The organism is Nocardia sp. NPDC057455 (genome assembly GCF_042802775.1).
In the GTDB taxonomy this organism is placed as follows: Bacteria; Actinomycetota; Actinomycetes; order Mycobacteriales; family Mycobacteriaceae; genus Nocardia.
Window position 1 is genome coordinate 1 of sequence record NZ_JBHVDM010000053.1, and the last position, 47,029, is coordinate 47,029.

Consider the following 47,029-nt stretch of genomic DNA (forward strand, 5'->3'; position numbering starts at 1 on the left):
GCCGGAGCATCGAGTGGAATCGGCGCCGCGACCGCGCGGCAGCTCGCGCGGGGCGGCGCCGAGGTCGCCCTGCTCGGCAGGCGCAAGGATCGCATCGAAGAACTCGCCGCCGAGATCGGCGGGAACGCGCTCGCGGTGGTCGCCGACGTCGGCGACCAGCAGTCCATGCGAGACGCCGCCGCCACCGTGCGGGCGGCTTTCGGGTCCGTCGACATGGTCGTCGCGAACGCGGGCGTCATGCTCGCCGCACCGTTCGAGTCCGCGCTCACCGACGAGTGGGATCAGATGGTCGGCACCAACATCACCGGCCTGCTCTACACCGGACGAGCGTTCATCGATGACCTGCTCGCGGCCGCGGCCGAGGGCGGGCGAGCGGATCTGGTGCTGGTCGGCTCGATCGGCGGGCACACGGTCTTCCCCAACTACGCCGTGTACACCGCCACCAAGGCCGCGGTCGCGCACCTGACCCGCAACCTGCGGGCCGAGTTCGGGCCACGCGGCGTGCGGGTCAAGAACATCGAACCCGGCTTCGTCGGCACCGAACTCGGCGCGGGGATGCGCGACGAGCACCAGCGCGCCGGGCTGGAGCAGTGGCGCACGGCGATCGAGATCCTGGAACCCGGCGACATCGCCGACGCGATCGCCTACGCGGTCGGCGCACCCAAGCACGTCAACATCGCCGAACTCGTCGTAGTCCCCACCCAGCAGGGCTGATCACCCGCTCATCCGCTGTTGTCGTCCGGCGGATGAAGGGACGTTGCCCCGGTACTGCGCCGCGCCCGGCCCGAGGACGCCTCGGCGATCTACGGCATCCGGGCCGGCGCGACGCGCACCGGGGCAACGTCCCCGACGCATCGTCGGGCGTCCGTCCATGCGACTCGTTCGGCATCCGCGTGGCCGAGCGAACCGCGACACCGTGGAGGGCGTGGTGGCCGGATTCGTCATGGTCGACGGCGACGAAGTCGCCAGGTCCAGGTCGCCGCCGCACAGCGCGGCATCGGCCTGGCCGCCCTTCTGCTCGCCGCCGCCGAAGAGCGCGTCCGCGCGAACGGCCACGACTGCGCCCGGCTCGCGGTCGCTGCGGGCAACACCCGCGCCGGCCGCTTCTATGCGAACCGGGGCTGGACCGATCGATGCGCCTTCACCCACGCGGCGCCCGGCCCCGTCGAGCCCGTTCCGGTCCCCGCCCACCGGTACGCCAAGCCCGCCCGAGTGTCTTTGCCGCTGACGCGCAACCACGTGGTCCGGCGAGGCGCGGTGCACGATGGACAGCGAACCCCGCGCGTGGACGCCCGCTCGAGGCGTGACGAATCGACCATCGCCCGGCTAGTCGAGGGCCGCCCACTCGGGCCACGGTCGCATGCCCTCGTCGCCGCGGATGTACGCGAGGCGGCGCAACGCCTGCCGCCGATAGGAGGGGTCCACGGCGGCGGCGCGCATCGACTGCAAGGCCATCCGGAATTCTTGGATGTCGCGCAGCAGGTAGAAGCCGTCCCAGCGCATCACGTCGCGACCGTACCCGGAACAGAATTCGGCGTACTGCGACGCGGAGAGTTTGCGCGCGGTCCAGCACTTGATCGCCGTGTGCACCAGGTCCCACTCCGGCGGGCCGATCATCGCCCCTCCCAAGCCCGCCAGGATCACGTCGCCGTCGTCGCCGACCACCACGCCGTCGTCCGAGTCGTCGCCCTGGATCACCGACCACGGCAAGCCCTTCGGCAGCGCCTTCCAGCGGCCGCGCAATTCCTCCAGGTGTTTGCCCAGCCAACGCCGGTCGTCCTCGGTCACCGTGTGCGCGGCGGAGATCTCCTCCTCCACCCGGGCCAGGGGCGACATCCGGCGTAGCTCGAACCCCGGCAGTGGCAGCCGGTGCAGCTGTCCCAGCGCCCTGGCGACCTCACCGGGCGTGCCAGGGTGATGCGGTGGCAACTCCAGCCAGAAGGTCACCGGGCGGCCGTCGACCACCACCGGCTGCGGGATATTCGCGACCACCCGCGCCGCCGACACCCCACAGGTCTCCAGCCATCGAGCCACGGCGACTTCCCGCCCGGTCGCGAGTTTTTGTCCTCGCTCCCCGATTCGCACGACGAGCCCGCCGCGCAAGCGGTAGACGCTCTGCGACCCGAGCGGTTCGGCGTCGCTCGCATCGATCCCGACGCTCACACAGGCGGCACGCAGAATCGACCGCATGCCGTTACCCGCGACCCCCGCGGTCATGTCAGCCCCCCGCTCCCACCCCGGGAGCAGTAGCACCACATCTCAGCATTGAGCGTCATGGCAGCCATCCAGATACCGGGGGGCTAACACCCCATTTTCCCTGCTCAGTGGACATTACTCCGGGCATTCCACCGCACTCAGCAACCAAACAGAATCCGCCCGTTTCGCCCGAATTACCCCATTCCACTCTCGTCGTTCTTCCCGCTACCACGACGGTCACCGATGAGTTCTGTGCGTGCGCAGGGTCTACACCTACAGCCCGCAAACTGTGCACCCGGTCAGGGAGGACCCAGATGAGCACCAAAGCACTGCCGCCCGTGGTCGACGCCGATACCTGGCAGCGCGAACTCGCAGCGCTGCGCATCCGAGAGAAAGCGGCGACCAGGGAGCTCGACGCGATCGCCGCTCAGCGCCGCCGCCTGCCGATGGTCGAGATGCCCGACTACGCCCTCGAGGGCGAGGAGGGACCGGTCCGGTTGGCGGACCTCTTCGGCGGCATGTCGCAGCTGATCGTCTACAACCACATGTGGTTCCCGGACGAGCAGTGGCAGTGCGGGGGCTGCACCGGTTTCACCTCGCAGTTCACCCGGCTGGAGTTCCTGAACAACTACGACGCCCGGTTCGTCATCGTCACTCAGGGGCCGATCGATGAGGCACTCGCCTACAAGCGACGGGTCGGCAACAAGATGGCCTGGTACTCCACGGCGAACAGTCCCTTCGGCACCGATGTCGGCGCACCACCCGGCGAAGGATTCGCGGTCAACGTATTCCTCCGCGACGGCTACACCGTCTACCGCACCTGGCACACCACCGGCCGCGGCACCGAACAACTCAGCCACTCCTTCGCCCTGATCGACCTGCTGCCCTACGGCCGCCAAGAGGAGTGGCAGGACTCGCCCGACGGCTGGCCACAATCCCCCACCTACAGCCGATGGAGCAGCTCCCAGGACATCGCCGCGGCCTACGGCGATCCGACTGGGTGAACCGAGCATTTGACGAACGAAGGCAGTGGACCTCACGGCGAACCACCTGACGCGCCCACCGCAAGGCCCGCCGGGGCCGCGCCGCACGAAACCATGACCGCCGAACGCAACGGGGGTCCGGGGGCAGAACCCGCCGGACGGGGCATGGGCGTTGCACCACCACAAAACTCAGCGGAACGAGAAAGGCCCATGCCCCCTAGGGGGCAAGGGCCTCGTACTCGTGGAGCTGCCGGGAATCGAACCCGGGTCCTCCGCCGCGTCTCCAGGGCTTCTCCGTGTGCAGTTCGCTATGTCTCTACTCGGATCTCCGGGTCCCGCGAACAAGCCCGGATGACGATCCCAGTCGCTGTTCGATGTCCCGTCCTACTCCGCGACCGAGCAGGACGGTTAGCCCTCTAGCTGATGCCGGCACCGGAGCCGAGGGCATGCCCCGGGCCGACAGAGACGCTTCGCTGCTTAGGCGGCGAGAGCGTACTCGCGCTGATTGGAATCGGCGCTTAATTGGTTGCAACGACGCTTACGGTGGTCTCTTGCCTGCACCGACACGCTTCCCCTAGATCTACGTACGCAGTCGAAACCGTTCAGCCCCGTACGCCCCGGCGTCTTGCCGGGCTGTTCATGTTAACACCGGCGCTGGGCCGGATCATCCCGTTATCCGGTGGTGGCGGACCCCACACCTTGCAGCACGGACGGGTGGGCCACCGAGGCAGATGCGGCGGGTTGCCACCCCTGGGTTCGAGAGGCCTCGGGAGATGTCGCGTCCCGCCGATCGGAACCCGCCGAACTCTTATCGTCGGGCGGTGCCGAGAACGCGCCGTGTTCCCCCTTCCTCCGATATGGTCCGGGGGTTACGGCCCGTCGCAGCTCAACCGGACTGCCGTCACCGGACGCTCGTGCACCCGACCCTTCCCGGATGCTGGTAGCCGATTCTCCGGGCCAGGCGACGAACCCGACTTACACTGCACGAGCCGTACGATCGGCTCTGAGCAGCGGATCTCGATTTCAGACTAAGGAAACACTTTGGCAGTTCGCACGATTCGGGACAGGTTGCTGCGCCTGTCCGCTCTCACCGTCATCGCCGGCCTCGTCTTGACCGGGTGCTCCGCCCTGCGCGACAAGTCGGCCGATGGGACCGAACCCGGTGTCACCGCCGACCCGTGTCCGAACGCGGTCGACTCCCGCAAGGGGTGTATCTATCTCGGCGTGCTGTCCGATCTGACGATCGGGCCGTTCGCCGCGCTGGGCAAGGACATTCACAACGGCCAGCTGGCGTTCTGGAAGGCGGTGAACGAAGCGGGCGGCATCGGCGGCAAATACGAGGTGGACATCGCCACCTACACCGAGGACACGAACTACGATCTGCGGAAGCACGCGGAGGCGTACCGGCGAATCGAGCCGCACGTCCTCGCGCTCTCCATGAGCTTCGGCACCGTGCAGACGCAGAAGGTACTTCCCGAGATGGACGCGGCGAACATGATCGCCATTGCCGGAACCCTGTGGTCGGGCTGGCAATTCGAGAACAGTGACAAGGGTCTGCTGCTGGAGTCCGGCTATTCCTACTGCTCGGAGGCGATCATCGCGCTGGACTGGATCGCCGAGCACGACGCGAAGCCGTCTTCGATCGCCACGGTCAGTTACCAAGGCGATTACGGCGGCGACTACGCCACCGGCGCCAAGAAATGGGCCTCCGCCAACCGCGTCGACATGGTGGCGCAGATCGACACCGAGCCGAACACCCAGATCGGCAATCAGGATGCCGCGGTCGCCAAGATCCTCAATGCCAGAGCCGATCTCGTGCTCCTGGCCACCGGTCCCGCGGAGGCGGGCGAGATCATGGGCAAGGCGGCGCTGGCCGGCTTTCCGGGCAGGTTTCTCGGCTCGAGCCCGACCTGGAACGGCGGCCTGCTGAAAAGTCCTGCGGCGTCGGCGATCACGACGCGCTACAACATGACTTCTCCGCTGGACGGCTGGGACGGCACCAGCGCGGGCGCCAAGAAGGCCAGGGCCTCGGCGACCCGCGAGCCCTCCACCTGGGGCTACAGCGCCGGGTGGATGTTCTCCTATCCGATGAAGGCGCTGCTCACCCGAGCGGTCAACGAAGGCAAGCTGAACCGCAAGGGCGTCCGTCGAGCCGTGCACGGCCTGCGCGTCGACTACGAGGGCGCGATTCCCGAATACATCTACGGCGCGGCGAAACCCGACCTCACCCGGCAGCGAGCGGTCATCGAGGCGCCGGATCAGACCGCGCCGCTGGGCGCGAAGACCCTGGCGACCGACTATCACGGCCCGACTCAAGACCGCGTCACCCTCACCGAGCCCTGCGTGCAGCCGTAAGCGAGCAAGACATGCCATTTCACCGTAATCTCCGTCGGCTGCTACGTCTGGTAGCCGCTCCCCTCGCGCTCGGGCTCGTCCTGACCGGCGGCTGTTCGGACTCCGAGCCCGCCGCTACCCCCGGCGTCACCCGCGCAGCGTGCCCGCACGCGATCCACCGCGACAAGGGCTGTATCTATCTGGGTGTTCTGTCGGATCTGAACAACGGCCCCTTCGCACCGCTCGGAAAGTCGCTGCAAGAGGGGCAACTCGCGTTCTGGAACGAGGTGAACAAGCAGGGCGGCATCGGCGGCTACGAGGTCGACATCGCCACTTACACGCGTGACACCGCCTACGACCCGCGCAGGCACGTCGCGGAATTCGAGAACGTGGCCCCCCACGTGCTGGCCCTCGCGATGAGCTTCGGGACCGCGCAGACTTTGGCCGTCCTGGCCGAGATGGACGACGCGGACCTGGTGACCGGGGCAGGCACCCTCTGGTCGGGTTGGCAGTACCGCTCCACCGACCGAGACCTGGTATTGGACGACGGCTTCTCGTACTGCACGGAAGCCGTGCTCGGCCTGGACTGGTTCGCGCAGAACCACTATCAGCCGCGCACGCTCGGCGTGGTCGCCTACCGCGGCAACTACGGCGGTGACTACGCCAGCGGGGCGCTCAAGTGGGCATTGGACAACGGCGCCACCATCAGCGCGCGGATCGACACCGGCCCCAACCCCGAAGTGGGCAATCAGGACTTCCCGGTCGCCGAGATCATGGCCGACCCGCCCGACGTGGTCCTGCTGGCCACCGGTCCGGCCGAAGCCGCCGAGATCGTCGGCAAACTGGCGAAGTCCGGCTACACGGGCCGGTTCCTCGGATCGACCCCGACCTGGAACAGCGCACTGCTCAAGACACCTGCCGCGCCCGCGCTCACCTCGCTCTACAACTACACCTCTCCGTTCGACGGTTGGGACGGCATGAGCACCGGAGCCCAGCGTGCCAGGAGCGCCGCGCCGAGCGAACCGACGAATTTCGGCTACAACCTGGGCTGGGCGATCTCCTATCCGATGAAGGCGCTGCTCACCAAGGCAGCCGAGACCGGCGGACTGGACCGGCCGACCCTGCGCAAGGCCCTTGCCGGGCTCACCGTCGATTCCGAAGGAATGGCGGCGCCGCAGATCTACGGGCGCGACGAACCCGACGTCGCGGCGCAGCGAGCGGTGGTCAACGTGCCCGATCCGTCGACATCCCTGGGGTCACGCACCGTGGTCGCCGACTACCGCAGCCCCACATTGAAACGGATATCGATCCGTGAACCGTGCACGCGATGAACCGCGCAACCGGCCTGCGGTAGGACCGAATTCGGGTGGCGCGGGTGCGGACCGGTTTCCCGTTGCCGCACCGGGGTGATCGGACGCAGGACAGCCGGGCGCGCAGCCGCACGACTCGACGGCCGACAAGGCGCTCAGGCCGTGGCGATGAGTGCGACCGAGGCCAATGCCAGGGCCAGGCCTACTCGCTGCTGCCGGTGGACCCGCTCGCCGAGCAGAACCATCGCCAGCAGTACGGTCACGGCCGGATAGAGCGAGCCGATCACGCTCACCAGCGACAGCAGTGAGCCGTGGAAGGCATACAGCAGCGCCGCGTTGCTGATGACGTCCAGCACGCTGATATAGCAGGCCAGTCGTAGGGGTTCGCCTCGCAACCGTCCGACATCGCGAGCGGTCAGCGCGGTGAGCCATACCACCGCGGTGGCCGCGAGGCGCTGCATGAGCAGCGGCCACAGTCCGGCCTCCGCCGATGTCTCGTGCAAGAAGACGAAGGCCAGACCATACGCGGCGCCGGATCCGATGGTCAGCGCGGCGATCTTGCGGGTGAACCGTAGTTCGCGTCCGCCGGTGATTTCCTCGGTCACCTCGTCCGGTGACTCTCGGCTGACCAGAAGGACGGCGACCAGCGCGAACACGATTCCCGCGAAAGCCATCGGGCCGGGGCGCTCGCCGGTCGCCAGCCCGGCGAGTACCGGGATGCCCGCGACCAGCACCGCGGTCAGCGGTGAGACCACTGCCATCGGACCGCCGGCCAGCGCGGCGTAGAACCACCACACCGCTACGCCGCTCGCGACGCCCGCTGCCGCGCCCCACCACAGCGACGCGGCGTCCGCGCTTCCGGACACGAACGGAAGCAGCGCGAGTACCAGCAGCACGGAGAACGGATAGGAATAGATGACGACGCGTAGTGCGGTCACCCGCCGCGACGCCACGCCGCCGTAGAAATCGCTCACGCCGTAGCCCACCGCGGCTACCAGCGCGAGCACGACGGCGGTCACGACATGCCTTTGACCCGCCGTCCTAGTTCGCGGGTAACCTCTCGCTCGGCCGTGCGCCGGGCCAAGTCCTGGCGCTTGTCGTAGTCCTGCTTGCCCTTGGCGAGCGCCAGCTCGACCTTGACCTTGCCGTCGGAGAAATACATCGACAGCGGCACCAGCGTCTGGTTGCCCTCGCGCGACTTGCCGACCAACCGCTCGATCTCACGCTTGTGCAGCAGCAGCTTGCGCACCCGGCGCGGCGCGTGGTTGGTCCAGGTGCCGTGGCTGAACTCGGGGATGTGCAGCCCACGCAGCCACACTTCGCCGTTGTCCACCGTCGCGAACGCGTCCACCAGCGAGGCCTTGCCCTCACGCAGGCTCTTCACCTCGGTGCCGACCAGCGCGATCCCGGCCTCGTAAACGTCCAGGATCGTGTAGTTGTGCCGCGCCCGGCGGTTGGTCGCGATGACCTTGCGCCCCTTCTCCTTCATAACGGTCCACTCTAAGTGACCCGGCAACCGGTTTATTCCCGCAGGTAGCGGAGGCCCTAACCGCCCTGATGCAGCACCACGTAGAGCGTGAGGACGGCGAGGAACGCGGCGAGCAACGCCACCGTCGACATCCGCGGCAGGCCGGGGCGCGGTGGCGGTGGCCGGCGCCGCAGCCACACGTTCTCCACCGCCGGATCGGTTCGGCCGCGGACATACGGCGGCGCGTCCGGAGTCTCACCCCCCACCGAGCCGGTGGCAATGTCATCGCCCGCGTCGCCGGAACCCTCACCCGGTGCCATAGCCAGAACGGTAGCCGCCACGACGGCGACTCGCCGCAATTCTCGCGCCGCGCAACACAGTTGGAACTCAGGCCAGGCGCCGCCGGAACACCTCACCGGACGCGCCGGTCGCCGGGTCGACCGTGTGTACGCCCAGTTCGACCTCGTCCTCGGTGACCTCGAGCACCATGAAGCCCAGCTCGTGATAGTTCTCGTACAGCGCGTCGTGACCCGCGCTCGCGGCGAGGCGCGGCTGCGCGCCGACCGTCTTGGCGGCCGCGCCGGACACGATCTGCCTGGTTCCCTTCGTCGCCGCCGTGGGTTCGAGCACCTGGAGCGCATGGTCGTGCCCGGACAGGATGAACTGGCACCGGCCGATCACGTGGTCTTCGAGGAAGCGTTTCACGTGCACGCCGTTGATCGGCTCCAGCGACAAGCCCTCGTAGCGGCCCGCATCACCGTGCGGGCCGTTGCTCAGATACGGGTGGTGGGTGCAGGCGATCTTCCACGGGGCGGGCGACTCGTCGAGGGCGCGATCGAGCCAGTCGCGCTGCTCGTTCATGAACTGTCCGTCCACCGCCCAATAGGGTGCGAAGACCGGCGGCAGGTAGGCGGCCAACGGGTTGACGTCGAGGACGAAGAATTCGACAACAGGGTTCTCCTCGGGAATCCGCACCGAGTAGTAGCGGCTCGGCATCCACCAGCTCCTGGAGCCGGCGTGGTACTCCACCTCGGCGTTTCCGCGCAGCAGCCACCCGCCGTCACCGCCGAGGACCGAGCTGTTGTCGTGGTTGCCCAACACCATCAGCCAGGGGAAATCCAGACCGGTGTTGGGGTTTTCGAACTTGTCGGCGAACTGGACGTCGGCGGCGCCGTCGGGGCCGTGCTCGTAGATGTTGTCGCCGAGGCCGAGTGCCAGCGAGACGGGTTCGCGGCCGTGCAGCGCGCGCATGGCATCGGCGACCGCCCACTGGGTGCGGGTACCGGTGCCCGCGTCGCCGGTCACCAGCACCCGCACCCGACGCTCGGCCGGGAAGGGAAATTTGGTGACTCCCTCGGCGACGGGTACCGCGTGCGCGGGCGTGCGGCCGACCACCGTGGCCCCGGCCGCGAGAGTGGCCGCACCGGCCAGGAACTCCCGGCGCCCGATCGTTTCGGTCCGAATCACGCTGTCCTCCACGATCTCGGGCGGTCCCACCCGGTGGCCATCCTCACCCATCGGCGACCCGCGTGACGGTAGCGGCTCACTCGGCGCCGAGCACTTCGAGCACCTGCTCGCCGTATTTCGCCAGTTTGTTCTCGCCGACACCGCTGACGCCGCCGAGCTGCGCGAGACTCGCGGGCTTGCGAGCCGCTATCTCGCGCAGGGTGGCATCGTGGAAGACGACGTAGGCGGGAACGCCCTGCTCCTTCGCGGTGGCAGCGCGCCACTCGCGCAGCTTCTCGAACAGCGGCAGATCGGTGGGCGGCAGCTCCGCGGAGGCCGCTTTCGCGGCCTTCGCTGCCCGTGCGGGCTTGGTCGCACGCTCGGGCTCGCGGCGCAGCAGTACTTGCCGTCCGTCGAACAGCACCTCGCTGCTGGCCTCGGTGAGCGTCAGCACCCCGTAGTCGCCGTGGACGGCCAGCAGCCCGTGGGCCAGCAGTTGCCGCACCACCCCGCGCCACTCCGTGTCGCGTAGGTCGGTGCCGACGCCGAACACCTTCAGTTCGTGGTGGTCGTGTTGCAGGACCTTCGGGTTCTGCTTACCGAGCAGGATGTCCACGATGTGGCCGGCACCGAAGCTCTGGCCGCGCTCCCGCTTCAGCCGCAGCACCGTGGACAGCAGCTTCTGCGCGGCCACCGTGCCGTCCCAGGATTGCGGTGGGGTCAGGCAGGTATCGCAGTTGCCGCAGGGCAATCCGGGCTCGCCGAAGTAGGCGAGCAACTGGGTGCGCCGGCAGCCGACCGTCTCGCACAGCGCGAGCATCGCGTCCAGATGCAGCTGGAGCTGGCGGCGGTGGGCGGCGTCGCCCTCCGAGGAGTCGATCAGCTTGCGCTGCTGCACCACGTCGTTGAGGCCGTAGACCATCCACGCCGTGGAGGGCAGCCCGTCCCGGCCTGCGCGCCCGGTTTCCTGGTAGTACCCCTCGACCGATTTCGGCAGGTCCAGATGGGCGACGAAGCGCACATCGGGTTTGTCGATGCCCATGCCGAAGGCGATAGTCGCCACGACGACCAGTCCGTCTTCGCGCAGAAAGCGCGACTGGTTCTCCGCACGGGTGCGATGGTCCAAGCCCGCGTGGTAGGGCACCGCGGTGATGCCGTTCTCGGTGAGGAACGCCGCGGTCTTCTCCACCGAGTTGCGCGAGAGGCAGTAGACGATGCCCGCGTCGCCCGCGTGCTCGTTGCGGATGAATTCCAGCAGCTGACGCTCGGGGCGGTTCTTCGGCTCGATCCGGTACTGGATGTTGGGGCGGTCGAAGCTGGACACGAACCGGCGGGCGGCGCCGAGGTCGAGACGCTGGATGATCTCGTCGCGCGTCTTCTCGGTGGCTGTCGCGGTCAGCGCGATCCGGGGTACGTCCGGCCAGCGCTCGTGCAGCATGGAAAGGCCCAGGTAGTCGGGCCGGAAGTCGTGACCCCACTGGGAGACACAGTGCGCCTCGTCGATGGCGAACAGCGCGACCTTGCCACGATCCAGCAGCTGCGCGGTGGAGTTCAAGCGCAACCGCTCCGGCGCCAGGTACAGCAGATCGAGTTCGCCCGCGACGAATTGCGCCTCGACGGTCCGGCGCTCGTCGGGGTACTGGGTGGAGTTGAGGAAGCCCGCGCGCACGCCCAGTGCGCTGAGCGCGTCCACCTGGTCCTGCATGAGGGCGATCAGCGGGGAGACCACCACCCCGACGCCGGGACGTACCAGTGCGGGGACTTGATAGCAGAGGGACTTGCCTCCGCCGGTCGGCATGAGCACCAGCGCGTCGCCACCGTCGATCACGTGCTGGACGATCGCCTGCTGATCGCCGCGGAAGCTGTCGTAACCGAAGACTCGGCGTAGAACCTGTTGCGCCGCAACGGATCCGGCGTCCGATCCGGACGCGGCTTCGGTCGCTACAGCCGCGAAATCATCGGGGGGAGTCACCCGGCCCATCCTACGAGCGCCAGGACGAGGCGATACGGGCACGGTTCGGCGTTCGCCCTGGTGGGCCACCGAGTTGTCCACATGTGGACAACCTCGGATTCGAAGCTGTCGGCACGCCACGCTGACCTCGGTATTGCTCGGCTCCGTCGGAAATCTCGGCCCTTACCGCATGGTTCGGCGCTGTTATGTTGTCGCTCATGGCAAAAGGGAGAGGAATCCGGGTGCGCGCCGCGGTGCTGAGCGCCGTCGCCATGGTCGCCGTGCTCACCACGGCGATGCAGGCAGCGCAGGCGGAGACATTCCCCGCCAGGTGCTCGGACGGCTGGGAGACCACGACCGTCGTCGAAGGAGTCGGCAATCTGGAAAATCTCGATTCCGACGGACGCGGCGGTTTCTACGTCACCGGACTGATGGACGGCTACCTGGCGCACGTCGACGGCGCCGGACGAATGGAGAAGCTGGTCACCGATGTGCACCGCCCCGCAGGCGTGCGCGTCGCCGGGCGCTACGTCTACTTCCTCACCGGTGACGGCCTCAGCGAACCGCCGGGCACGCTCCAGCGCTACGACATCGAGACCGGCGCGGTGCACGTCTTGCTGACCGGGCTGAACGGGCCGAACGGCCTGTTGTCGCTGCCGGATGGCAGTTTGCTGTTCACCACCATCGGCCTGAGCGGTCCCACCGGTATCTCCCGTTACCGGCCCGAGACGAGCGAGTACGAACGAGATTGGTCGACGCTGCCGCCCTCCAACGGCCTCGCGCTGGCCGCGGACGGCGCATCGGTCTTCGTCGACACCATGACGCTGCAGATCCTCCGCGTGCGGCTCGACGATCCGGCGCATCCCACCGTCGTCTCCGGCATCCCGGACCTGGTCGCATTGCCCGACGATATGGAGGCCACCCGGGCGGGCGCGCTGTTCGTCGCCGATCACGTGCTCGGCGCCGTCTATCAGGTGGATACGACGACCGGCGCCACCTGCGCGGTCATCACGGGGCTGATCAAGCCCGGCCCGTTGCGCAACCCGCCGGACGGCGCCACATCGGTTCGCATCGATCGTAACGGGGATTCGTGGGCGCTGTTCGTCACCAGCATGGACGGCACCCTGCGCCGCCTGCGCCCGCCACCGGGGATCGATCTCACCCCGGCGACTCCGTCGCGGGCCGGATAACGCGAAACACTCTCGACGAGAGCACGGGCAGCGGTCTCGGCTGGCTCAGCCGCGCAGGCGGTCGAGCACCTTCTCGTGCAGCAGGCCGTTGGTGGCGATGGCGTCGCCACCGTGCGGACCGGGTGTGCCGTCCAGCGCGGAGAAACTGCCGCCCGCTTCGCGGACGAGGATGTCCAGGGCGGCCAGGTCCCACAGCGAGACCTCCGGTTCGGTGGCGATGTCGACGGCGCCTTCGGCGAGCAGGCAGTAGCTGAGGAAATCGCCGTAGCCGCGCACGCGCCACACATCGTCGGTCAGGATGATGAACTGCTCGCGCAGGCCGCGCTCGCGCCAGCCGGACAGACTGGAGAACGCCAGGCTGGCCGAACTCAGCTCGCCGACGGCGGAGACCGAGATTCCTTCGGCGGCCTGCCCGTCGAAGCTCGACCACGCGCCCGATCCCGCGGCCGCCCACCAGCGCCGCACCAGCGACGGCGCGCTCACCACGCCCACCACCGGTTCGCCGTCTTCCAGCAACGCGATCAGCGTCGCCCAGATGGGCACCCCGCGCACGAAGTTCTTCGTGCCGTCGATCGGGTCGACCACCCATTGCCTTCCGCTGAGTTCGGCGTCGCCACCGAACTCCTCGCCGAGCACCGCGTCGTCCGGCCGTTCCTCGGACAACACCTGCCGGATCGCCCGCTCCACGGCCAGATCGGCGTCCGACACCGGCGTCAGGTCCGGCTTCGCGTCGACCTTCAGGTCCAGCGCACCGAAGCGAGCCCGGGTGATCGCGTCGGCGGCATCGGCCAGCCGCAGGGCGAGTTCGAGATCGGAGGAGTACACAGCCACGCCCCGCACCCTATCGGTCCGCACGGCTGCTCCCATCGCCGTCCGGCGCTCAGCCCACGGTCTCCAGCGATCGTGCCGCGACCAGCGCGCTCGCCCACCAGCGCAGCTGGTCGAGCATCGCTGTCGCGGCGGCCGCGGGCTCCTCCGGCTCCCGCAACTGTCCCTCATCGTCGAACAGCAGGTAGTAGCGCGGGAACGACACATAGTGACGAACGGTGTGCGCGTTCAGTTCGTTGAAGATCTGCCGCAGGTGTTCGATGGCCAGCAGGCCGCCGGATGCTCCGCTGTAGCCGACGAAGCCGATCGCCTTCGCGTCCCACTGGGTGAAGTGCCAGTCGATGACGGCCTTGAGGGAGGCGGGGATGCTGCGGTTGTAGTCGGGCGTGACGATGACGAAGGCGTCGGCCGCCGCGAGCCTGCGCGTGAGGTCGGTCATGCCTTCGGGCCGCGGCGGGTTCGGGTCCATTGCCGGAGGCACCGCGGGCAGCTCGAGCGGAATGTGCGACTCGGCCAAGTCGATGACGTCCACCTCGAACACACCGTGCCGCCGCGCCTGCTCGGTGAACCAGGTGGCCACTACGGGCCCGAAGCGGCCCTCTCGGACGCTGCCGATGATCACCGCGAGCTTCAACGGGGCGTTGGACATGATGTTCCTCCTCGGACTATGAAGCGGCCCGGCTCGAACCGCCCACTCAATCTGCTGCCCGGCGCGCGGAGCAGGGAGACCGCCGTAAGAGTGGTAGTGACAGGGACACCCTCCGGGCGGCGCGCCTTGTTAGCTTCGAGAGGTGAGCGACAACGAACTCGGGCTCTTCCTGCGCACCCGCCGCGAAGCGGTGACGCCCGCGCACGTCGGCCTGCCCACCGGCCCACGGCGGCGCACCCCGGGCCTGCGGCGCGCCGAGCTGGCCACGTTGGCCGGAGTCAGCGTGGAGTACGTCACGCGCCTCGAGCAGGGTCGCGACCGGCACCCCTCGCCTCCGGTGCTGTCCGCACTCGCGGACGCGTTGCGATTGAGCCCCGCCGAGCGCATCCACCTGCACCGATTGAGCAAATCGGTGGACAGTGGGTTCACCTGCATGGGGGACGCGCAGCCGCTGCGCGAGGTCCGGCCAACGGTGCGCGCGATCCTGGATCGGCTCGAACCCGCGCCCGCCGTGGTGGTCAACCGCCTCACCGAAGTGCTCGCCTACACCGGCGGTTACCACAGGCTGATGGCGCCGACCGGACTGTTCGACGGCCCGCACACCCCGCCCGATCTGGCGCGCTTCGTCTTCTGCCTGCCCGGCGCCCGGCAGGTCTACACGGATTGGGAGCACATCGCCGACGAGACGGTCGCCACGTTGAAGCAGGGCCCGTTCCGTGCCGACCCGCATATCGCCGCCCTCGCCGACGAGCTCACCGTCACAGTGGGCCCGGCGTTCGCCGACCGGGTCGACACCGTGCCGAGCCTGGCCGCCGCCACCGGCATCACCCGTCTCGCCCATCCCGAGGCCGGTTCCCTGCGTCTGGCCTACGAATGTCTCGAACTCTCCGCCGACGACGACCAGCGGGTGATCGTCTACCTGCCGGCCGACGACGCCACCGCCGCCGCCCTCGACGCGCTCAACGGACGCCGTCCCGGCGGACTGCACGCGGTCTCGGGCTGAGCGGTATCGCGGGGCGGGCGGAACTCGAATCGCGTTCCCGGCAATACGGTGGAAGTCGGCCGCGCCTGTAGTTGCCGGTCGGCAGGCCCGACACCCGCGCCCCGATACCGGCTTCGATCGTTCGACGTCGCCGGTGCGGCGGACCGCGAGTGGAGACCCGGAAGTGGAGTTCGACACACCGCCCGCACCGGACCTGATCCGTCGGTCCGACCTGACGACCGATCGAGCGTGACGGCATCCCTACCGTGCGGACGAGCGAACACCTCCGCCGCGAATTCCAATCACCAACTGCGCCAACCGCGGTCGCCGTTTAGGGTGGATACCCATGAAACGTCCGTCACAGCGCACCCGCCCCGCGGGGAGTGGGAAGCGTGCGTGTGACATCCCGGCGACCCGACCGGTCGGCCCGCGCACGGCGGCGTTCACCCCCGGCGACGCCGTCCCCGGTCATCCCGCGCGCACTCGTGTGCTGCCCGCGCAGAGGGGCAGCTAGGCTTGACGATCGTGCAACCTGACGTTTCCGCTGATCTCGCCGAACTCGACGCCACGCTGAAGACGGTCGAATCGGTCCTCGACATCGACGAGCTGCGCCGTCGTATCGACGAGCTCGAGCATCAGGCCGCCGACCCCGACCTGTGGAACGACCAGGACCATGCCCAGCAGGTCACCAGTGAGCTGTCGCATGCCCAGGGTGAACTGCGCCGGGTGGAGGAGCTACGCCAGCGGCTCGACGACCTACCGGTGCTCTACGAACTGGCCGAGGACGAAGAGGGCGAAGCCAGGACCAGCGCGCTCGCCGAGGCCGACGCCGAGCGCTCCGCGCTGCGCAGCGACGTCGAGGCGATGGAGGTCCGCACGCTGCTGTCGGGCGAGTACGACAAGCGCGACGCGCTGGTGAACATCCGTTCCGGCGCCGGTGGCGTGGACGCCGCGGACTGGGCCGAGATGCTGATGCGCATGTACATCCGCTGGGCCGACCGGCACAAGTACGGGGTCGAGGTCTACGACACCTCCTACGCCGAGGAGGCCGGCATCAAGAGCGCCACCTTCGCGGTGAAGACGCCCTATGCCTACGGCACGCTTTCGGTCGAGATGGGCACGCACCGGCTGGTGCGGATCAGCCCGTTCGACAACCAGGGCCGCCGCCAGACCTCCTTCGCCGAGGTCGAGGTGCTACCCGTGGTCGAGACCACCGACCACATCGAGGTGCCGGAAACGGAGATCCGCGTCGACGTGTACCGCTCGTCGGGCCCGGGTGGCCAGAGCGTCAACACCACCGACTCCGCGGTCCGCATCACCCACTTGCCCACCGGCATCGTGGTCACCTGCCAGAACGAGAAATCGCAGTTGCAGAACAAGATCTCGGCCATGCGCGTGCTGCAGGCCAAGCTCTTGGAGCGCAAGCGGCACGAAGAGCGCGCCGAGATGGACGCGCTGAAGACCAACGAGGGTGCGTCCTGGGGCAATCAGATGCGCTCCTATGTGCTGCACCCCTACCAGATGGTCAAGGACCTGCGGACCAACTACGAGGTCAACAATCCGTCGGCGGTCCTCGACGGGGACATCGACGGATTCATCGAGTCGGGTATCCGCTGGCGAATGCGAGAGCAGGCGAGCTAGATGAATGTCGCGGGCATCCAGGCGATCGCTTCCACCGGTTTCACCACCTGGCTACGCGGGGCAGGCCTGGAGATCGTGCTGCTCATCCTCGGGGCCATCCTGTTCAGCCGGTTCGCCACCTACCTGAGGGACCGGGTCACCCGCCGGATCGACGCCGGATTCCACAGCAGCGACGCCCTGGTGCGCACCGAGGCGGCCAAGCACCGGCACGCGCTGGCCCAGGTGATCACCTGGGTGGTGCTGACCATCGTCTACGTGCTGATCACCATGGAAGTGCTGCGGCGGCTCGGCTTCGCCGTCACCGGACTGGTCGCGCCCGCCGCGGTGCTCGGCGCCGCGCTCGGTTTCGGCGCGCAGCGCATCGTGCAGGACATTCTCGCGGGGTTCTTCCTGATCACCGAGCGACAGTACGGATTCGGCGATGTGGTCCGCATCGCGGTGACTGGAGCCGCGGAGCAGGCGGAAGGTACGGTCGAGGACGTCACGCTGCGGATCACCACGTTGCGCAACGCGGACGGTGAAGTGATCACGGTGCCCAACGGCCAGATCGTGAAGGTCACGAACCTGTCGAAGGACTGGGCACGCGCCGCGATCGACGTGCCGGTGGCCGCCAGCGCTGACATCACCAGGGTCAACGAGATCCTGCACGAGGTCGGTACAAAGGCGTACGAAGACGCTCGTTTGCAGCCGTTGCTGCTCGACGAGCCCACCGTCATGGGTGTGGAAGACCTCACCGTCGACCAGATGAACATCCGAATGGTTGCCCGAACATTGCCGGGCAAACAGTTCGAAGTCGGACGCGAGCTGCGGGTGCGAGTCGCCGCGGCGCTGCGCCGGGAGGGAATCAGTGAGACCACGTAAATCCACGGCGATCCTGATGGCAACCTGGGTCGCCACGTTCGCGCTGTATGCCTTCGTCAAACCCGACGAAACGACCACCGCTCCGGCCACGCTGGTCAACGCCGTACCAGCAGCGGTGATCACGGAACCACCGGGCCGCTGAGCCGCGCGCGACGGCCCGCCGCCGCGCTGTCACCCACGGTTGACGACGCAGGCCGCGACCGGTTGCTGGTTACACTGGCTCCCCGTGATCACCATGCGGAACGTGACCAAGTCGTACAAGACCTCGACGCGACCCGCGCTGGACGACATCACCGTCGATGTGGGCAAGGGCGAGTTCGTCTTCATCATCGGACCGTCCGGCTCGGGCAAGTCGACCTTCATGCGATTGCTGCTGAAGGAGGAGACGCCCACGGCGGGCGAGATCAGAGTCGCCGATTTCCGGGTCGACCGGCTACCCGGCCGCAAGGTGCCCAAATTGCGCCAGCGCATCGGGTGCGTCTTCCAGGACTTCCGGCTGCTACAGCAGAAGACGGTGTACCAGAACGTCGCGTTCGCGCTGGAAGTGATCGGCAAGCGACGCCAATTCATCGACCGCACCGTCCCGGAGGTGCTCGACATGGTGGGTCTCGGCGGCAAATCCGACCGGCTGCCGACCGAGCTATCCGGTGGTGAACAGCAGCGCGTGGCGATCGCGCGGGCGTTCGTGAACCGGCCGCTGGTCCTGCTGGCCGACGAACCGACCGGCAACCTCGACCCCGACACCAGCGCCGACATCATGCTGCTGCTGGAGCGGATCAACCGCATCGGCACCACGGTGGTGATGGCCACCCACGACAACCACATCGTCGACGCGATGCGCAGACGGGTGGTCGAGCTCGAGCACGGGCGCCTGGTGCGCGACGAGGCCACGGGCGTGTACGGGGTGGGCCGGTAATGCGCGCGAGCTTCCTGTTCGGCGAGGTCCTCGCGGGCCTGCGCCGCAACGTCACGATGACCATCGCGATGATCCTCACCACGGCGGTCTCGCTCACCATGCTCGGTGGCGGTCTGCTCGCGGTGCGCATCGCGGACAAGACCGAGCAGTACTTCCTGGACCGGCTGGAGGTGCGGCTGTACCTCACCGAAGACGTCTCGGCCAACGACCCGGACTGCTCGCAGGACCCGTGCCGATCGCTCATGGCGGACCTGAAGGCGACCGGCGGCGTGGAGTCGGTCCAGTTCCTCAACCGGGAAGAGGCCGTCCGCGAGGCCAAGGAGAAGACCTTCAAGGACCAGCCCGAGCTGGCCAAGTACGTCAGCGAGACGCCGCTGCCCGCGTCGCTGCGGGTGAAGATGGAGGACGCGGAGCTCTATCCCACGATCTACGAGAAGTTCTACGATCGCCCCGGCGTCGGCATGGTGCGCAACGACAAGGACATCGTGGACCGGCTGGTCAGCCTGTTCGACGGGCTGCGCAACGCGGCCTTCGGTCTGGCGGTGCTGCAAGCGCTGGCCGCGGTGATGCTGATCGCCAACATGGTGCAGATCGCCGCGTTCACCCGGCGCACCGAGGTCGGCATCATGCGGTTGGTCGGCGCGACCCGCTGGTACACCCAGTTGCCGTTCCTGCTCGAGGCCATGGTCGCCGCGCTGGCCGGCTCGGTGCTCGCGGTGCTGGGCCTGCTCATCGCCCGCCCGCTGGTGATCGACCGCGCCCTCGGCGACCTGTTCGCCAGCAAGGTCTTTCCCCGCATCACCGGCGACGACGTCGCGATGACCGCGCTGGTCATCGCCCCGGTCGGCATCGTCTTCGCGGCGATCACGGCCTACGCCACGCTGCGCTACTACGTGCGCGAGTGACCGCCGGAGCCGGTGGCCGCCGCGCCACCGGCTCGACCGGGCACCGCCCGAGTCCTCCCGTATCCGATGTTCACAGCACGAGGTCGGTCAACTGTTCCCAGTCGAGCTGGATCCGGATCGGCAAGTCGACGGCGAACGCGGTCTGCGGCTTCAGGACGCGGGCGAGCCGGTAGTGCCCGACGCCGTGGTCGAGACCGTAGGTCTCGATGGCGGTCACCTCGGTGTCCGACACACTGACCAGCCAGTACCAGGGGATTCCGGCAGCCGCGTACTCGCCCATCTTCTCGAGCCGGTCCGTTTTGACGTGACTGGGCGAGATGACCTCGACGGCGATCTTCAGACAGCGCGCGGGCACCGGTCGCACGTCCGCCGGCACGCACTCGAACAGGGCGATATCGGGACGCCGAATCGTCGCGCGGGGCACTTCCCAGAGCACCACGTCGAAGTCATGGTTGGCGTCCAGACATGCCGAGGGATCTTCGGCCATATTTTCGCGGGCCGCCGCTTCCAGCATCGCCAGCAGCCGATGAACGGCCTTCTGATGTGCCCTCGTCGGAGATTCGCATCGAACCGCGTCCCCGTTCACCACCTCTACCAGGCGGCAGAACTCGTCGGGAAGCTCGCGCCAGATGTCGACCGTGATCGGCTCGGGCTGCACGTTGTCCGGCCGGGCCCAGTCGAAGATCGCTGACATGCGTCGGATTGTAATCACGGCGGCCATGCCGGCCGCCCGTACCGACTACATCCCACTGCGCCACACCAGCACGTTCGCCGCCTATGGCAGCACCACCGTCATGCGCGCGACGGACTCCCGCGCCAGTCGGTCCCGAACAGCTCGTACCGGCGGCGCGATGCGGTCGAGGATTCGAGTTCGGGTAACGAATCAGGATCGATCGCCGCTCTCGCCTTGGAACGGGGCGAATCACCGGCGGCCGCATCGGCCGTTTCGCTCGGCGGCTACTCCGGGGGGTCGGAAAGCGCAGATCATCGCCTTGCAGTAATAGCGCCACATTTGGCGCAGATGACGGTCGACCGCCGACTACCCAGCTTTGGGCACTCGTCCAGCAAGGCGCTGATTCCCCACGTAAGCTGCCTCTCGACGCGGTTCTTACTCAGCAGTAAGATAGCCTTACTCTGGAGTAAGATAGCCGGAGATAGACCGCACCAACCCGTCCGAGAAAACAGGTGATGATGAGCACTCGAGACAGCGCAACGAAGCGAAGTCCAGACACGTCCGCGGTCGGCCTGACCCAACCCAAGCGGGATTGGATGGGCGCGGCGATGCGGGTCATGACGACCCTCACCGGGTCGGAACTCGCCGAGAAATACAACCTGCGCAAGCCGATCGAGCGCGTCACCTATGAGGGCACCAAGACCGGCTTCCGCACGCTCGGCGCGGCGACCCGCGCGTTCGCCAGGGTGGCGGGCAGTGGCGCGCCGAAGCGCCTGGCCACCAACGAGGCGAAGAACAAGGACTTCTTCGATCTGACGCCGTCCGACGAACAGCAGATGATCGTCGAGACAGTGCGGGAGTTCGCCGCCGAGATCCTGCGACCGGCCGCCTACGAGGCCGACAGCGCCGCCAAGGCGCCGCGCGACCTGCTCGAGCGCGCCGCCGAACTCGGCATCACCCTGATCAACGTGCCCGAGGAACTCGAGGGTGCGGCCTCCGAGCGCGGTGCGGTAACCAACTCGCTGGTCGCCGAGGCGCTGGCACACGGCGACATGGGTCTGGCCCTGCCCATCCTGGCGCCCAGCGGCGTCGCGGTCGCACTCTCGCAGTGGGGCAGCGACGCACAGCAGAAGACCTATCTGCCCTCTTTCACCGGCGAGAACGTGCCGCAGGCCTCGGTGGTGATCAGCGAGCCGCGCGCCCTGTTCGATCCGTTCGCCCTGGAAACCAAGGCGGTGCGCTCGCCGAGCGGCTACCGCATCTCGGGCGTGAAGAGCCTGGTGCCCGCCGCGGCCGACGCCGAGCTGTTCCTCGTCGCCGCCGAGCTGGACGGCCGTCCCGCGCTGTTCATCGTCGAGTCGGACGCGCCGGGCCTGGTCGTGGAGGCCGACCCGAGCATGGGTCTGCGCGCCGCGGGCCTCGGCCGCCTGATCCTGGACAACGTCGCGGTCGGCACCGACGCCATCCTGGGCGACGGTGATGCCACGACCCGCGCCGAGGAGTACGCCGACGCCGTGCGCTTGGCCCGCCTCGGCTGGGCTTCGCTCGCCGCGGGCACCGGCCAGGCCGTGCTGGACTACGTGATCCCGTACGTGAACGAGCGCGAAGCGTTCGGCGAGCCGATCTCGCACCGTCAAGCGGTCGCCTTCATGGTCGCCAACATCGCCATCGAACTCGACGGCCTGCGGCTGGTGACGCTGCGCGGCGCTTCTCGCGCGGAGCAGGGCCTTTCCTTCGGCCGGGAGGCGGCGCTGGCCCGCAAGCTCGCCACCGACAAGGGCATGCAGATCGGCCTCGACGGCGTGCAGTTGCTCGGCGGTCACGGCTTCACCAAGGAACACCCGGTCGAGCGCTGGTACCGCGACCTGCGGGGCATCGGCATCGCCGAAGGTGTCGTGCTCATCTAACCGGCCCGTTCCGTTTTCCAGGAGACCTCACCCATGATCAATCTCGAACTTCCCAAGAAGCTGCGGGCCAGCGCGAACCAGGCGCACCAGGTCGCGCAGGAGATCTTCCGCCCGATTTCGCGCAAGTACGACCTCGCCGAGCACGACTACCCGGTCGAGCTGGACACCATGGCCGCCATGGTCGAGGGTCTGGCCGACTCCGGCACCCAGAAGATCGGTGGCGCCGCCGGTGGCCGCTCCGACGACAGCGACGCCGACCGCCACGCCACCGAGCTGCTCGGAAACACCAACGGCGGCAACATGTCCGCGCTGTTGAACGCGCTGGAGACCTCGTGGGGCGATGTCGGCCTCATGCTGTCGATCCCCTACCAGGGTCTGGGTAACGCGGCCATCGCCGCCGTCGCCACCGACGAGCAGTTGAAGCGCTTCGGCAAGGTGTGGGCCTCGATGGCGATCACCGAGCCGTCGTTCGGCTCCGACTCCGCCGCCGTGTCCACCACCGCCGTGCTCGACGGCGACGAGTGGGTACTCAACGGCGAGAAGATCTTCGTCACCGCGGGCCAGCGCTCGACCCACATCGTGGTGTGGGCGACGGTGGACAAGAGCCTCGGGCGCGCGGCGATCAAGTCGTTCGTCGTGCCGCGCGACGCCCCCGGCCTCTCGGTGGCGCGGCTCGAGCACAAGCTCGGCATCAAGGCCTCCGACACCGCCGTGCTGCTGTTGCAGGACTGCCGGATTCCGAAGGACAACATCCTCGGCAGCCCGGAAGTCAACGTGGAGAAGGGTTTTGCCGGGGTCATGCAGACCTTCGACAACACCCGTCCGCTGGTCGCCGCGATGGCGATCGGCGTCGCTCGCGCCGCGCTCGAAGAGCTGCGCTCGATCCTGACCGCCGCGGGCGTGGACATCTCCTACGACGCCCCGGCCAACAACCAGCACGCCGCTGCCGCCGAATTCCTGCGGATGGAGGCCGATTACGAGGCCGCCTACCTGCTCGCCCTGCGCGCCGCGTGGATGGCCGACAACAAGAAGCCCAACTCGCTCGAGGCGTCCATGTCCAAGGCGAAGGCGGGCCGCACCGGCACCGACGTCACCTTGAAGGCCGTCGAACTGGCCGGGGCCATCGGCTACTCCCAGCGCACCTTGCTGGAGAAGTGGGGCCGCGACTCGAAGATTCTGGACATCTTCGAAGGAACCCAGCAGATCCAGCAGCTGATCGTCGCCCGCCGCGTCCTCGGTAAGACCAGCGCCGAGCTGAAATAACCTGGTAGACAACGCAAAACCGGTGCGAGTCCACTCATCAACTCGCACCGGTTTTCTCGTGTCCGACATTCGGCTCATCGGTTCACCACTCGCTCAGGCCGCCTGTAGGCCGTCATCGCCGGGAAGCTCCCAAATTCGGGCCGCCTCATCCACGGCCTGACGAGCACGCTCATGGCTGGACGGCAGTAGGTGCGTGTAGACGCGGAGAGTGAAGCCAGGGTCCTCGTGCCCGAGATAGTCGGCCAGCTCTTTCACCGACACGCCCCGCGAGAGCAGCTTGGAGGCATACAGGTGCCGAAGCCCGGAGTGCATCCCGTCGGCCCGGTTCTGGTAGTCCAATCCCGCTTTGCCGAACGCCGGTTTCCACACGATCTTGGTGAACAGATCTCCGCTCATCGCGCCGCATTGCTCGTTGACGATCAGCAGCCGGGCCGTGACTGGATCACCATCGGCCGAGCCCCACGGAAGCGTGACCGGCTGCGGTGGGAACACCTTCATGTGCTGGTCGATTGCGTCGAGCACTGCACGCGACAGCGGGATATAGCGGGTCTTCTCCCGCTTCGGGAGCGCGAACATCAGCGTGCCCTTGACGTACTTCACCTGACGCTGAATGTGCACCGTCATGGCTTCTCGGTCGATGTCGTCGGGCGAGAGCCCGAGTAATTCACCCTGTCGCAGCCCCAGACCCGCACCGACCGGGATCACGATCGAGTACCGCTCCCCCACGCTGCCCAGCCCACGCCGCACCGCGGTCACGCGGTCATCCGCCCACACAACGACCTTCGGACTACGCCGCACAGGCCGACGCACCGTCTTGGCATTGCACGGGTTCTGTCGAATGAGCTTGTCGTCCACAGCTGTGTCCAGCACACCCGCAACGATGTCGAACAGCACAGCCATGTAGTTGTCGGAGTACTTCCGCTCCTCCAGCTCACTCACCCAATCGCGCACCGTCGACGGGAGAATTCGCCCCACCGGCAGATTGCCGAACACCGGATAGATTCGAGATTCGAGCCGACTCCGCAGCGCTTCACGCGTCGCTGGGTCCGACGACTGCGCCCGATACCAGCTTTCCGCCTGTTGCCGAAAGGTCTTCCGGGATGCGCGAGGGTCGATGTACTTGCCCTCACGCTTGTCGGACTCGACCTCGATAAGGAAGTCGTCGGCGCGTTTCTTCTCCCGGTCCGGGAACGACTTCGACCGCTCCACGCCGTCCGGGTCGATGTAGCGGACCCGATACCGCAGGCCACGGCCGAACAGTTCGGTCTTCTCCATCACCGGCTTACCGCGGCCGTTGACGATGACCTTGCCGTCTTCGTCGCGCTTCGGTCGCCACCAGCGATCATCAACGTGCCCCATCAGGCGGCCTCATCCAGGTCCGCCCACGCCCGCAGCTTCGCCGGGTTGTAGCGCAGGTGCCGACCGATCTTGCGGACCGGTGGCCCCTCACCGAGCCACTTCCATTGATAGAGCGTCTTCACCGGGATGTTGAGGAAGTACGCGGCCTCCTCCACTGTCCACAACCGATCCTCCGGCAGATCCATACCAGTCTCCTCCCCTACGCTGCTTGCCGCGTTGTCGAATTTGGGTCTGTCCCCGGCGGGTTGGCTGCGAGTCGTGCTCTGTCGTACTCGGCGCGCCAGGTGAGGCGCTGGGACACCGCCGCCATGATCAGGTGATCGCGGGGCGGGACGTTCTTGTCGCCCGGTTCCACCGGGGTGATGATCAGATGCGAGCGATCCGGTTTGACGATCCCGACCGCGGCAAGGGTTTGCCGAACGAACTCGGCGCGGTCGTGCTTGTGGTCGGGAAGGGTCTTGTTCGACCAGCGACGCGACACCAGCACCCGCCGCCCCGGCAACCCCAACGTGTCCCGACGATGTGCCTTGCCCTTGCAGCGGCCCGGCTGAGTCTTGGCCGTGGCCCCCTTGGGGACGATGCCGTAGCGCAACCACACCGCGCAGCGCGGCGAGCACGGAGTCCGTTGCAGTTCGGCGTGGAGCCGGTCGTAGTGGACCGCGGTGCGGGTGTTGGGCGGTTCGATGATTTCCCCGACCGACTTCGTCAGGTACTTCGTCAGGTAGCGGACCTTCTGATCCGCCTCCTCAGTCCCGCCGAGGATGCCCTTGGAATCGACCTGGACACCGAACCGGACCACGTGCGCAGGCTCCAGATCATCGATCGAGTCCAGGACATCCAGCGCGTCATCCCACCCGGTCAACGGCTGCCCGGTGCCAGGGTCAACGAACGTGCCGGCCGCGTGATCCCACACCGGCATCGTCTCGCCGGAGTACACCTCGTTCTCGGCGTCAAAGTGAGGCCACCACACCTGGTGATAGGTCCCTTCGGTCACCGCCCGGAACACCGCGTGCGGGATCGAACCCCGGATCGCCAGATGCAGGTGCGGGGCACCCCGACGCTGAGGTTCCACGGTCGCGAAGTACTGCACGTCCCAGCCGACCGCGCGACGCAGGTTCTGTATCCACCGATCCACCAGGGCCGCGAAGTGCACGATGTCGCGCGCCGCGCGGGTGTAGTCGTAGGAGTCCGGATCACGTGGTGAGCCGTCCCCGCACACCTCGCCCTTGGAGTTGACCGCGCCGTCTTTGTGGACCAGCCCGTAGGAGTCCAGGGTGAGGGTCACGAACGTGGAGGGCCGGTACTTGCCCGCGTACTCGCGCCCGATGGTGGTCTTGGCCACCCGCTTGCGCGGCAGGTTCGGCACGTCCTGACGCCGCCGGGTGGAACGCTTGCGCCGCTCCTTGTGTGTGGCGTCCAGGTCCGGCAGCCGGCCACGGAACCCGGACTCCCGCAGTTCCACATCCAGCGACGCGACGACCTCCCGGATACCGTCCATCGCTTCACGGTCATCGGCGTCGCAGGCGTCCTGATATTGGGCGAACAGGTCCGAGCGCGCCGCCACCAGGTCCTTCTGCTGCTGACTGGGGGCGCGGGTGTCGTTGACCGGTTCGGCGTCCATGTGCCAGCCCTCATGGCACTGGGTCATCCGCAGATACCGGGCCTTGGTCGCGCACGCCGGGCACACCGATTCGATGGTGGACTTGCAGGGTGCGCCGACGTAGTCCACCCGCAGCGTTCTCGGGTCTTCGGCGCGCATCGGGATCGGGCGACGGCAGATGTGCTGTTCATCGGCTACGGCGTGGGCGACATCCCGGAAATCCGGCAGGCTACGGCGCTCGGCCGCGGTCTGCCGGATCGGGACCACCGAACCAGGATCAGTGGTGATGGGTTCCATTACGCCGCCTTCGGTCGGGTCCAGTGATCCACCCGCGGCAAGGTGATCGCTTGAGCCAAAGCATCGGAGTGGCGGAAGGCCAGTTCTACCGTGCCGGGACCGGTGATGGTGGCGCGGCAGTCCAACGCCCCGAACGCGTGCGCCAGATGCGTGACGCGGTTTTCGAAGTCGGCGGGGCAGTGGCCTTCCAGCATCCGCACTCGCACGCGATCGGTGGCCGGGCCGATCTCCACCCCGAGCAGGCGCGGGATGAACGTGCGGTCGCCGCGGTCGATGCTCAGGTGGCAGGCTTTCATCAGCGTGGCCCACCGCCCGCGGTAGCGGTGCCAGGTCAGGAACCGGGTGCGAGCACGGCGGGTGACCCAGCGCTCGAACGTCTCCGGGCGAGCACGCTGCCACAGCAGGAGCCCCGCGACGGACACCCCGGCAGCCGCGAGACCCACCGGCCACCCCACCAGCACCCAGGCTGTGACCACGAGGGCGAGGGGGACGGAGATCATCGGGAACAGGACCAGCCACCACACGCCGATCGCCGTTGCCCACAGCAGGTTGAGCAGTGCCAGCGCGAACCGGTCGGACGCGTCCAAGCGGGTGTCTTTGCGGATGTGAACGGTTTTGGTGGTCATCGGTCGTCCTTGGTGGTGGAGTCGAACAAGGTCATTTGGCCGTGGCAGGGCGCGTGCAGGTCTTTGCGTGCGCGGCGCTTGCGAGCGGTAACCTGATCGGCCGCGGCCTGCACAATCGGATTCACTTGAGACACAGCCGGTTTCGTTCTGCTGCTCATGCCGCTACCTCTTGTCCGCCGGCGAGGTGGGCGAGCAAGGCGGCACCGATCCATTGGGTGTAGGCGGGTGGGATCGCTTCGGCGAGGCTGCGCCGGTTGGCCGTCCAGTCGATGCCCATGGCGTCCTGCCACTCCGGGACACTGCCTTTGCCGCCGCCCTCGCCGTACACCGCGACATACGGACCGGTGAACCACTCACCATGTCGGCAGCCCGACACCCGCCCACGGTGCTTGAGGTGAACCGGTTGAGCGACGCTCCAGCCCCCGAGTTCGAACACCCGGTGCCGCAGTACCCGCAGGCCGAACATTTCCCCGCACAGCCGCAGGTCCCGCCGGATCGGTGCCCCTTGCACGTTCTCGATCACGAACGGCCGGCCGATGGCCTCCAGCACCGCGCGAGTTTCCGGGATCAACTGCGGATGCCGGCGACCCAGAGCCGCGTTCCGTTTGGCGTTGGTGCCTTTCGTGAGCGCGGTCGAGGACTGGCACGGCGGAGAGGCGTGGATCGCGTCGAACTCATGCCCATGCCGGCGGGCGAAATCCAACGCATCAGCCTGAAAGCCATCGAACGGGTAATCCGGTTGCGGCTCGATGTCCACACCCACCACGTCGAATCCGGCACGGTGGTAGCCCATCCCGGCACCACCGGCGCAGGAGAACAGGTCCAACAGCCGCGGACGACGTCCGGTCACGGTGTTCATGCGGCTTCGTCCCATTCGTAGCCGTCGTCCAGGTCGGCATCCCAACCCGGAGCCTCCCCGGTCTCCACCAGCAGATGCACCGCGATACCGATCGGGTCGACGCCGCGGCGGTCGAGTTGGCAGCGCCGCAGGGCACGGGTATCGATCACCGCATCGATCTCGTCATGGGCATGGAGAGAGCGGAGGTTGTTGCTCATGGCAGGGCCTCGATTTCCGGGACGCCGCACACTTCGCAGGTGCGGGAACGAGTGGCTTTGCCCAGCGACCACAGGGTGGTCTGCCAGGACTCGGGGAAGACGTGGCCGGCTTCGGCGCAGCGGGCGGTAGCGAGGCAGCCATCGCAGCGCACCTGGTCGCCGTCATACAGCCAGCCCACGCCGCCGCTGCGGGCATTGAGGTAGGCCACGGCCTGATTGATGGAGTCGAAGCAAATCGACTCGTTCTCGCCTTCGGAGTAGATGTCGCCGCAGCCGTCGCAGTACACGACCACGTGTGTCTCGGTCACGAATCCCCGTTTCATGCCACGACCTCCGCGACATACAGCCCGCAGCGCACGCACTGACGAGTCAGCAACGTCTCGCCGCTGGTGATCCGGCCGATCGATGTGTGCCAGTCGTGGCCCGGGTTGTAGCAGGGCGACAACGGCAGGCAGTCAGGACACATCAGCCTGTCGCCGTACAGCTCCCAGCCCTCCGCGCCGTCCACGAAGAAGTCCATCGCCCCATCGATCGAGTCGAACTCATCCGCGACCCCCTGCACACCAAAGGGTTCCTCGCACTCGCAGCAGTGAGCCACGACCGGCCCCACGGCGGTGAATCCGCGTTTCATGCCGCCACCGGCCCGTCATCGAACCCGCTGAAGTCCGCGAGGTTGACCGGCCGCGGCAACGGTGTGTACTGCTTGACGATCCAATCGATATCCGCGTTGGTGATATGGAAAGCGCGAGCACGCCGGAAACCGGGTTTGCCGTCCTCCTGCACATAGCAGACACCCGGAGTCGAATGCGGAATCTCGTCGCAGCGCGAACCCCGCTCCCGGGCACCTTGGCCGTGGATCATGGCGACCTGTGTCGGTTCGTCCATCCGCATCCCGATCCGATACGGCAACAACTGTCGTTGCGGCACAGTGTCTTTCGACGGATCGATCACGGTTTCGATCACCGAGAACAACGGAGCCCGACCCTGCGACAGCAGTTGCCCGTGGGCATGTTCGAACCGGTTGCGCAGCTCCGAAGTGGTGAACGCCGACAACACCGCCGCCTCATCGATGATCGTCACCACCAGCGGGTTATCCGGTGTCGGGACCGGTTTGCGCACCCCGTCTTGGCCGTAGCAGTCCGCGGCGGCTTTCATGTCCGCGACCGTGGCCTCCAACTGGGCGATCATGAACTCCGGTTCGGTGTGCGCGAACTGGGTGCACAATGGCTCCAGATGCCCGAGTTCCATCCGGCCTTTCGGGTCGATCAGCCGCAGGTCCACCCGCCCGGAGCGGATCGCCGGACCCATGCCCTTGACCAGGGCGTGCAGCACCGTGGACTTACCCGACCCCATGCCGCCGGCGATCAGCACGTGACGGCCCTGCACCGGCACCGGCCAGACTTCGCCGTCTTCGAACACCCCGGTCGGGACCGCTTCCAGGTCCACGCCGTCCCCAAACGCCACCATGGGCGCAGCAACGGCATCAGCCAGGGTGTCGTAGACGCGCAGGTCCAGGCGGACGAAGCCGGGCCCGGCCCCCGTCGCAGTCACTTGCGGGACACCGAAGTACTGCGCCAGCGCGTCGAGGGTGTCCTCGTTGGTCCAGTCCTTGAGCTTCTGCCCGCCGAGCATCTGCACGTCCACCGACATCCCGAACGGGGTGTAGGACGCGGACAGGACGTTCGGGAACCCGGTATCCCAGGAGCCGAGCCCCAACGCCGGCCACATCAACGACAGTTGCGCCGAGTCGGTCACCACGAACACCGCCGTGCGCAGCTCCACCGGAGCCCCCGCAACGACATCACCAGCATCACCAGCCGGTTGCACACCAGCGCCGCGCGCCGCCAGTGACCGCAGCCACCACAACGCCGACGCCCCAGTGCACATACCACCGGCCAGCATCACCGAACTCGCGATACTCATCTCAGAACCCCCAACCCTGCGGGCCGCGCTCCAACTCACAGAACAGGCGGCAGCCATTCGGAGCCGGGGACGGGGACGGAGCCTTGTCGACCTTCGGCCGGCCGAGACCGGCGTCCTCGCAGAACATCACGCACCGGGGTGCAGCCGGGGCGGGCGTCTCGGTGGTGGTGGTGGCTACCGCCGAGGAGGACGCAGCGGCCGGGACAGTCGGGGTCGGGGTGGCCGGAGAGGAGGTGCCCAGCACTCCAACACCGGCCAACAGGGTCACCAGCGACGAAACACCCATCGCTACAGCAGGAACAGAAACAGTCATCTCAACCCCCCACAGGGATAGCGAGCGGCAGCATCGGTTGCTGAACCGGACGCGGACGAACAGGAACAGGACGGATAGGCCGAACCGGAGCCGTCCGCACCACCGCCGGGACAGCCGCAACGGCAGGCAACGGAAGCTGAACCGGTTCGGGATCGAGATCGGGCACGGATTCCACCGCAGCGACAACCGGCGTGTCGGTCTCCGGCACCGGGTCGGGCTCGACATCGGAGACGGTCTCGGCCGCGGGCTTCTCGACGCCTTTGCGCTGAGCAGCGCGGAACAGCATCACCCCGCCATGCGTGTCCACCAACAGAGCGATCGGGGCGATAGCCGCGATCACCGCCGCCACCCAGTTCGGAAGCTGTTGCCCATCGGTGAACGCGTGCAGGCTGTTGCCCGCCACCGACACCACCGCACCCACCCCGAGCACCCAGGAGAACCAGCGGCGCTCATCGGGCCGGTTGGACAGCACCATCACCGACACCGTCGCCTGAATGATGGTGCCGTCCACGATCACCGGGAACAGCCACGAATCATCGCGGTCGATGCCCGCGAGTTCCGCGAGATCGCGGAGTGTTTCGTAGCTGAGGACGAACGCGGCGACGCCGACGCCGACGATGATCAACACCGCCGCCACCAGCGCCAACCGCATCCGCACCGAGCGGTCATCCCCGAACATCACGCCACAGCCTTCGAGCCGGTACCCGACGTGGCGGTGTAGTCGTTCAGCGCCTTCGCCAACCGGTCGTGCAGATCGGCCGCGATGTCCGGCGTCATGTACAGATGCCCCGAACCGGTCGAGACGACGACCATGCCGATGCTGCCGACGTACTGGGCCTGCACCCGCTCGTCATCACCGTGGGCCGACGAGCTGATCTGCATCCACACGTTGGTGCTCATCACGCACCCGCCTTCGCGGCATTGCCGTTGCCGGCCGCGGTGGGCTTCGGGGTGTTGTTGTCACCCTTGATCCCGGTCGCCCGGTAGACATAGCCCAGGTACTTGAACTCGCCCTGACCCATCACCTTCGGCTCCGCGGTCAAGCCCTCCAACTCGATGAACCACATGTCGTCGACGATCTGCTCACCCGCCGGCACCGGCTGATGCTGCGAAATGAAGGTGATCTCGAACGACGCGCGCTTGCCCTTGCCCTCGCTGGCCTCGTGCGGGTCGGTAACCGTCGCCGTCCACAACGGCAGGCCCGTGCCCTCCCCCGTCTTCGGATCGAAGTCGAACTTCTGCTCCGGCAGCGCGTTGCGGTCCGGGTTGTACTTGATCGCCGGGCCAATGGGAGCCATCAAGATCAGGCGCTTCGGGAACGCCACCCGCGACTCGATATCGAACTTGTAACCCTTGCTGATTGCCATGGTTTCTCCTATTGGTTGAGCTGACACATATCAGTATGCACCAGTATGAGTCAGCATGGAAGTGGTTGACTTAGATCGGTGCATGTCAGTTGCGTAGACTGGGCCGATGGAGCCCGTACGTGCTGGTCTTGCCGCTTACCAGCAAGTCGTAGAACGGATTAAGGACGAGATTCGGGCCGGTACGCGCCGTCCTAGCGAGCGCTTGCCCGGCAACCGTCGCCTCGCTGAGGAATTTGGGGTCTCACTCGGCACCGCCCAAAAGGCGCTCCGAGTTCTTCAGGATGAGGGCTGGGTCGTCGCTACCCCCGCAGTTGGAGTGTTCGTGGCTGGCGAGTTGCCCACCGAGCCGTCGAACGGTCTGGATGATCTGCGCGCCGAAGTTCATGAGCTGCGCAAGATCACGGACAACCTCGCGGCACGCCTCGATCGGATCGAAGGTAGATCCCCGTCCGAAGGCTGATGCCGCGCATGTGATTTGAGCTGTGCGTTGCATGCATCCATGAGACGCCTGAAGGATGTTGCGTCACTACGCCTCGCATGTCGCGTCTATCTCTTGACTGTCACGCCCGTCACGGTGGCTGTACCGTCTATGTCACGTCCTGTTTGTACCGAGGGGACGGGGAGGGGGACAACTTGGCAACTATCCGACTGAAACACCTTCTGCGAGAGCGTCATTGGCAGAAGTACGCAACTTTCTGTCGCGAATATGACCGTGTGGCATGCGCTGTTGACCAGGAGTTGCAAGGCACCGCTCCGAGCCGTGGGCAGCTACATCGATGGCTAGGTGGTGAACTCAAGGGCCTGCCCTATCCTGATCACTGCCGCGTACTCGAAGCCATGTTCCCAGGATGGACAGCAGAAGCGCTCTTCGAGGTCGTTGCCGATACGCCGCGAGCGAACGGGTCAGAGTACGCCGGCGTTGCGCAACTTGTTCGCGCGGTCGAGGAGGCATTCAGCGCGCCCGACGCGCACAGAGCTGCTTGGAGTACTCAGCCAGCTTCCATCGCCCGCATGGCGACCGGCCTTGATGGCGCAATCCGTAGTGACAACGACATTCCCGATGCAATGCACACCATCGCAAAGAAGTTGGTCGCGCTTGCACGAGTGCTCCGGATAGACGCTCAAGAAACTGCCCGACTTGCCAGTCTCGCCGGGCAAGTCGTAGAGCTTGAAATGCATGTGAGCATAGATATTCAGCGCGACGGCCTATCAACCGTTTGCTACAGGCACGAATTGTTCAATATGAGCGAACAGCCGATAACACGTATAGCGCGTGAAGTATGGTTTGAGCACACGCCAAATGGAATACATATCTCCCCTTCCAGTGATGGAACACGGAAGGTGATCATTCAGCGAATACACGATACGCCCGGATTATCCAAATTTGCATGCCAAATATCGCCTCCTATTCGTCCTGGAGAAACTGGGACAATTCAGTACGAATGCAAGGGCGGTCAATTCGTAAGTGATCACTATTGGCGGCAGGGCCTACCCCGCTATACCCGGCACGTGACGATTACTCTGCGGCACAATGAAGTCGGGCGGCTTCTTGACTACTCGGCCACTGAAGAACAAGTCAATGGCTCTGAGCAGTCCATATCCGAAGATCTTATCTGGGACAATGACGGAGACGACGTCATCGTCACTCTTACCCGCGACTATCTCCGTCCAGGACAATCAGTAACCGTACGGTGGGATGTCGAACATTTAGAGCGGCAGCGCACGAAGGAGAGTTTGAATGTCGACTGAGACGCGGAGAGTCCACGAGACTCGATTCGACATCCTCGGCTCCGCGGGGGTGAACTCAAAAGAGACGTTACCCCTATTCGCTTACGGAACTCTTCAACTCGAGCCCGTACTAGCCGCACTCATTGGACGCCTACCCGAATCCGCCCCTGACAAGCTGGAAGGGTGGCGAGTTGCCCGGCTTCCTGACCGTGTTTATCCGGGGCTCGTTCCCGATCCTGGAAAGTCAGCTCTAGGACGAGTTCTGAAAGGAATTACACCCGACGAGTGGATGCTACTCGATAGATTTGAAGATAATGACTACGACCTAGTGCCGGTCATACTCGCCAGTGGGACGCGAGCAATGGTTTATGCATGGACGAAGGCGGTGGACCGAATGGATTGGCTACCGGACGAGTTCGCAGCCTTGGAACTCACTCCGTACGTCGAGCGATGCACCGCCTGGCTACAACGTGATCGCGCCCAGCAGCCTGAGTCGTAGCGTGCACACTACTGTGTAGCTTCAACACCACGCTATATGTACAGTTAGAACCGTCACGTGAGTGATGCCGAGCGGTGGGACCGCCATCGCACGACGGCCCCACCTGATGGGTTACCTAGTCCACACTCGGCGGACCAGCATGAGCGCCCCGGCGATCACGGCAGCAACCACCAAGATGGTGCCGTAATCGACCGGGGTCTCTTGCTTTCTCCGGCGATGTTTCGCCATCCCCACCACCTCCTTCCTGGGCGCGGTGTGTGGACCGAGTCCACCGCCCCTCGGCTGGAGGTGCGTCCACCTTACGTGATCGCAACGACAGGAACGCTTGAACCGCAACAGGTTCCGGCACTTCCCCCATCAGCCCAGGGCATCACCCACTACGGACGACGATCCCGTCCACGTTGGAGGTGATCGGCGTTCCGCTTGTGAGCGCACCCGCGTTGTGCGAGTTGTTGCCGAATTTCGCCATACAGACTCAAGGGCGGCGCTGGCGCGCCGCCTACGCGGCGCACCGCGCCGCGACGCGCAACCGCCGGCCTCCGCAAGCTGCGGCAGGCGGGCGCGTCGGTGCGTTGCCCCGCGTTTGGCGACGTGGCAGAACGCACCCTGTTCCTATCTGGCCGCTTTCTCAACGTCCTCGCAGTGCTGGGCACGCCGACAGCCGTACCCGACTGACCTCCCGCAGTCCTCGACGAATCCGCCCGGCACTCTGCCCGGTCAACCGGCTGTGGTCCCGTGGAGCTCCGGACACGTTCACAAGCAGGTCACCGCAGTCAGCCCAGCGGGCCCCGCCGATCGCGCTGTTCCTCTCCGGCCGTGGCGGTCTGACTGATCCGAGGGCTATCACGCCACCAGCGGGCATCAAGAGCGCCTACGGCGTCACTACGTGATGGCTGGCGCCACTCTTGACACCCGCCGGAGCCGTGATCGAGACGCCCTCAGCCAGACCACCCCAACCGGAGAGGAACCGAAGATGAACGTCACCGAGCCCACCACCTGCCAGCTTCGCGGATGCGACAACCCCGCCGCGGTCCCGTTCCTCTACGAGTACCCCACCCACGGCGAACAGCAGGAAATCCGGTGGCGCTGCCACCAGTGCGAGGCTCAGATTCGCCGCAACATCGAGACCATGGCCCGCTACCCGTACTGATCCCGGAGGGGGCTTCGGCCCCCTTCCTCGGTGGCTCGGAATACCATGCCCGCGTGGCAGAAACCATCGTCGTCGCGCTCGTTGCTGGCGCATTCGCCTTGGTCGGTGGCGTGATCGGATCAATCGGCGCACCTTGGACGAACTGGGCGATTCAGAAGCGCAAGGACGACCGTCAACATCAACGTGACCTAGTCGACAAATGGCGCAACGGAATCGCGGAGCTGGTGAGCGGCCAAGAGGCCAATGGCCTGTCCTGGTACGAATCCCTTCGCCCGCATCTCAGCGCCGAGCTGATCAGCAAGATCGAGCCCGGATACGGTAATCGCATCATAGGAATCCCGATCAACCCAGACCGGGACCACGCACGGCCACCCGAGATCCGAGAACTCTTGGCGACCGTCGACCAGCTTGAGAAGACGTGGGGCCTGTCCGGGCGATAGCTTCAAAGCCGCAGAAGCCGAGGCGAATTCATCCGCGCCCTTCGGTCGCGTGGCCCTGCTGTGTGGTGGCCTGCATTGTGTTCACGCGCCCCTCCAGCGTCAAGAGCGCCTACGGCGTCACTGCGTGATGGCTGTCGCCACTCTTGACCCCGGAGCCTCTACGCGCGAAAGGCAGGCCGATAAGGGGCAGGCGCAGCCAGCCCGCCTTAGGGTGCAACCCACCACCCAGCAGGGCCAACCGCTGGTAGTGCCCGTCAAAGCGCCTGGCTAACGGTCCGATGCTGACTATGCTTCACCCATGGATTGGGGAGGAGACCTCGACCGGCTGGACGTTCTGCCAGCGATCGTTCGCCGCGCACTGGCGGAAGTCGATGGATGTATGAGGGGCGGCGCTTATGCGATGGCCACGGTTGCCGCGCGCCGCGGTCTTGAGGCTCTGTGCCGCGATCAAGGCGTAACTAAGGGGACCCTTGAGAAGCGCCTCATCGCGCTGAAGGAAGCGGGCACTATCGACGGCCGTCTTGCAGAGTGGGCGACTCATCTGCGCAACATCGGAAACGAGGGTGCTCACGATCTTGACTTCGAGCCGGACCGAGAGGAAGCCGCCGACTCGAAGGCTCTCCTGGAAGGCATGGTTCGGTATGTCTACATCGACCAAGCCCGCTACGAGGAGGCGAAGCGACGATGGGAGTACCGACGCCTTCCTCCTCTCGACCTCCCCTACGAGCTGACCACCTACAAAACTGGTTGCGCGGTTCTGACGATCCTGAAATCGCGAGAAGTGTCCGACGCCCATGACGATGGCCGCCGCGAGATTGGTACCTGGGTCCTGCACTGGTCTGGGTTCCCGTCGGAAGCTAAGCCCAAGCCTGGAGACCTGAGTATCGGAGTGGAGGGCTTTGCCAGTGGCCGGCGGGCTGCCGCCATTTGGCTCGAAGCTCGGGGCTACCGTCTCGGGGAGTGGAAGCGGGTGTTGGTACCGGCCAAGGCCATCGAGTGTCCTGACGACACCCATTCTCCCCCCTTCTAACCCACGGGGGCCCCGTGAAGCCAGGCCGTCCACAGGCCGCGAGAGGTCCGGGAGTAGGCGGAAAGGACGAGAACTGCGGAGAACCATTCGCGCAGTTCAAAGCACATTTTCCGGGGATTCCGCCAGGGCACCGCAAACCTGCCGCAAGATTCTGGACATCTTCGAAGGCACCCAGCAGATCCAGCAGTTGATCGTGGCCCGCCGCGTGCTCGGCAAGACCAGCGCCGAGCTGAAGTGATGCCTGCTCAGACGATCGGGTGACGAAATCCGGTGCGAGTTTCTCGGACTCGCACCGGATTTTTCGTTTTCAGACCGCCGATCGAATCGAATGACGTGTCTAGCGAACTCATTCGGCGATCACGCGACTATGGCCTCCGGACCGAATGTTCCGTATCCTTCGCGCACATGTGGAGCATTGTCCTTATTTCGATTGTCAGTTGTTTCGTGATCGCCGCTGGATTCGCGTGGGGGCTGCCCGGCGACTGAGGAAATCTTCGGCATGAGGACGGGCCCGACACAGACGCGCGAACGTCATCGCCGGTAGCGCATCCATTCCTGAGGATGCGCCGGTGGGCGCACTAGCCCTCCGAGTGGTGCAGCGGCGGATTCGCCGCGCGGCGAGCAAGCTGGGCCGCGGTGAGGTCGGCGGTCCAGAGCGGCTGGAGCATGTGCCAATCGGCGGGGTGGGCGGCGATACCGGCAGCGAATCGGTCGGCCAGCGCCTGGGTGGTCTCGCGCACTCCGCGGCTGATGTCGAGCGGCGGATCCACGTGGACTCCCCAGCCGTCAGAGGTGAACCAGCAGTGCACGGGAAGCAGTGGCGCGCCGGTGTCGATCGCCAGCCGAGCCGGTCCGGCCGGCAGCCGGGCCGGCTCACCGAAGAAGGTGACCGGTACGCCCGTACCGGACAGATCACGTTCACCGAGCAATCCGACTATTCGTCCCTGCCGGATCCGGGCGAGCAATTGCGGGAACGGCGGCGTCGTGGTCCCGGTAAGCGGGATGATCTCGAATCCCAATTGCTCACGAAAACGAACGAAGCGCCGGAACAACGATTCCGGCGCGAGCCGCTCCGCGACCACGGTCGGTGAGCCGACGCGCTGCACCAGCCAGACTCCGGCGAGGTCCCAATTACCGCTGTGCGGCAGGGCGAGCACCGCACCGGTGCCGCGTTCGACCGCCTCGTGAATGTGTTCGAGCCCGGTCGCCGAGGATTCGATGGTGTCGGCCAGCCGCACCGGGTCCATCGACGGCAACCGGAAGGCTTCACGCCAGTACCGGGCGTAGGAGCGCAGACTCGCCCGGATCAGCGTCTGTGGAACCTCGTCCGGTGCGGCGCCCAGGACGCGAGAAAGGTTCCGGCGCAACTGGTTCGGACCACCGTCGCGAGCCGCGCGTTCGGCTCCCGCGTCGAAGAGGCGGACGGCCAGCGATTCCGGCAGGGCGCGCACCAGCCGCCAACCGGCGGCGTAACCGAAGTCCCATGCCCGGCCGGCCGGATGCACTAATCGCCGCCGGAGTCGACCGGTCCCGCTTCGTCGGTCGCTACCGAGGGTGTCGCGCCGACAACGTCACTGAACACGGGCACGCGAACCACTCCGACCGGCGGCGCGCCGGCCTCGGTGGGCTCACTCGGATGGCTGAACAAAGGTGACCCGTTGGTGCGATACATTTTCTGAATTCTCCGCTCACTCGCGATCGATGACGCCCGATTGGGTGGCACACCGTACAGATACGGTCACCGCCGCCGCGGATTCGGCGGTCGCCTCGAAACCCACACTACCCTCGACCAGACCATACGGAACGGTGTATCGAGGATGCGCCGTAGCGCACCACGGCGGGAGCCGCCGCGCGAGCCCACGATCGACCGCCGAATGCTTGCGCCCCGCTGTCGGCGGTGAGCGGTCGAATCCGGGGCGCGGCCCTGTAACGGGGGGATCTTACGCGGGGCGAAAACCGCTGCGGACGGATACGCCTACCGCCTGGCCACCATCTCGGTTCCGTCGTTCGGCGCCGTCTACAACTGACATCGCGGGCTCCGGCTCCGGCTGCCACGGGACCGGAGCCCTCGGTTTGTCGGAGAGTACGTACTTCCGTAACTTCTGGATTCGTGAGTCTGGAAGACCGAGTCGCCGAGCTGGAACGGCGGCTCAGCGCGCTGGAAGAGAAACCACGGCCGGAGAGCCTGCCGTCGGGCACCGAGGAGTGGGCGGTGGCTCGCCTGCAGGAGGAGTTCGCGGCGGCCGACGAGCCCAACGGTGGCGTCGTCTTCGCCGGGTCGGTCCGCCTGCCCAACGACCAGCAGCGCGCATGGCAGGCCAGGTTCACCACCGGCGACCTCATCGAGGACGACTGGGCCGAAACGGCGGAATGCCTTGCCGCACTGGGTAGCCCGGTCCGGCTGCGGCTACTGCGGGAGATCATGGGCGGGCGCAGAACCGCGGCCGAACTGGCCGGGGTGGACGGTGTCGGCGATTCCGGCCAGATCTATCACCACCTGCGGCAGCTGGCCGCGGTGGGCTGGCTGCACACCGCAGGCCGCGGCCGGTTCGAGGTCCCGGCCGCCAGGGTGGTTCCGTTACTGGTCGCCCTCGCCAGTGCCCGGCGCTGATCCGGCGGCGACGTATCCGGCACCGGCGAGCAGTGCGCCCATCTGCTCGTATGCCGCCCGCTCGCGGGGCGCGATCGTGGCCAGGCCGTCGACGTAGCGGTTGAACATGCAGAACGCGGCCGCGACCAGCACCGCGTCGTGGATGTCCTCGTCCTTCGCCCCCGCCGCGCGCGCGTGCTCGACATCCTCGGCGGTCACCGCGAGCCCCGACTGCCGCACCTTGTCCGCGATGCGCAGCAGGGCACGGAGTTTCGGATCGATCGCGGCGGATTCCACGTCCTCGATGACGGCGTCGATCACCTCGCGACCGCCGTCCACCAGCACCGCCGCCGTCGCCGCGTGCGACTGTGCGCAGAAATAGGTTTCGTTGCGCGAGGACACGTACGCGGCGATCGTTTCGCGCTCCCCCGGTGTCAGCGGGGACGACCCGCGCAACAACGTCTGTGCGAACTGACTGAGCGCCGCGCCGGTTTCGGGTTTGAAGGCGAACAGACTCCGGATGCCGGGCAGATCCTCGGGAAGGTCGATGAACGGTGCGCGGTCCTTCGGATCGGACATCGGCGGCGTCTCCCTTCGAGCGGTCTCGAGACGATGCGAGGGTAGCGCTACCGACCGGTAGCTAAGAGCCGAATCTCGGAATCTGGCCGCGCACCGCTCCCACCTGCGGCGGACGCGACCGAACCGAGACTGATTTGTCCGATTTAATTGTGACCTGCCACACTCCGCACTGCTACGGTGGCTAATCGACACGCCGTACCGGTTCGCTAGGTCGAAGACCGACGCGAGGGTTTTGTGGAGGTAATTCGACATGAACTTGGCCCACACGCTGGAGGCCGTGAAGGCGCTGGGTGTGCTGCGCTCCCGAGGGGTTTCCGATCCCCGGAAGCCGCTGGAGACGCTGCGGACGATGAAGGAGTCGCGCATCTTCGGCCCCCAGGCGACATTGATCCGGCACTCCGCGCGGGTGGCGCCGGACGCGCCGGGCATCGTGGACGAGGCGGGCACCCTGACCTACCGCGAACTGGATGACCGGTCGACGGCCGTCGCACGCGGCTTGCAGGCGGCGGGCATCACCGAGGGCATGGTGATCGGCCTGCTCGCGCGCGACCACCGCGGCCTGATCATCGCGATGACCGCCGCGGGCAAGCTCGGCGTGCGGGTGGCACTGATGAACACCGGGTTCGCCAAGCCGCAGTTCGCCGAAGTGTGCCAGCGCGAGAAGGTCAAGGCGGTGCTGCACGACAGCGAGTTCCTCGGCCTGCTCGACGCGCTGCCCGCCGACATGCCGCGCTACCTGACCTGGGTCGACGAGGGCACCGCGCTGCCGGAGGGCGCGCAGACGCTCGACGACCTGGTCGCGGCGAACTCCGCCGATCCACTGCCCGCGCCGAGCAAGCCCGGTGGCTTCATCATCCTCACCAGCGGCACCACCGGCCTGCCGAAGGGCGCTCCGCGCACCAAGGTCACGCCCCTGTCCACGGCCCAGATGGTCGACCGGATCCCGTTCCCGCAGCGCGGCACCCAGGTGATCGTCTCGCCGATCTTCCACAGCACCGGCCTGGCCACCTGGCTGGTCGGCGCGGCCCTGTCCAACAAGGTGGTGGTGCGCCGCCGCTTCGACGCCGAGGCGACGCTCGCCCTGGTCGCCGAGCACAAGGCCGACATGCTGGTGGCGGTGCCCACGATGCTGCACCGGATGGTCGAGCTCGATCCGGCGATTCGGGCGAAGTACGACACTTCCTCGCTGAAGGCGATCGTGCTGGCCGGTTCGGCGCTGTCACCGGAACTGACGATCAAGGCCACCGAGGCGTTCGGCCCGGTGCTCTACAACCTCTACGGCTCCACCGAGTGTGCCGTCGCGACCGTGGCGAATCCGGAGGATCTCGCCCTCGCCCCCGGCACCGTCGGGCGCGCGCCGATCACCTGTGAAGTGCGGCTCTACGACGAGAACGACCAGCGCGTCACCGCCATCGACACCACAGGTCGGATCTTCATCCGCAGTGGCGCGCCGTTCGAGGGCTACACCGACGGCAGGCACAAGCAGATCATCGACGGCTACATGTCCAGCGGCGACGTCGGACACTTCGACGTCAACGGCCTGCTCATGGTGGACGGCCGCGACGACGACATGATCGTCTCCGGCGGCGAGAACGTCTTCCCGCAGGAGGTGGAGAACCTGCTGCTGGAACGGCCCGACGTCTTCGACGTGGCGGTGGTCGGCGTGGACGACGCGGAGTTCGGAAAGCGCCTGCGCGCCTTCGTCGTCCCCGAGCCGGGCCACTCCCCCGACGGCGAGGAGATCAAGGCGTACGTGAAGAACACCCTGGCGCGGTACAAGGTGCCGCGCGAGGTGGTCTTCCTCGACGACCTGCCGCGTAACGCGACCGGCAAGCTGCTGCGCCGCGTGCTGGTGGAGTACGAAGTCCAGGCCTGATCCGCAGCGGGCCGGGGCTCCCCCGCCCGGCCCGCTACCTGCGGGTAGCACCCGCTGAGATACATGACACAGCCGGTTACACGAGCTTGCTACTGTTAGCGCCAGCACTGGGTACCGAAATTGCGGTCCGTACCACCCGGAGGATCACCGGGTGAAGCCGCCGGAAGGTTGTCGTCGATGTCTCTTTCCCTCCCCGCGCTGGGCGGCACCGCCCGCAAGGCGGGCGATCTGGCCCTTGGCGTGAACGTGATGGTCAAGCGGCGGCTGTTCAATCCGCTGCGCCCCGACCACGCGGCGCGTTCGGCGTTCAACATCTTGAAGTTCGGCCCGTTCGCCGGCGTCGTCATGCACGCGGCGCAGACCAGGCCGCATGCCGTGGCCATCGTCGACGAAGGCGGGGAGCTGACCTTCGGCCAGCTCAACGAGCAGTCCAACGCGCTGGCCCGTGGATTGCAGGACAAGGGCATCAATCCCGGTGACGTGGTGGCGATCCTGGCCCGTGACCATCGCGGCATGGTGCTGAGCCTGCTGGCCACCGGCAAGCTCGGCGTGCGCGGAGTGCTGATGAACACCGGGTTCGCCAAGCCGCAGTTCGCCGACGTGGCCGAACGGGAGAACGTCAAGGCGGTGCTGCACGACAGCGAGTTCATCGACCTGATGAGCGCCATCCCGGCCGCGATCCCGCGCATCCTCACCTGGGTGGACGAGAAGGACGGCGCCGATCCGGGGATTCCGACCATCGACTCGCTGATCACCGGGCAGTCCGGCGCCGCGCTGCCCGCGCCGGCCAAGCCGGGCGGCATGGTCATCCTGACCAGCGGCACCACCGGCACCCCGAAGGGCGCCCCGCGCGACCGGGTCAGCCCCTTCGCCTCGGCCCAGTTCGTCGACCGGGTACCGCTGCCCGACAACGGCACCATGATCATGGCGGCGCCGATCTTCCACGGCACCGGCCTGTCCCAGTTCACCCTCGGTCTCGCGCTGGGCAACCGGGTCGTCTTCCAGCAGCGTCGCTTCGATCCCGTGCGGACGCTCGCGAATATCGAGAAATACCGCGCGGATTCGCTGGTCGTGGTCCCGACCATGCTGCAACGCATCCTCGACCTGGATGCGGACGTGCTGGCGAAGTACGACGTCAGCAGCGTCAAGGTGATCTTCGCGGCGGGCTCGGCCATCGCGCCGGATGTGGTGACCCGCACGCTGGACCACTTCAACGACAGCCTCTACAACCTCTACGGCTCCACCGAGTGCGCCGTCATGACGGTGGCGACCCCCGAGGATCTGCGGAAGGCGCCGACCACCGCGGGCAAGGCTCCGGTCGGCATCAGGATCGTGCTGCTGGATGAGAACCGCAAGCCGATCACCGAACCGAACGTCACCGGAACCATCTTCGTGGACAACGGCTTCGCCTTCACCGGCTACACCGACGGCCGCACCAAGGAGGTCGTCGACGGCATGATGTCCAGCGGCGACGTGGGGCATTTCGACTCCGACGGCCTGCTCTACATCGACGGCCGCGACGACGACATGATCGTCTCCGGCGGCGAGAACGTCTTCCCGCTCGAGGTGGAGAACCTCATCGCAGGCCGCGACGACATCTTCGAAGCCGCTGTCGTCGGCGTGGACGACCGTGAGTTCGGCAAGCGGCTGCGCGCCTTCGTCGTTCCCGGTCCCGACTCCAAGCGCGACCCGCAGGAGATCAAGGACTACGTCAAGGCGAACCTCGCCCGCTACAAGGTCCCGCGCGAGGTGATCTTCCTCGACGAGCTGCCCCGCAACGCCACCGGCAAGCTGCTGCGCAAGCCGCTGATCGAGATGGAGGTCGACGCGGGCTGATCGGCGCGCGTCCGAGGTCTTCCGGGCAGGTGCTCCGTCTACCCGGAGAACCGGCGTATCTCCACCCGGAAACCGCACGTCGAGCCGCTGTCGGCGCAGGCCGATGCGGTCGAACGTGTGCAATCGGTCCGCTATCATCAGCGAGTGAGTTACGAGTACCGGTCTGCCGCGGGACGTCGCGGCGCCGTCGCGCGAGTGCGCGGTGGTTCGGCCGGTGCGATCTCGGGAGCGATTTCCGTCGCGGCGCACGGCTGGGCTTCCGGCGGCATGCTGCCGGACACCACCGCGCTGGCGCTGCTCGCCGCCGCGTCCGCCGTGATCGGCGCACTGGTGGCCGGTCTGGCCCCGCTGCGCGACACCTCGGCCGGGCTGGTCGCGGCACTGGTCGCCGGACAACTCCTCGGACATTGCACGATGGGGATCAGCTCGGGCCACCTGCATCACGGTGACGCCCAGCTGACTCCGGCCATGCTGGCCGCGCACCTGTGCGCGGCGTTCGCGGCGGCCGTCGTGATCCGCGGCGCGGAGGCCGCGTACCGGATCGGGACCGCTGTGGTGCGCCGTGTGCTCCCGCTGCGCCACACCCCGCCCGTCGTCGCGGACCGCGCTCCGCTGCGCACCGCCCATCGCGACCGGGTCGTCCTTCGCGTGTTCGCCGCCGAGGCGCTGCGCACGCGGGCTCCGCCCCTCGCGGTCGTTCTCTGAATTCTTCCCCCACCCGGTGCACGTAGTGCCCTGGCGTGAGTGTCGCTCACCGTCACGCACTTCCCGTGCGTCACCGGGGCGCCTCGCACGCTCGTGCCCACGCCTGAGCGTGCCCGCGTCCTGCGTCGTCCGGGTCGCGAATCACCCTTCCGCACGCGGCGGTACGGCCGCGCTCGCACGAATGAGCGCGTTCGTTGTCGACGGTCGTCGCACTACCTGGTGCTGCGACGCGCGTCATGAGAACGCGCTGTCGCCGCGGCGGCCTGTGCCCGACCGGAAGCGATTCGCGCCCCGACCGGGTTCCGCCGTCAGAAATGAAACGACCGTGAGTACAACAGAAACACTGTCCGACGCCGACTTATCGGAGCCGTCGGACTCCTCCGGCCTACGCCGGACCACCGCGCGAAACAGTTTGTACGCGTTGACCATGCGGCTGCACTTCTACGCAGGCGTGTTCGTCGGGCCGTTCATCCTGATCGCGGCCGTCACCGGCGCGCTCTACGCGATCTCGCCGACCTTGGAGTCGATCGCGTCACGTGACCTGCTGACGGTCACGCAGACCGGAACGCCGAAGCCGCTGTCGGAGCAGGTCGGCGCGGCCGTCGCCGTCCGGCCGGACCTGCCACTGGTCGCCGTCGCCCCGGCGGGCGGCGCCGAAGACACCACCCGCGTGCTGTTCAACGACCCGTCGCTGGGCGAATCCGAGCGGCGGGCGGTATTCGTGAACCCGTACACCGCGCAGCCGGTGGGCGACGCCGTCGTGTACGGCAGCTCGGGAGCGCTGCCGATGCGCACCTGGATCGATCGGTTGCACCGTGACCTGCACTTGGGCGAGCCCGGCAGGCTCTACAGCGAGCTCGCCGCGTCCTGGCTGTGGGTCGTCGCACTGGCCGGTCTGGTCATCTGGGTGCGCCGGGTGCGCGGCCGCCGGGCCCGCAACGGCTGGGGATGGCTGTGGGCGGCCGATCGGTCGCAGCGCGCGCGGGGCCGCACCCTGAACTGGCACGGCGCGGTCGGGATGTGGGTGCTTCCCCTCGCGCTGCTGCTTTCGGCCACCGGCATGACCTGGTCGACCTACGCGGGCGAGAACATCACCGAACTGCGCGAGCAGCTCAGCTGGACCACACCGGCGGTCAGCACCGCCCTGCCGGGAGACGTTGCGTCCGAGCATGATTCGGGCTCCGACCACCACGGCGGCGGCCACACGACACATGCGCCCGCCGATTCGGCCGATTGGATCGCCCAGCTGGATCCGGTGTACGCGACCGCCCGTGCCGAAGGCATCACGCAGGCGGTCGAGATCGCCGTCCCGGCCGAGCCGGGCAAGGCATTCGCGGTGAAGGAACGCCGGATGCCCGGCACCTACACCGTCGACTCGGTCGCCGTCAACGGTGCGACCGGCTCGGTCACCGATCGGCTGTCCTACGCCGAGTGGCCGCTGATGGCCAAGCTCACCAACTGGGGCATCCAGTTCCACATGGGGCTGATGTTCGGGCTGCTCAATCAGTTGTTGCTGCTCGCGGCGATGATCGGCCTGATCACCGTGATCGTGCGCGGCTACCTGATGTGGTGGCGCAGGCGGCCGACCCGGGATGCGCGCCGGTTCGCCCTCGGCCGGGCTCCGCGCCGCGGCGCCCTGCGCAAATCCTCGCTGTGGCTGCTACTCCCGCTGGTGGCTGTCGCGCTGGTGGTGTGTTGGTTCGTCCCGCTGGTCGGGTCGAGCCTGCTCGTCTTCCTCGCGATCGACGTGCTGATCGGCGTCGCCGGGCGCGTGCGCGCCGCCGCTTAACCCCACATATCGACGGGCGAAGGCCCGTTACATCCACGACCTACCGAACGTCATAGGTATGGCCGTCGCTTCGCCATGCCTTCCGAATCCGAGGAATCTAATGCACATCACGAAACTCGCCCTGGCCGCCGCGTTCACGACCGCCGCCGTAGGCATCTGCGCGGGCACGAGTTCCGCCGCGCCCGCCGCGCCCGCCGACGCCGCGTCCACGGAGGCCACGCCCGCGGTAGACGCGCCCGCTGACGCCGCGCCCGCTGACGCCGCGTCCACGGAGGCCACGTCCACGGAGGCCACGTCCACCGAAGCCGTCGCCGCGGGCGTCGGCTTCACCGCCCACGCCACCGAGACCTCCAGCATCATCACCATCGATTCCGGCTCGCTGGTGGTCGAGGACCAAGTGCTGAAGATCAAGGCCGCCGACGGCACCGTCGTCGCGGGCGCGCCGTTGACCTTCCGCGTCGACGATTTCGCATTTCCCATCGTCGCGGAGATCTCCGAGCGCACCGCGACGCTCTCGCCTCAGTTCGACCTGGCGCACGCGACCTACCAGCCCGTCGCCCTGCCGTTCGAGGACAAGGCGCCGTGGAAGACCGAGTACGACCGTGAGCAGGCCGCCTGGTCCCGTCTGACCAGCACCGTCTCCATGGGTGCCACCATCGGCACGCTGGTCGGCGGTATCGGCGGCGCCTCGGTCGTCTGCTTCCTCGGCGGCATCGACGGAGCTCACTTCGCCGCCCCCCCCATCGTCGGCATGTTCGGCCCG

Annotated in this window: 49 protein-coding genes, 1 other RNA gene and 1 pseudogene; 26 read left to right on the forward strand and 25 right to left on the reverse strand. The window is 67.1% G+C overall.

Annotation, left to right across the window (positions count from 1 at the left end; genetic code table 11):
* Positions 1 to 714: SDR family oxidoreductase (locus ACFU5M_RS21435; protein WP_379051863.1), on the forward strand; the 714-nt coding region annotated here is incomplete at its 5' end.
* Between the two features lie 222 nt (positions 715 to 936).
* Positions 937 to 1,113 (forward strand): annotated as a pseudogene (locus ACFU5M_RS21440) (GNAT family N-acetyltransferase); the annotation flags it as partial.
* A 213-nt stretch (positions 1,114 to 1,326) separates the two neighbouring features.
* On the opposite strand, the gene ACFU5M_RS21445 reads toward ACFU5M_RS21440, so the two are convergent.
* Complete coding sequence (locus ACFU5M_RS21445) at positions 1,327 to 2,217, reverse strand: phosphotransferase (protein WP_379051865.1); 891 nt, start codon at positions 2,215 to 2,217, stop codon at positions 1,327 to 1,329.
* A gap of 293 nt (positions 2,218 to 2,510) precedes the next feature.
* Between ACFU5M_RS21445 and ACFU5M_RS21450 the strand changes: the two genes are divergently transcribed.
* Positions 2,511 to 3,200: a DUF899 domain-containing protein gene (locus ACFU5M_RS21450; RefSeq protein ID WP_379051867.1), complete on the forward strand. Its 690-nt coding sequence runs from the start codon at positions 2,511 to 2,513 to the stop codon at positions 3,198 to 3,200.
* Between the two features lie 218 nt (positions 3,201 to 3,418).
* On the opposite strand, the gene ssrA is transcribed toward ACFU5M_RS21450, so the two are convergent.
* Positions 3,419 to 3,789: a transfer-messenger RNA gene (gene ssrA, locus ACFU5M_RS21455) on the reverse strand.
* 431 nt (positions 3,790 to 4,220) lie between these two features.
* On the opposite strand from ssrA, the gene ACFU5M_RS21460 reads away from it, so the two are divergent.
* Together ACFU5M_RS21460 and ACFU5M_RS21465 are read left to right on the forward strand one after the other, a co-directional pair.
* Positions 4,221 to 5,534 carry an ABC transporter substrate-binding protein gene (locus tag ACFU5M_RS21460; RefSeq protein ID WP_379051869.1) on the forward strand — a complete coding sequence of 438 codons (1,314 nt, stop codon included), beginning with the start codon at positions 4,221 to 4,223 and terminating at the stop codon, positions 5,532 to 5,534.
* Between the two features lie 11 nt (positions 5,535 to 5,545).
* Positions 5,546 to 6,844 carry an ABC transporter substrate-binding protein gene (locus tag ACFU5M_RS21465; protein WP_379051871.1) on the forward strand — a complete coding sequence of 433 codons (1,299 nt, stop codon included), beginning with the start codon at positions 5,546 to 5,548 and terminating at the stop codon, positions 6,842 to 6,844.
* 134 nt (positions 6,845 to 6,978) lie between these two features.
* Here the strand turns inward: ACFU5M_RS21465 and ACFU5M_RS21470 are convergent, their stop codons facing one another.
* The 5 genes from ACFU5M_RS21470 to recQ all read right to left on the reverse strand — a co-directional run bounded on the left by ACFU5M_RS21470 (position 6,979) and on the right by recQ (position 11,709).
* Entirely contained in the window at positions 6,979 to 7,842 is an 864-nt protein-coding gene (locus ACFU5M_RS21470; RefSeq protein WP_379051873.1) for an EamA family transporter, read from the reverse strand.
* On the reverse strand, positions 7,839 to 8,312 hold the full coding sequence (smpB, locus tag ACFU5M_RS21475) for an SsrA-binding protein SmpB (RefSeq protein WP_379051876.1): 474 nt from the start codon (positions 8,310 to 8,312) through the stop codon (positions 7,839 to 7,841). Before smpB ends, ACFU5M_RS21470 begins: the two co-directional genes overlap by 4 nt.
* Before the next feature lie 56 nt (positions 8,313 to 8,368).
* Complete coding sequence (locus ACFU5M_RS21480; protein WP_379051879.1) at positions 8,369 to 8,611, reverse strand: hypothetical protein; 243 nt, start codon at positions 8,609 to 8,611, stop codon at positions 8,369 to 8,371.
* A gap of 67 nt (positions 8,612 to 8,678) precedes the next feature.
* A complete protein-coding gene (locus ACFU5M_RS21485) occupies positions 8,679 to 9,758 on the reverse strand; it encodes a metallophosphoesterase (RefSeq protein ID WP_379051881.1) in 1,080 nt (359 codons plus the stop codon).
* A gap of 76 nt (positions 9,759 to 9,834) precedes the next feature.
* Positions 9,835 to 11,709 carry a DNA helicase RecQ gene (gene recQ / locus ACFU5M_RS21490; protein WP_379051883.1) on the reverse strand — a complete coding sequence of 625 codons (1,875 nt, stop codon included), beginning with the start codon at positions 11,707 to 11,709 and terminating at the stop codon, positions 9,835 to 9,837.
* 197 nt (positions 11,710 to 11,906) lie between these two features.
* Between recQ and ACFU5M_RS21495 the strand changes: the two genes are divergently transcribed.
* Positions 11,907 to 12,878, forward strand: coding sequence for a hypothetical protein (locus tag ACFU5M_RS21495; protein ID WP_379051886.1), 972 nt, complete (start codon positions 11,907 to 11,909; stop codon positions 12,876 to 12,878).
* Positions 12,879 to 12,923: 45 nt separating this feature from the next.
* Here ACFU5M_RS21495 and hisN read toward each other — a convergent pair whose 3' ends face one another.
* A complete protein-coding gene (hisN, locus tag ACFU5M_RS21500) occupies positions 12,924 to 13,709 on the reverse strand; it encodes a histidinol-phosphatase (RefSeq protein WP_379051888.1) in 786 nt (261 codons plus the stop codon).
* A 49-nt stretch (positions 13,710 to 13,758) separates the two neighbouring features.
* The gene (locus ACFU5M_RS21505) at positions 13,759 to 14,355 is read right to left on the reverse strand and encodes an NADPH-dependent FMN reductase (RefSeq protein ID WP_379051890.1); all 597 of its coding nucleotides are present in this window, start codon (positions 14,353 to 14,355) and stop codon (positions 13,759 to 13,761) included.
* Between the two features lie 142 nt (positions 14,356 to 14,497).
* Here ACFU5M_RS21505 and ACFU5M_RS21510 point away from each other — a divergent pair, with 142 nt between their 5' ends.
* The 6 genes from ACFU5M_RS21510 (at position 14,498) to ftsX (ending at position 19,660) form a co-directional block, all read left to right on the forward strand.
* Positions 14,498 to 15,358: a helix-turn-helix transcriptional regulator gene (locus ACFU5M_RS21510; protein WP_379051893.1), complete on the forward strand. Its 861-nt coding sequence runs from the start codon at positions 14,498 to 14,500 to the stop codon at positions 15,356 to 15,358.
* A 504-nt stretch (positions 15,359 to 15,862) separates the two neighbouring features.
* Positions 15,863 to 16,978, forward strand: a complete 1,116-nt coding sequence (prfB, locus tag ACFU5M_RS21515) for a peptide chain release factor 2 (RefSeq protein WP_379051895.1) — start codon at positions 15,863 to 15,865, stop codon at positions 16,976 to 16,978.
* On the forward strand, positions 16,979 to 17,839 hold the full coding sequence (locus ACFU5M_RS21520) for a mechanosensitive ion channel family protein (protein ID WP_040868866.1): 861 nt from the start codon (positions 16,979 to 16,981) through the stop codon (positions 17,837 to 17,839).
* A 16-nt stretch (positions 17,840 to 17,855) separates the two neighbouring features.
* On the forward strand, positions 17,856 to 17,981 hold the full coding sequence (locus ACFU5M_RS21525) for a hypothetical protein (protein ID WP_379051897.1): 126 nt from the start codon (positions 17,856 to 17,858) through the stop codon (positions 17,979 to 17,981).
* A gap of 84 nt (positions 17,982 to 18,065) precedes the next feature.
* Positions 18,066 to 18,755 carry a cell division ATP-binding protein FtsE gene (gene ftsE, locus ACFU5M_RS21530; RefSeq protein ID WP_379051900.1) on the forward strand — a complete coding sequence of 230 codons (690 nt, stop codon included), beginning with the start codon at positions 18,066 to 18,068 and terminating at the stop codon, positions 18,753 to 18,755.
* A complete protein-coding gene (gene ftsX / locus ACFU5M_RS21535; RefSeq protein ID WP_379051902.1) occupies positions 18,755 to 19,660 on the forward strand; it encodes a permease-like cell division protein FtsX in 906 nt (301 codons plus the stop codon). Before ftsE ends, ftsX begins: the two co-directional genes overlap by 1 nt.
* Positions 19,661 to 19,730: 70 nt before the next feature.
* Here ftsX and ACFU5M_RS21540 read toward each other — a convergent pair whose 3' ends face one another.
* Positions 19,731 to 20,354, reverse strand: a complete 624-nt coding sequence (locus ACFU5M_RS21540; protein ID WP_379051904.1) for a Uma2 family endonuclease — start codon at positions 20,352 to 20,354, stop codon at positions 19,731 to 19,733.
* A gap of 491 nt (positions 20,355 to 20,845) precedes the next feature.
* On the opposite strand from ACFU5M_RS21540, the gene ACFU5M_RS21545 reads away from it, so the two are divergent.
* Together ACFU5M_RS21545 and ACFU5M_RS21550 are read left to right on the forward strand one after the other, a co-directional pair.
* Positions 20,846 to 22,240: an acyl-CoA dehydrogenase family protein gene (locus ACFU5M_RS21545; RefSeq protein WP_379051907.1), complete on the forward strand. Its 1,395-nt coding sequence runs from the start codon at positions 20,846 to 20,848 to the stop codon at positions 22,238 to 22,240.
* 33 nt (positions 22,241 to 22,273) lie between these two features.
* Positions 22,274 to 23,503 (forward strand): acyl-CoA dehydrogenase family protein, encoded by a 1,230-nt coding sequence (locus ACFU5M_RS21550; protein WP_379051910.1) that lies wholly within the window; start codon positions 22,274 to 22,276, stop codon positions 23,501 to 23,503.
* A 93-nt stretch (positions 23,504 to 23,596) separates the two neighbouring features.
* On the opposite strand, the gene ACFU5M_RS21555 is transcribed toward ACFU5M_RS21550, so the two are convergent.
* The 13 genes from ACFU5M_RS21555 to ACFU5M_RS21615 form a co-directional block, all read right to left on the reverse strand.
* Positions 23,597 to 24,862, reverse strand: a complete 1,266-nt coding sequence (locus ACFU5M_RS21555) for a tyrosine-type recombinase/integrase (protein WP_379051912.1) — start codon at positions 24,860 to 24,862, stop codon at positions 23,597 to 23,599.
* Positions 24,862 to 25,047: a helix-turn-helix transcriptional regulator gene (locus tag ACFU5M_RS21560; RefSeq protein ID WP_379051914.1), complete on the reverse strand. Its 186-nt coding sequence runs from the start codon at positions 25,045 to 25,047 to the stop codon at positions 24,862 to 24,864. The genes ACFU5M_RS21555 and ACFU5M_RS21560 overlap by 1 nt, the downstream gene beginning before the upstream one ends.
* Before the next feature lie 14 nt (positions 25,048 to 25,061).
* Positions 25,062 to 26,759, reverse strand: a complete 1,698-nt coding sequence (locus ACFU5M_RS21565) for a replication initiator (RefSeq protein WP_379051916.1) — start codon at positions 26,757 to 26,759, stop codon at positions 25,062 to 25,064.
* Complete coding sequence (locus tag ACFU5M_RS21570) at positions 26,759 to 27,385, reverse strand: hypothetical protein (RefSeq protein WP_379051919.1); 627 nt, start codon at positions 27,383 to 27,385, stop codon at positions 26,759 to 26,761. The genes ACFU5M_RS21565 and ACFU5M_RS21570 overlap by 1 nt, the downstream gene beginning before the upstream one ends.
* Complete coding sequence (locus tag ACFU5M_RS21575) at positions 27,382 to 27,543, reverse strand: hypothetical protein (protein WP_379051920.1); 162 nt, start codon at positions 27,541 to 27,543, stop codon at positions 27,382 to 27,384. The genes ACFU5M_RS21570 and ACFU5M_RS21575 overlap by 4 nt, the downstream gene beginning before the upstream one ends.
* Positions 27,540 to 28,142 (reverse strand): DNA methylase, encoded by a 603-nt coding sequence (locus ACFU5M_RS21580; protein WP_379051922.1) that lies wholly within the window; start codon positions 28,140 to 28,142, stop codon positions 27,540 to 27,542. The genes ACFU5M_RS21575 and ACFU5M_RS21580 overlap by 4 nt, the downstream gene beginning before the upstream one ends.
* 98 nt (positions 28,143 to 28,240) lie before the next feature.
* On the reverse strand, positions 28,241 to 28,441 hold the full coding sequence (locus ACFU5M_RS21585) for a hypothetical protein (RefSeq protein WP_379051925.1): 201 nt from the start codon (positions 28,439 to 28,441) through the stop codon (positions 28,241 to 28,243).
* Positions 28,438 to 28,764, reverse strand: coding sequence for a hypothetical protein (locus tag ACFU5M_RS21590; RefSeq protein WP_379051927.1), 327 nt, complete (start codon positions 28,762 to 28,764; stop codon positions 28,438 to 28,440). The genes ACFU5M_RS21585 and ACFU5M_RS21590 overlap by 4 nt, the downstream gene beginning before the upstream one ends.
* Complete coding sequence (locus ACFU5M_RS21595) at positions 28,761 to 29,003, reverse strand: hypothetical protein (protein ID WP_379051929.1); 243 nt, start codon at positions 29,001 to 29,003, stop codon at positions 28,761 to 28,763. The genes ACFU5M_RS21590 and ACFU5M_RS21595 overlap by 4 nt, the downstream gene beginning before the upstream one ends.
* A gap of 65 nt (positions 29,004 to 29,068) precedes the next feature.
* Positions 29,069 to 30,364, reverse strand: a complete 1,296-nt coding sequence (locus ACFU5M_RS21600; RefSeq protein ID WP_379051932.1) for an FtsK/SpoIIIE domain-containing protein — start codon at positions 30,362 to 30,364, stop codon at positions 29,069 to 29,071.
* 314 nt (positions 30,365 to 30,678) lie between these two features.
* On the reverse strand, positions 30,679 to 31,356 hold the full coding sequence (locus ACFU5M_RS21605) for a DUF2637 domain-containing protein (protein WP_379051966.1): 678 nt from the start codon (positions 31,354 to 31,356) through the stop codon (positions 30,679 to 30,681).
* Positions 31,356 to 31,577: a hypothetical protein gene (locus ACFU5M_RS21610; protein ID WP_379051935.1), complete on the reverse strand. Its 222-nt coding sequence runs from the start codon at positions 31,575 to 31,577 to the stop codon at positions 31,356 to 31,358. The genes ACFU5M_RS21605 and ACFU5M_RS21610 overlap by 1 nt, the downstream gene beginning before the upstream one ends.
* Positions 31,577 to 32,044, reverse strand: coding sequence for a hypothetical protein (locus tag ACFU5M_RS21615; RefSeq protein WP_379051936.1), 468 nt, complete (start codon positions 32,042 to 32,044; stop codon positions 31,577 to 31,579). The genes ACFU5M_RS21610 and ACFU5M_RS21615 overlap by 1 nt, the downstream gene beginning before the upstream one ends.
* 106 nt (positions 32,045 to 32,150) lie before the next feature.
* On the opposite strand from ACFU5M_RS21615, the gene ACFU5M_RS21620 reads away from it, so the two are divergent.
* The 6 genes from ACFU5M_RS21620 (at position 32,151) to ACFU5M_RS21645 (ending at position 36,891) form a co-directional block, all read left to right on the forward strand.
* Complete coding sequence (locus ACFU5M_RS21620) at positions 32,151 to 32,504, forward strand: GntR family transcriptional regulator (RefSeq protein ID WP_379051938.1); 354 nt, start codon at positions 32,151 to 32,153, stop codon at positions 32,502 to 32,504.
* A 254-nt stretch (positions 32,505 to 32,758) separates the two neighbouring features.
* The gene (locus tag ACFU5M_RS21625) at positions 32,759 to 33,793 is read left to right on the forward strand and encodes a hypothetical protein (protein ID WP_379051940.1); all 1,035 of its coding nucleotides are present in this window, start codon (positions 32,759 to 32,761) and stop codon (positions 33,791 to 33,793) included.
* Complete coding sequence (locus ACFU5M_RS21630) at positions 33,783 to 34,271, forward strand: gamma-glutamylcyclotransferase family protein (RefSeq protein ID WP_379051942.1); 489 nt, start codon at positions 33,783 to 33,785, stop codon at positions 34,269 to 34,271. Before ACFU5M_RS21625 ends, ACFU5M_RS21630 begins: the two co-directional genes overlap by 11 nt.
* Before the next feature lie 973 nt (positions 34,272 to 35,244).
* Positions 35,245 to 35,421: a hypothetical protein gene (locus ACFU5M_RS21635; protein ID WP_379051944.1), complete on the forward strand. Its 177-nt coding sequence runs from the start codon at positions 35,245 to 35,247 to the stop codon at positions 35,419 to 35,421.
* Between the two features lie 53 nt (positions 35,422 to 35,474).
* Positions 35,475 to 35,861: a hypothetical protein gene (locus ACFU5M_RS21640; protein WP_379051946.1), complete on the forward strand. Its 387-nt coding sequence runs from the start codon at positions 35,475 to 35,477 to the stop codon at positions 35,859 to 35,861.
* Between the two features lie 298 nt (positions 35,862 to 36,159).
* On the forward strand, positions 36,160 to 36,891 hold the full coding sequence (locus ACFU5M_RS21645; RefSeq protein ID WP_379051949.1) for a DUF4145 domain-containing protein: 732 nt from the start codon (positions 36,160 to 36,162) through the stop codon (positions 36,889 to 36,891).
* A gap of 578 nt (positions 36,892 to 37,469) precedes the next feature.
* Here ACFU5M_RS21645 and ACFU5M_RS21650 read toward each other — a convergent pair.
* Positions 37,470 to 38,396 (reverse strand): phosphatidylinositol mannoside acyltransferase, encoded by a 927-nt coding sequence (locus tag ACFU5M_RS21650; protein ID WP_379051951.1) that lies wholly within the window; start codon positions 38,394 to 38,396, stop codon positions 37,470 to 37,472.
* A 605-nt stretch (positions 38,397 to 39,001) separates the two neighbouring features.
* Here ACFU5M_RS21650 and ACFU5M_RS21655 point away from each other — a divergent pair.
* Positions 39,002 to 39,502 (forward strand): ArsR/SmtB family transcription factor, encoded by a 501-nt coding sequence (locus ACFU5M_RS21655; RefSeq protein ID WP_379051954.1) that lies wholly within the window; start codon positions 39,002 to 39,004, stop codon positions 39,500 to 39,502.
* On the opposite strand, the gene ACFU5M_RS21660 is transcribed toward ACFU5M_RS21655, so the two are convergent.
* Positions 39,470 to 40,060: a carboxymuconolactone decarboxylase family protein gene (locus ACFU5M_RS21660; protein ID WP_379051956.1), complete on the reverse strand. Its 591-nt coding sequence runs from the start codon at positions 40,058 to 40,060 to the stop codon at positions 39,470 to 39,472. The genes ACFU5M_RS21655 and ACFU5M_RS21660 overlap by 33 nt on opposite strands.
* Before the next feature lie 250 nt (positions 40,061 to 40,310).
* Between ACFU5M_RS21660 and ACFU5M_RS21665 the strand changes: the two genes are divergently transcribed.
* The 5 genes from ACFU5M_RS21665 to ACFU5M_RS21685 all read left to right on the forward strand — a co-directional run.
* Positions 40,311 to 41,936 (forward strand): acyl-CoA synthetase, encoded by a 1,626-nt coding sequence (locus tag ACFU5M_RS21665; RefSeq protein WP_379051959.1) that lies wholly within the window; start codon positions 40,311 to 40,313, stop codon positions 41,934 to 41,936.
* Positions 41,937 to 42,113: 177 nt separating this feature from the next.
* Positions 42,114 to 43,772 carry an acyl-CoA synthetase gene (locus ACFU5M_RS21670; protein WP_379051962.1) on the forward strand — a complete coding sequence of 553 codons (1,659 nt, stop codon included), beginning with the start codon at positions 42,114 to 42,116 and terminating at the stop codon, positions 43,770 to 43,772.
* Positions 43,773 to 43,916: 144 nt separating this feature from the next.
* On the forward strand, positions 43,917 to 44,477 hold the full coding sequence (locus ACFU5M_RS21675; protein WP_379051964.1) for a hypothetical protein: 561 nt from the start codon (positions 43,917 to 43,919) through the stop codon (positions 44,475 to 44,477).
* Between the two features lie 427 nt (positions 44,478 to 44,904).
* Positions 44,905 to 46,266, forward strand: coding sequence for a PepSY-associated TM helix domain-containing protein (locus tag ACFU5M_RS21680; RefSeq protein ID WP_379051969.1), 1,362 nt, complete (start codon positions 44,905 to 44,907; stop codon positions 46,264 to 46,266).
* Positions 46,267 to 46,372: 106 nt separating this feature from the next.
* On the forward strand, positions 46,373 to 47,029 hold a 657-nt coding region (locus tag ACFU5M_RS21685), incomplete at its 3' end, for a hypothetical protein (RefSeq protein WP_379051972.1).

Excerpts from the sequence above, each read along its gene's own strand:
- ACFU5M_RS21635 (WP_379051944.1), top strand. The coding sequence starts at position 35,245 with ATGAACGTCACCGAGCCCACCACCTGCCAGCTTCGCGGATGCGACAAC.
- ACFU5M_RS21665 (WP_379051959.1), top strand. The coding sequence starts at position 40,311 with ATGAACTTGGCCCACACGCTGGAGGCCGTGAAGGCGCTGGGTGTGCTG.
- ACFU5M_RS21590 (WP_379051927.1), bottom strand. The coding sequence starts at position 28,764 with ATGAAACGGGGATTCGTGACCGAGACACACGTGGTCGTGTACTGCGAC.
- ACFU5M_RS21575 (WP_379051920.1), bottom strand. The coding sequence starts at position 27,543 with ATGAGCAGCAGAACGAAACCGGCTGTGTCTCAAGTGAATCCGATTGTG.
- ACFU5M_RS21520 (WP_040868866.1), top strand. The coding sequence starts at position 16,979 with ATGAATGTCGCGGGCATCCAGGCGATCGCTTCCACCGGTTTCACCACC.
- ACFU5M_RS21450 (WP_379051867.1), top strand. The coding sequence starts at position 2,511 with ATGAGCACCAAAGCACTGCCGCCCGTGGTCGACGCCGATACCTGGCAG.
- ACFU5M_RS21480 (WP_379051879.1), bottom strand. The coding sequence starts at position 8,611 with ATGGCACCGGGTGAGGGTTCCGGCGACGCGGGCGATGACATTGCCACC.
- ACFU5M_RS21645 (WP_379051949.1), top strand. The coding sequence starts at position 36,160 with ATGGATTGGGGAGGAGACCTCGACCGGCTGGACGTTCTGCCAGCGATC.
- ACFU5M_RS21525 (WP_379051897.1), top strand. The coding sequence starts at position 17,856 with ATGGCAACCTGGGTCGCCACGTTCGCGCTGTATGCCTTCGTCAAACCC.
- ACFU5M_RS21505 (WP_379051890.1), bottom strand. The coding sequence starts at position 14,355 with ATGTCCAACGCCCCGTTGAAGCTCGCGGTGATCATCGGCAGCGTCCGA.
- ftsX (WP_379051902.1), top strand. The coding sequence starts at position 18,755 with ATGCGCGCGAGCTTCCTGTTCGGCGAGGTCCTCGCGGGCCTGCGCCGC.
- ACFU5M_RS21465 (WP_379051871.1), top strand. The coding sequence starts at position 5,546 with ATGCCATTTCACCGTAATCTCCGTCGGCTGCTACGTCTGGTAGCCGCT.
- ACFU5M_RS21620 (WP_379051938.1), top strand. The coding sequence starts at position 32,151 with ATGGAGCCCGTACGTGCTGGTCTTGCCGCTTACCAGCAAGTCGTAGAA.
- ACFU5M_RS21560 (WP_379051914.1), bottom strand. The coding sequence starts at position 25,047 with ATGGATCTGCCGGAGGATCGGTTGTGGACAGTGGAGGAGGCCGCGTAC.
- ACFU5M_RS21680 (WP_379051969.1), top strand. The coding sequence starts at position 44,905 with ATGCGGCTGCACTTCTACGCAGGCGTGTTCGTCGGGCCGTTCATCCTG.
- ACFU5M_RS21565 (WP_379051916.1), bottom strand. The coding sequence starts at position 26,759 with ATGGAACCCATCACCACTGATCCTGGTTCGGTGGTCCCGATCCGGCAG.
- ACFU5M_RS21630 (WP_379051942.1), top strand. The coding sequence starts at position 33,783 with ATGTCGACTGAGACGCGGAGAGTCCACGAGACTCGATTCGACATCCTC.
- ACFU5M_RS21550 (WP_379051910.1), top strand. The coding sequence starts at position 22,274 with ATGATCAATCTCGAACTTCCCAAGAAGCTGCGGGCCAGCGCGAACCAG.
- ACFU5M_RS21660 (WP_379051956.1), bottom strand. The coding sequence starts at position 40,060 with ATGTCCGATCCGAAGGACCGCGCACCGTTCATCGACCTTCCCGAGGAT.
- ACFU5M_RS21570 (WP_379051919.1), bottom strand. The coding sequence starts at position 27,385 with ATGACCACCAAAACCGTTCACATCCGCAAAGACACCCGCTTGGACGCG.
- ACFU5M_RS21670 (WP_379051962.1), top strand. The coding sequence starts at position 42,114 with ATGTCTCTTTCCCTCCCCGCGCTGGGCGGCACCGCCCGCAAGGCGGGC.
- ACFU5M_RS21540 (WP_379051904.1), bottom strand. The coding sequence starts at position 20,354 with ATGTCAGCGATCTTCGACTGGGCCCGGCCGGACAACGTGCAGCCCGAG.
- ACFU5M_RS21445 (WP_379051865.1), bottom strand. The coding sequence starts at position 2,217 with ATGACCGCGGGGGTCGCGGGTAACGGCATGCGGTCGATTCTGCGTGCC.
- ACFU5M_RS21585 (WP_379051925.1), bottom strand. The coding sequence starts at position 28,441 with ATGAGCAACAACCTCCGCTCTCTCCATGCCCATGACGAGATCGATGCG.
- smpB (WP_379051876.1), bottom strand. The coding sequence starts at position 8,312 with ATGAAGGAGAAGGGGCGCAAGGTCATCGCGACCAACCGCCGGGCGCGG.
- ACFU5M_RS21610 (WP_379051935.1), bottom strand. The coding sequence starts at position 31,577 with ATGAGCACCAACGTGTGGATGCAGATCAGCTCGTCGGCCCACGGTGAT.
- ACFU5M_RS21600 (WP_379051932.1), bottom strand. The coding sequence starts at position 30,364 with ATGAGTATCGCGAGTTCGGTGATGCTGGCCGGTGGTATGTGCACTGGG.
- ACFU5M_RS21605 (WP_379051966.1), bottom strand. The coding sequence starts at position 31,356 with ATGTTCGGGGATGACCGCTCGGTGCGGATGCGGTTGGCGCTGGTGGCG.
- ACFU5M_RS21495 (WP_379051886.1), top strand. The coding sequence starts at position 11,907 with ATGGCAAAAGGGAGAGGAATCCGGGTGCGCGCCGCGGTGCTGAGCGCC.
- ACFU5M_RS21555 (WP_379051912.1), bottom strand. The coding sequence starts at position 24,862 with ATGGGGCACGTTGATGATCGCTGGTGGCGACCGAAGCGCGACGAAGAC.
- ACFU5M_RS21615 (WP_379051936.1), bottom strand. The coding sequence starts at position 32,044 with ATGGCAATCAGCAAGGGTTACAAGTTCGATATCGAGTCGCGGGTGGCG.